This is a genomic window from Psychromonas ossibalaenae ATCC BAA-1528, from assembly GCF_000381745.1.
In the GTDB taxonomy this organism is placed as follows: Bacteria; Pseudomonadota; Gammaproteobacteria; order Enterobacterales; family Psychromonadaceae; genus Psychromonas; species Psychromonas ossibalaenae.
Map to the genome: position 1 here is coordinate 57,672 of NZ_KB906977.1, position 57,671 is coordinate 115,342.

Genomic DNA, 57,671 nt, shown 5'->3' on the forward strand with positions numbered 1-57,671 from the left:
ATGTTCCTACACATAATCAACGTCTACTGTGGTGTAGTGAGTTTACCGGATCTGCCGGTACAGTTATTATTTTAAAAGATCGTGCTGCTATTTTTACCGACGGCCGTTATACCATTCAGGTTAAGCAGCAGGTGAATGCTGAGTGCTTTGAGTTTTATCATCTTATCGATACCCCGCATATGAAGTGGTTGAGTGAACAGCTTGGCACTGATGCAAATGTTGGTTTTGATGCCAAAGTACATAACTTAAACTGGTATAAAAGCAGTGTTAAAACGCTTTCTGAAAAACAAATAAACCTTGTCGCGGTAAAGCAGAATCCAGTAGATCTCAGTTGGACAGACCGCCCGCAGCCGACCCAAAATATGGGGTTATTACTAGAGCAGAAATATACTGGTCTCTGCAGCCTAGACAAACGCCGAAAAATTGGGGCTGAAATTGCAGAACAGGGGGCTGATGCTGCTGTTATCAGTGCACTTGATTCTATTGCCTGGTTATTAAATATTCGCGGTAAAGATATCCACTGTTTTTGTGTCATTTTAGGCAGTGCCGTCTTAATGAAAGACGGTTCAATGACCTTCTTTGCTGATCCGGCTAAAATCCCGTCAGGTTTTGATGCACACGTTGGTGAAGGGGTTACATTAGCAGCAGAGTCAGAGGCCGCCGCCGCTTATCAGTCATTGGGTGAACAAGGTTTAAAAATACTTGCTGATCCAGAAACATCAAACGCATTCTGCCAGTTAACCGCAGAAGCAGCCGGCGCGGTACTTATCCCCGGTACTGATCCGGCGGCAGCAGCAAAAGCCTGTAAAAACAGTACTGAGTTAGCTGGTATGCAGCAGGCTCATATTCGTGACGGTGCATCAGAAGTGCGTTTTCTTGCCTGGTTAGAAAATGAAGTTGCGCAGGGAAATCTGCATGATGAAGCATTTTTGTCAGATAAACTAAGCGCTTTTAGAGCAGGTAACGAGCACTTTGTAGAATTGAGTTTCGATACTATTTCTGCCGCAGGCTCTAATGCTGCCATGTGTCATTATAACCACATGAACGGCACACCGGCACAACTGCCGATAGACAGTATATACCTGGTGGATTCTGGTGCTCAATACCTGGACGGCACTACAGACATTACCCGTACAGTTGCAGTAGGCAGTGCATCTGATGAACATAGAAAAATGTTCACCTTAGTCTTAAAAGGCCATATAGCATTAGCGCAAATGAAGTTCCCTGCGGGTACTAACGGTGGTCAGCTGGATTCACTTGCGCGTCAATTTTTATGGCAGCAGGGTTATGATTATGATCATGGAACTGGACATGGTGTAGGCTGCTTCCTCAATGTACATGAAGGCCCGCAGCGTATTGCCAAAAACTCAGTCGGTGTAGCATTAGAGCCGGGAATGGTGGTATCTAATGAGCCCGGTTACTACAAACAAGACGAGTACGGGATCCGTTGTGAAAACCTCATCTACGTGGTGGATAAAGGCGAGGGACATGATGGTAAAACATTCTATCAATTTGAAACATTAACACTTGTTCCTTTTGACCTGCATCTTATCGAACAATCCTTGTTGAGCAGAGATGAAGTTAACTGGATCAATGATTACCATGCACAAGTTAAAGACAAAATTTCCCCGTTGTTAAGCGGTACGGATCTTACTTGGTTAGAACAAGCGACACAAAGAATCTAACTTTCAGGCTTAATCTGCTGCAGACCTTTTACTCCCTCAATTGTTTTATTTACTTGAACCGTTGCGGGAGGGAACGTATTTTTCAAATGTGCTCTGCAGCTTACCCGACTCTTTTAATTTAAATATACCGGAATCAAGAATGGTTTTGAGCTCATGAGCATATTTAAAATTTCTGGAAATCATGATATAAAATTTTTCCGGCTCTACATTCGGTATAGGGGCATGACCGAAACGTCTGTCAGAGATAAAGTCTTGTCCAATATAAGACAAACCCGTAAACGCTTCGTAGCGGGCAAGAAAAATATCACAGCGTCCTATTAAAGTCATATTAACAAGACTTTGATACGTTCTGGACCCCTTGCACACATCATCGTTTTCAAGTCCGAAATTCACGTAGTTATATCCATGACGTCCGCAGATTTTGCCCAGTTTTTTCAGCTCAGAAGCATTTTTTATGGTTAAACCTAGGGGGTGTTTTTCCTTTAGGTAGAAATAACTCGGGGTCATAGTGTAATAGGCTTCAGAAAGAAGATAGTCTTTTTCTCTTTGCGGATTCTTTGATGCACTGGGCACCGCTTGGTAAACCCCTTTCCGGGTGCGCATTAGGCAGCGTTTCCAGGGTAATATTACAAATTCAGCTTTAATCCCGTGATCAGAAAATATCATATTAATCACGTCGACATCGTATCCCATCGTCTCTGATGTTTTTTGTCCGTTTATTCGTTTAGCAAAATTAAAGGGCGGCCATTCCCCTTCTTCTACACAGAATATGACTGTTTGGCCGTTTAAAGGCGCGCTCTGAGATAAGCTTACTATTGAAAATAAACTTAATAATATTAAACAGCTGTATAATATTTTCATTGATTATTGTCCTGAATCGGCTGTAGACAGGCTAAATCCAAATAACATGGTCAAATCCTTAGTATCTCACATACATTCAGCTTAGCATTTGTTGTAGATAAACGCTTAACTGGCTCTGATTTATGCAGTTTCACTCCAGAGTCAAAATTGATCACTTACTTTTGCAGAATGATGCAAAAGTGAAGTTTAAAGTGCGAGTACTGATATTGAGTGATAAAGCTGCATTTTCTCACAACAAAATCGCGGTTAAAAAAATAGTTAAAAGTCTGCGATTTAATGTAGTATGCCTGTTTTGTTAACAGCTTAATGTCAGATGATATTCAACAGTCATTCAACTTTTATATGCTGGTTTTTAGCGTTTTAAATTTACATAAAAAGAAATTATTATGAGCTCAAACTCCCTACTTGATGAATTAATGCAGGCACTGCAGTGCCTGCCGAGCGTCGGCCCTAAGTCTGCGCAGCGTATGGTTTACCATCTTTTAGATAAGAATCGTCAGGGTGCATTAAAATTGAGTAATGTACTGGAAAGGGCTGTTAATGAGATTGGGCATTGTCAGCAGTGTCGTACTTTTACTGAACTGGATTACTGCGAAATATGCAGTAATGAGAAACGCAAACAAAATGGAAGTATCTGTATTGTTGAGATGCCGGTTGATGTACTGGCGATTGAACAGACTGCGTTGTTTTCCGGCACATACTTTGTTTTGATGGGACACCTGTCTCCACTTGACGGTATTGGACCTGAGCAGCTAGGCTTGACGCTGCTGGAAACTCAGCTTGCAGCTGGTAATGTGAGTGAAATAATTTTAGCGACTAATCCGACCGTTGAAGGTGAAGCGACAGCTTATTATATTGCCGAGATTGCTAAAAAGTATTCTATTCAAGTCAGCCGAATTGCACATGGTGTGCCGGTTGGCGGCGAGCTGGAGTTTGTCGACAGCACAACACTGTCACATTCGTTCTCCGGTCGTTCAATTATAAAATAAAAAAAGGGCGCTGTTATGCGCCCTGTGTAATGCCGGTATAGTATGAATTATCTCGGCTTTTTGTTGTTAGTGGTAAATTTACCTGCTTTTTTTACCCCGCCTCTCTGCGGCTTGCCGGCTCCTAATTTTACAGGTTTACTACTGCCGGACTTAGCTGATTTATTTGCTCCAGGTCTGCCTGCTTTACCACCTTCCTGTTTAACTGTTTTGTTGTCACTGTTATTTTTAAACTGCGAAGAGCCGCTGTGTCTTGTGACAGCACGCTGCGCGGGTTTGTTATTGGTTGTAAATTTACCCTGCGCCGCTATTCCCTGTTTTTCATTACGAGACTCAGGGGGCACTAAATGATTGGGACCTTTACCAATCAGTTTTCGTGCTAAGCCTAATTTTTTCAAGGTTTCACGAATCAGCGGCCAGTTTTCCGCTACATGGTAACGTAAAATGGCTTTATGAATTTTACGCTGGCGTCCGCCCTTAGCCGTAAATACCTCTTCACTGTCTTTACTGATTTTATGCAGAGGATTTCTTTCTGAATGGTACATAGTGGTTGCATTTGCCAGCGGTGACGGATAAAAGTTCTGCACTTGATCCAGTTTAAAATTATTACTTTTTAGCCATAGAGCAAGATTGATCATATCTTTATCAGTTGTGCCGGGATGCGCAGAGATAAAGTAAGGTATTAAAAACTGTTTTTTACCGGCAGCTTTTGAATACTTTTCAAACATCGCTTTAAATGTGTCATAGGTACCCATACCCGGTTTCATCATTTTATCCAGCGGCCCTTTTTCAGTATGCTCCGGTGCTATTTTAAGGTAACCGCCGACATGATGCTCGACCAGCTCTCTTACATAACGAGGATCCTCTACTGCGATGTCGTAACGGACACCTGAGGCGATTAATATCTTTTTAATACCGGACAGTTTACGCGCACGTCGATATAGGTTGATGGTATGTTCATGGTCGGTATTCATGTGATGACAAATATCAGGGAATACGCAGCTTAAGCGGCGGCAGGTCTGTTCGGCCTTGGGGCTTTTACATTTCAAACGGTACATATTGGCAGTCGGGCCGCCCAGGTCGGAAATAACACCGGTAAATCCAGGCACTTTATCGCGAATTGTTTCTATTTCTTTAATAATCGAATCTTCAGAACGGCTTTGTATTACTCGTCCCTCATGCTCGGTAATGGAGCAGAATGTACAGCCGCCGAAACAGCCGCGCATAATGTTGATTGAGAAACGGATCATATCGTAAGCAGGGATTTTAGCATCGCCGTAAGCCGGGTGCGGTATACGCTGAAAAGGTAAAGCAAAGACGCTGTCAATCTCTTCGGTGGTAAGCGGGTAAGCCGGCGGGTTGATCCACACTAAACGTTCGCTGTGAAACTGCGCTAAGGCACGTGCACAGCCCGGATTTGTTTCCTGATGCATAATGCGTGAAGCATGGGCATAAAGTACTTTATCTTTGCTGACTTTTTCATAACTCGGCAGCTGAATATAAGTGTTTTCCCAGGGTTTCTGTTTTTTAGCTTTTGCCATAGCCGGCTGAACGGTAATAACTTGTGCCGGATCTTCATTTTGTTCTGCAGCTTCATTTAATGACGGATCTGCCAGCTTTTGAGTTGCACAGCTGACGTTAATATCGGCATAGGGGTTAATAATCGGATCTATTTTACCCATTTGATCTACTTTACGTGAATCAATACCATCCCAGTTAGGCAGTGCCTGCTTACATAAAATAGCTGTGCCGCGGATCTCGGTAAGGTCTTTGATCTGCTCGCCCTGTGATAAACGGTGGGCAACTTCTAATAATGGCCGTTCAGCATTACCGTATAATAGAATATCGGCTTTAGCATCGAGAAGCACTGAACGGCGTACTTTATCGGACCAGTAATCATAATGCGCAATACGGCGTAAACTTGCTTCAATACCGCCGATAACCACAGGTACAGATTTATAAGCTTCTTTACAACGCTGCGTATAAGCAAGTACGGCACGATCAGGACGTTTTCCGCCCTCATTGTTGGGAGTGTAGGCATCATCGTGGCGCATACGGCGTTCTGCGGTATAACGGTTGATCATTGAGTCCATATTACCGGCAGATACGCCGAAAAACAGATTTGGTTTACCCAGCTTCATAAAGGCATCTTTGCTGTGCCAGTCCGGCTGGGCAATAATACCCACACGGTAACCCTGTGCTTCTAATGTGCGGCCGATAATAGCCATGCCGAAACTTGGATGATCGACATAAGCATCACCCACGACTAAGATAATGTCGCAGCTGTCCCAGCCGAGTTTTTTCATCTCTTTGCGGGACATTGGTAAAAATGGCGCTGCTTTTTCAGACCTTGCCTGGTATTGCGGATATGAGAAAAGGGGTCTTTCAGCTTGTAATAAATCAACGCTCATTGTAATAACCTAACTTGCTTGTTATGGGGGTAAAGAGGGCGGATTATACAGAAGAAATAATTATCTGCGACGCTTTCTTAACCGCGAATAATATGTGGAATATTAAGTGTATGAATTTAAGACAATATGTATGTTCATGTTGTGGCAGTCGAGCTAGTGCTTGACAAAATATCTTGAGGTAACGTGAGTATATGAGCCGGACAAGTCATTAAAATGACTTGTCCGTTTATCTGATTAACTTGAAGGGGATATTATTCGGAAATAATAAGGGGGTCTGCAAGCTTACCGATTAACTGGCTGCTTTCGACTTTAACATTATTAAGCATGACATCGATTACATCACCAAGCTGCATCTCCGTCTGCTCTGCAACAATAACTTTTCCTAATTCACGGTTACAGTCAATCTGTTTTGCATCTTTGCTGTCTTTGCATAATAAACTGCATGGAATAAAGAAAGTTGCACCGTTTTCCTGAACCCTTACACGAAGGCCTGCTTTGACGATATCAAAAATTTCTGCCTTATATCGCCAGTTAGAGTTTTCCTGATCTTTAAGATACTGACTGTACAACAGGTTGTTGACGTCTCGTTCGGCAAGACGCTGCAGCTTACGTGCATCATTAAGCTGTACACCAATCTCATTATCGACATCGGTATGCGCCTGTTTTAATAATACAGATTTTATTAAACGGTGGTTAATTAAATCACCATATTTACGGATTGGAGAAGTCCAGGTTGCATAGTGGTCCACACCTAGTGTGAAGTGCGCTTCCGGGTTATTTTTTGTATCTGCATAAGCAAGCAGTTTACGCAGGCGATGATCTAGGTAGCAGTTATGCAGCTGGTTTGTCTGCTGGCGCATTTTTGTATAACCAGACAGGGTGGCTAATGATTCCACGTCACTTTCAATCCCGTATTCAGCCAGCAGTGTTACTGCCTTTTCTAGACGGTCAGAAGCAAATCCTGAATGGGTATTAAATACACCCTGCTGTTTATGTATTGCTAAGAAATCACCGGCACAGATATTAGCGGCAATCATTGACTCTTCAACCAGTCGATTGGCGCTGCGTCTTGGTTCACATAAAATTTCGTAAACTTCGCCTTTATTATTTAGCTTAAGGGTGTAATCCGGCTGACTTTTGAACACAACATTATTTTCACAACGCCAGTGCAGACGTTTTAATGAAGCCTGATCCAGTGTTTGTAACTGTGTCGCCAGTTGCGCATTGGGTTTCCATTGCGCCTGTTCGTCGTTTTCAAGGTAATTCGATACGTCGGTGTAATTAAGGCGGTAATGAGATTTTATCCATGCACCGTAAAATTCTGCTTCACCGTCAAGCTGCCCGTCTTTATTAATCTGTATGCTGCAGCATAGCACCGCTCTTTTTTCCCCTTCTTTTAATGAACACAGGCTGTCGCTTAAATCACGAGGCAGCATAGGTACATTAAAATTAGGTAAATACAGGGTAAATGCACGGCGTTTTGCTTCGCTGTCCATAGCACTGTCTTCAGGTACATAGGCAGAGGGATCAGATATTGCAATAGTGAGCTTCCAGCCCTGTTCATTTTCTTCAATATAAAGCGCGTCATCCATATCCTGGGTATTAACGCCGTCAATAGTGAAAAAAGGCAGCTTAGTTAAATCTGTGCGTGGTAACTGCGGGTCAATGACCTTCCAGGGATGATCAAATTCAGGTGCTTTGCTTGGTAAATTATGGGTTGCGACAGTAACCAGACGGTATGCAAAAGGGTCGTTGGCATCGGTTACTTTATCAATAACCTGCGCTAAAAAACCTTTACCGTCTAAAGCATGATTTAATAATTTAACTTTAACCCAGTCTCCGTCTTGATAACCTTGAGATAGTAGAGACTGGCCGCCTTTAATTTTAAAAAAACCTTTAAGAAGCGGGTTGTTCGGCTGTACGGAGATGCGCTGTTGTTTAATAGATAAACGGGCAACAAAAATATCAGTTTCTGTTTTTTTTAGCTGACTTGGTTCGGCTGTGGGTTTTTCGCCGTTTTCGCGAATAAATGCATTAATGCGGTCCCCATGAAGTACTTTTTTCATTTCGTTAGGCGGAATGAAAAAGCGTTTGCCTTTATCTGTCTCTAAAAAACCATAACCCCGGTCAGTTGCTTTGACAATCCCCTGGCGTTTAGGGATATTTTCCTGGATTTTTTCTTTTAATTGGCTAAGCAGCGGATTGTTTTGAAACATAAAATAAAACCTTAAAATAAATGCAGTGCTCAAACGATCAAAGAATGGCGAATGAATATTATCTGAGAGTATTAAATATAAAGGCTTCCGCTGTGCAATAAAAGAGGCAAATGGATAAAAGCAATAAATATTAGAAAAATTAATAAAAGTGCTTGGCTTTTTGTTTAAACTTGTTTATTATGCGCCTCGTTCCGGAGGGGTGGCAGAGCGGCTGAATGCACTGGTCTTGAAAACCAGCGAGGGTTAATAGCTCTCCGAGAGTTCAAATCTCTCCTCCTCCGCCACATTTAAAAACCCACTGCTTGCAGTGGGTTTTTTCGTTTATATCGAAAATAGTTTTACAAGGAGCTGATGAGAGCTTAAATCTCTCCTGCCCTTAACTAAGCCACGTTTAAAAGGCCTCTCATATGAGAGGCTTTTTCCGTTCTAAATAAGCTAAGTTTTGATATCACGAGATTATGAATCTCCCCAGCACTCGACTAAGCCACATTTAAAAGCCCGCTATTTATAGTGGGCTTTTTCGTTTCTGCTAGGCTAACAAAAAAATATTTGAGATTATGAATCTCTCCTTCTCTTAATTAGCCGCATTTAAAAAGGCTTCTTATTCGAGGAGTCTTTTTTTGTTTAAAATATCCTAAAGAAGTATATTGAATCGTTTTGCTCAGGCAGTCGTTATACAGCTAGTACGGGGCTTTTAGAGGGGGTAGCAAAGGCAGTAATAAAGGCCTGCAATAAGCAGTATGTTGAAGGAAATATTTACAAACAGTAAAAACCTGACTGGGGTGTCCTGCCTGTCGCTTTGATAGTTACTTATTGTCGCCGCAATTTTATTTTTTGTCTGGAGATATTTTCAAAAGTGGTATTCAACCGTTTTTCCAGCTTCTGAGCCGCTTCAAATGCAGGCAGGGTCATTTTAAAATTCCTTTCCGATATGATTTTTTCACAATTACCTTGTTGTGATTTAACTAAGCTTTTATCCGCCTACTTGAATTGTACGCAGTGTTTGTTTGAGAATAAGAGCAGGAGGTGAGCACTTAACAAAGTCTCGTATTTTGAAGCTGCTCTAATTATGAATTGATCGGGAAATTAAGCCGGCGAGCCTTAAGCTGCCGGCTTAACATTTATGAGTGGTTAAAGCGTCGAAGTTTAGATAAAACATCAATTAATAGGGTTACATCAAATTGTTCATCATCTAATGCTTTGCCTAGCCAGTTAATGCTGTTTATCTCTCCATCGTTGGAAAAGGCGGTGATTCTGCTATTTTCATAAATAACATATTTTTTCAGATCCCCTGAAAGCACATAACGGCGCTCAGTATTATCAAACAAGCTTTGTCCACTGCTGTACTGATTCGCATCGGAACGAGTGCCCAGCAGCTCTTCCATCAAAGTCGGCACAATATCAACATGGCTGGTCATTCGAGTTATTTCCCGACCATTTTGACCCGGCCATAGAAGAATTAAAGGGACACGTGCATTATTGATCGACGCTTCTATACTGGATTCTTTTTCAAAAGATGCACCATGAGAACCGGTAATGATCACTATGGTACTATCAAGTTCTCCCTGTGCCTGCAGTGTGGAAATCACCTCTTTAATATGCTGGTCAATCTTCAGTACTTGTGCCTGATACTTAGAAAGTTGTTTACTGCGTTCTTTTAAGCTTAGTCGCGGAAAATCTTCAAAAACAGCTGCGTCCGGCTGCTGTAAATAGAGGAAACTGAACAGTCTATCCGTGTTGTTCTGAGCTTCGATCCATTTCTGCCATTTTTGGGTGGCAGTACTGTTACTGTTGTTACGTGAGTAACGCTTCAATTCAGGTGTGTTAATCTGGCTGAAACTGCTCTGAAGAAACTCCGGCTGTATAAAACCAATACTTGAAAACAAACCAAACTGATAGTTTTCTTCAGCTAAGCGGTTAATCATAATAGGCGGAATATAATTAAGGGTGATCTCTGACCAGTATCGGTTTGGCAGTGCATAAAACAAACTGAACAATCCCTGAGGGCGGTTGCTGGCACCACTGAAATGATTTGTATAGTTTAACCCCTGCTGACTGAGGTGATAGAGATAAGGCATGTTTTTTTCATTAACCATATCAGCGCGCAGCGCTTCAACGGTAAGCAGCAGCACATTTTCAGCCTGGGGAGCAGGCCCGGATTTCTGGTAGGTAAGCGGTGTTATCGGATAGCGTAATTCATTTTCACCGTTAGATGTCTGACGCTTAATGCGTTCCTGCAGTTTATCGTCTGTTAACCAGCCCTGTTTTTTCAGGAAGGTACGTGCAGTCATTGGATATGACAGCGGATAAATAGATTTCTGCTGGGTAATAGGACGGTATTGTGTTGCATCGGCCCAGATAAAGGTTAAATGGGTGATGATAAAAGCACTGAACAGAAAGATAGCAATAGGTTTGCCGATTGCTTTTGCCTGCAGATAACGGCATTTCTTCCAGACAAAGTAGGAGATGAGCGCTTCTATGGTAAAAATAATAGGTATAGATATGTAGTGCAGGTTAATAGAATAAATCTGTTCAACCTGTTCCGGACTTTGTAAAAACTGCCAGATTAAAGGGTTGAGGTGGAAGTTATAGATTTTAAAAATCTGCGTATCAATGATTAAAAAGGTGACTGCCGCCGTACTGGCAATAATCCCGCAAAGCCTATATAAGCGGGCAAAAGGGATAACAAATGCCAGTGGAAATAAAAGCGCACCATAGATTACCGCGCTTAGAAAGCTGAAATGCCCTATCAGGCTGACAAACTGATAGGCAATGCCTACGGCAGTATCAGATAAACTGGCATATTTCACATAACGAAGGCCGATTAATGATACGAGTATCATATTAAAAAAAGTAAACCAGTGTCCCCAGCTGATTAATCGAGAGACGTTATCGTGATATTTATGACCAGTTTCAACCATATTTTTTATTCGTCTTTTTTATTAATCGATGAAGAAAGAGCTTTTACAAACTTGTCACTGATTTCAGCACGTTTGTTAACAGGAACCTGACTGTTAATAATATGGGTGATGCTGTTGCCTAGAATCATTAAGCTTAAATCGACAGAAACGTCGTTCTTATGCAGAACGTCCATAACTTCATCAAGTATAGTTTCAATCTTCTGGCTGGAATATTTAGAAATAATTGGCATAGTAAAATAAGTGACCGTAGTAAAATAAAGAGCCATATAATAACGCACTCCGGAATTTATACCAATCACAAAGGTTATCTTGTTAGATAATAAATGAGATTTATTTTAATATTTTTATTAATCGTACGTAATTTAAATTAATTTAGTGTAATGAAGCGCTTGTCTGCACTTTGCTGCTCGCATTTATAAGCACCTTGGGTATAATTCACAACTCTCTAAATTTAAGCATGGTGCCCACAGTATGAATATATCTGCCAGTAATATCATTTTACACTCTTTAAATTACAACTCTGAAGGAGTTTTGCAGTGTAAAATGCGTGAGGGAGAACTGCCGATTTCCCCGTCGATTGAAGACTTCTTAATGCAGCTACACCGTACTTACCAGAGTAAAACCAATAAGGCTTTTGCTTATTTCGCGGATGAAGCTGAAAAACCGCAGGTTTTTCAGCATGCGTTACGTGAAGAAATGGCTAATGATTTGGATTTTGTGGGATTTTCGCAGCAGGCCGCCGGCTGTTTAGTCACTGAGTTACAAAAGCACGATTTTGCTGAAGAGGGCGTATTACTGGTCAGTAAGTACAGCTGGACTGCCAGCGATTACCTGCTAATTGCACTGCTGCAGAATAATGAATCAATCAGTGTTAATGATAACCTGGAGCTGCAGGTAAGCCAGCATATTGAAACCAGCAAAATACAGCTTGTGGCCCGTATTGATTTAACGCTGCTGGCACGTGAACCAGAATCAAATCGTTATATTTCATTTATTAAAGGCCGGGTCGGACGTGCAGTTGCTGATTTTTTCCTAGACTTTATGGGTGCTCAGGAAGGTTTTGATGCAAAAGTTCAGAATCAGGTGTTAATGAAAGCGGTTGAAGAGTTTTGTGATGAGCAGGCGTTGCCTGTGGCTAAAAAGCAGGAAGTTCGTGAAGTTGCCTTTGAGTATTGTAAAGAACAGTTAAAGCAGGGAGATGATATTGATCTTTCTAGTTTATCAGAACAGATTCAGGAAGCACCGAAATTAGAAGGCAGCTTTTATGATTTTGTCAGCGAAGATTATGAATTAGAAAACACCTTCCCGGCAGACCGCAGCGTGGTGCGCAAGTTGACTAAATATGTTGGACAGGGAGGCGGTGTCAGCATTAGTTTTGATCAAAAACACCTCGGCGAACGTGTTCGTTATGACGCAGATAGTGATACTTTAACTATCCAGGGCATTCCGCCTAATCTGCGTGAACAGTTGAAACGCGATGCGCTTTCTCAAGCTGATGACGAACAGCCGTCGGACGACCAGAGTCCTCCGTTTTAGAAATTAATTTACTTTAGCCCGCCTTGTTATATCCTAGCGGGTCGACGGCCGCGACTGCTCGTTGAAAAGTAAAAAATTAAGACTGTCAGCCGCTTCGCTGACGGTCAATTATGAGATGAGATAAGAATGAAATTATTTGTACGTGACTTAACGGTTATTGACTCAACATATTTAGACACTGCCCGCGGATTTGTAGGTGAGAGTTACCAGGTAGATGTGACGCTGCAGGGAAAATTAAATGATCAGTCGATGATTCTCGATTTTTCATTAGTAAAAAAGCAGATTAAAGCGATTATCGATGCAGAAGTTGATCATAAATTACTTGTACCTCACGCTTCTGAAAACTGCAGTGTGATTATAGAGTCACAACGCACACAAGTTGACTTTACCCTCGACGATAACTCCGTTATTCAACTAAAGTGTCCAACTGAAGCTTACTGCCTGTTAGAAAGTGAAACTATCAGTATTGAGCTGCTGGAAACTTACCTTGAGCAGGTTGTTCTGCTGCAGCTACCTGAAAATATTTTAGACTTAGAAATAAAATTACGAAATGAAAGTATCAGTACGCCGTATTATCACTACACTCATGGCCTGAAAAAACACAATGGCAACTGTCAGCGTATTGCTCACGGCCACCGTTCTAAACTCGATATATTTATTAACGATGAATATAATGAAGAATTAGTTAAAGACTGGGCAAACCGCTGGAAAGATATTTACCTGGTCAGTCAGGAAGATATTGTTGAAAAATCGGATCTGTCTTTTATTGTGATAAAAAATGATATTGATAAGTTGTGCACTGCGTACCATGCGCCGCAGGGGTATTTTGAGCTGTTAATGCCGGCTCACCGTGCCGAGGTCCTGCCGAAAGATACAACGGTTGAACAGCTGGCGGAGTTTATCTGTGAGCAGATTAAAAAACGCATAGGCCCTGATACTGTGACTGTTTATGCCTATGAAGGTATCGGCAAGGGGGCAATTGCTGAATTATAAAGCGGATACTCAGACTGCCTGCTGTTTTACGATACATGCAGCTGTCTGGTTTTATTCATTGATAGGAAATAAAAAATGGCTGAAGAAACTTTTTTTAGAAAAATAATCAATAAAGAAATCCCGTCAGATATGCTCTATCAGGATGATTATGTAACGGCTTTCCGTGATATATCACCGCAGGCGCCGACGCATATTTTAATTATCCCGAACAAATTAATTGCCACCGCAAACGATATTGAAACGGAAGATGAAGTACTGATCGGCAAGCTTTACACGGCAGCCAAAAAACTTGCTCTGCAGGAGGGGATTGCAGAATCAGGCTACAGACTGATTATGAACTGCAACCGCGACGGCGGTCAGGAGGTTTATCATATTCATCTGCATCTTGTCGGTGGAAAACCGCTTGGTAGATTAATTTCAGTGTAGATAGTATTGTCTACTTTACTCAGTTAGCAGGCACCTGTTTGTATGCAGTATGTATTTACTGTTGAAGATAACCGCTGATTAATACATTCTCATACAAAACTATGCTGTATAGTATTCGCATATTGATTATAAATACCTTTATAATTCACGGAATTAAGTCAAATATTGGAGAACAAAATGAAAATAAAAACAAACTTTTGCTTCGCGATGATCGCTGCATTGATGCTCAGTGCATGTTCGACTTCAGTGGAACGTCTGGATTCACAGGAGCAGGTTGATTTAAGCGGTGCCTGGAACGATACCGATTCACAATTAGTGGCCCGTGAAATGGTTGAAGATGCGTTATCTCGCGCCTGGATCACTAAATTTGTTAAACAGGAAGGAACGGAGCCCGTTGTTATCGTCGGCCGAGTTAAAAATTTAAGCCACGAGCATATTAATACCAATACCTTTGTTGCCAACATGGAGCGAGAGTTAATCAATTCAGGTGAAGTGCAGTTTGTCGCATCATCAGCTGCTCGCAAAGAGATTCGTGATGAGCGTGGAGATCAGGACTTAAATGCCTCAGAAGCAACACGTAAAGAGATGGGCCAGGAATACGGCGCTGATTTTATGATGCAGGGACAGATCAATACCATTATTGATATGGACGGCTCTACGCAGGTGCGCTTTTATCAGGTTAATCTAGAGCTAGTCAGCATTAAAGATAACCGTAAAGTCTGGATCGGTGAGAAGAAAATTAAAAAACTAATTAAAAACAGTAAATTACGCGAGTAATGAGTTTATCAGTCAGGCGCTAATTCAGCGCCTGACTGATTTTTACCAGCCTATCTTTTTCTAGCGGTAAACGCATGTATAAAATATTGTGTCTTCTTTGCATTGTTGTTCTTTCCGGGTGTGCCGGACAGCAGCGGGCAACTAACAATTTAGCAAATTCATTAAATACTCAGGGGCCTGAATACGTCCTTGATAAACTGCAGGCAAATGAGCCTGATGATCGCGATATTGCGCAATACCACCTGAATCTCGGTTATCTGCAGTTAATTAACGGCGATTTTAAAAGCGCGATTACGACGCTCTCTTTAGCTAAACGAGAAATGGCCGTGTTAGAGGCTATGTCTGTAAGTGAAACGGCTGCTGCCGGCACCGTTAGTGAAATATATCGAAGCTACAGCGGCTATCCGACTGATCGGGTTTTGATACATAATATGCTGGCACTTAGTTACCTGTTTAATCAGGATATTGATGGTGCCCGAGTTGAGATGCTCCAGGCTGATGTTTCCATGAAAAAACTTGCACAGCGCAAGTCAGTTCGAGGTCAATTAGCCAGTGTGCATTTATTAGCCGGCGTTATTTATGAGCTGCTGGATGAACGCTCTAGTTCGCTAATCAGCTACAAGCATGCTTCAGAACTGTTAAAAGAACGTGGAATAGCACAACCATTAGGTCTAAAAAAAGCTCTATTAAGAATGAGTTATAAGCTGGGAGCAGATGAGCAGTATGCTGCTTACAAAAAACAGTTTCCCGGATTAGCTAAACCTGAGGTGAACGGGGCTAGTCAGCTGTTTACGCTGTATTTTGACGGTGTGGTAAGCAATAAACAGGAAAAAGCGGTTATGGTGCCCAGTCATGATGCCGAGCAGCTGATCCGAATTGCTATGCCGGCTTATCCGCCGCTGAAAAAACGTCCACAGCGGGCTACAATAACTCAGGGAAACCAGCGTCTGACCACACAGTTGATTGAGAATTTAGAAACTTTAGTTCGAGATGATTTAGATGATGAATACCCGTCTATTCTACTGCTGACTACAACGCGTGCGCTGGCAAAATACGAATTGGTTGATAAAGCCAATGAAAAAGACTCTTTAATCGGCCTGCTGGTAAATATTGCAACCCTGGTGACTGAAGTCGCTGATCTGCGCAGCTGGAATATGCTGCCGTCAAATATCCAGTTTGCATATCTGGAAACAACAGAAAATGAAGTACTTATCAACAGTGCTGATAATGTGCAGAAAATTGAACTGCCCAACCGTTCGCAGAATCTAGTGCTGATTAACAGCTTAAGCGAGCAGATATTCCATTATCAACAAAACTAATACAAGAAGGTTATTATGAAAATAAAAATCAATTTAGCTTTGCTTTTCATTTGTGTTTTTCTTAGCGCCTGCGCTTCAACAGAGCAGGATAAACGACCTGCATGGATTGATAATGCGCAGGGCAGTTATGCTGAAAGTGATTATTTAACAGCAGTCGGTCAGGCGTCAAAGCGCGATCGGGCCGGGAAAAACGCTGTTGCTAACCTGGCTGAAATATTCTTTGTAAATGTTAAGGCAGAAACGCACACCTTAACGGAAGCAACAAAAACACAAAGTGCTTTGGGCGTATCTTCAGAAAGTTCGACTAACCTGCAGAGAAGCATTCAGACAGAAACAGACCAGGCGTTAAGCGGTGTTATTATTAAAGAAACCTGGTTAAGCCCGAGTGGTGAGTATTATGCCCTGGCCGTACTCGCTAAGCGTCCGGCAGCTGAAACTTTGTATGAATCAATTATGGAGCTGGATAATTCTATTGCACAGCTGATTGATTACAGTGCTAATACGGCGCCGAATACTATTTTATCAATAAACGCATTACGTAAAGCGCGAGATCAGCAGCTGAGACGCCATATGGCGAATCTGCAGCTCAAGCAGTTAAGCCGCGGCGGTCTGCCGGCAGATATTTCCGGCGCACAAATTGAAAAATTAATTGCTGATAAACTGGCTTCACTGCAGCTGAGTGTTGATGTTGACAGTGCGACCCATAAAAAGACCATACAGTCCGGTTTAGCGGGGTTAGGCGTATCGATTGTTGATAACTCCGATCTTCAGGTAAGTGCAGATCTAGATATCAGCGATCCGGCTCAGCTGGAAGGCTGGTACTGGCTGCGCGGCAGCTATGCACTTTCTCTTTCTGAAAACGGTCAGGTAATCAGTCGTAAACGCTGGCCGGTAAAGGTATCTGCTAAGCAGCAGGAGCAGTTAAATCATCGCCTTCAGGATAATATTAACAGCAAAATAGCAGATTATTTAGTTGAACTGCTCAGTGATACACCATCATTTTAAGCGTAATGACTTTCGAGCTGCTTAATTTTTTTATAAAGTGATTCAACTGCAGGTATCTTTATCTTATATAAAGATGCCTTTTTTAATAGAAATCCACCGATATATTCATTTTCAGTTATTCTCTGGTAAAAGATATCCCTGTTCATTGAAGAGTAATTTTGTGCTGTCTGCTGAATTACCCTATTAATGGTGTTTAATAACTCCTGCTCTACAAAGGGGATCTTTTCAGCATCGGCAATTTGTAAACTATCCCGAATTACCTCTTTAATCTGCTTCTGAAACTTCGCTTGCAGTAATTGGCCGTTATTAATCTGATAAATGGCGGTTAGTGGATTGATCGCTATATTGATAAGCAGTTTCAGCCACAACTTGTGGTTAATATTTTCACACCAGTGAGTATCATCCAATGCTGAATTTAACGATTCTGCAAGCTTGTGCTGTAAGCATGCTGCGGGGTTAAACGGGCCTAAATAGGTAACTCCCCGGCCGGTCTGTTTTATGTTCAAAGGGGCCAGCAGTAAACTCGCATTAGCCGTTGTCGCACATATTATGGGATTATCAGGTAAAAGCGCCTGTACCTGCTCTGCACACCCCATACCGTTATGCATCAGGATAATAACCTGCTGCGGTTTTATGCTTATCAGATGTTTTTGTATTACCTTTTTAACCTGGGTTGCTTTTACGCAGACAAGCAGTGGATCGAGATCGTTTAATAATCCTGTACTGCTGCTGACATTAAACTGATGCTGACTATTTTCCAGATCTAGATAATGAAGTGTTCTTTCTGAACAGGGCTTACGTGTAATAAGGTGAACCTGCTGGCCGATGCGCTGTAAATTTGCCGCCCATAAACAGCCGATTGCACCGGCTCCAATAATCTGCCACATTTTCTTTACCTTAATAATCATTTTGAAGGGCGGATTATAGCTGAAATGGCTGTTTTCTGGTAACTTATGCAGATTATTGCAATCTACTTTAATTTATAGGAATAAAAAATGCCTTCATTTGATATTGTTTCAGAAATCGATATGGCTGAAGTTAAAAATGCCGTTGATAATGCTAACCGTGAATTAGACACGCGTTTTGATTTTCGTGGTGTAAAAGCGAGTTTTTCGATCACGAATGACGCGGCTAAATTATCTGCTGAACATGATTCCCAGCTAAGACAACTTGCGGATATGCTTCGTACTAATCTAATAAAGCGTGGTATTGATGCACGTGCAATGTCTCTGGAAACACCAAGCAGCAGTGGTAAAACATGGACGCAAGCGGTTAAATTTAAAGAAGGGGTGGACCAGCCTACTTCGAAGAAATTAATCAAACTGATTAAAGATAAGAAATTAAAAGTGCAGGTTGCTGTTCAAGGTGAACAATTACGTGTTACCGGTAAAAAACGTGATGATCTGCAGGCGGTAATGGCGCTAATAAAAGGAAGTGATCTGGATCAGGCATTCCAGTTTAATAATTTCCGTGACTAATTAAATATTTAAAGCAGCTTTGTTACGCATATTAACAAAGCTGTTTTTTATTAAAAGTCTAATTACCAGATTAGATCATCAGGTACAGCAAATTCTGCATAGGGATCATCTTCCTCAACTTCTGATATTTCCACTTTTTCGTGTAAAGCGACTAAAACTGACGGATCAATTTCGGCAAGTTTAGCGGCTGCTTCTTTATTGATCAGATAAAATTCTTCGTTTAAAACACAAATAGCTAATAGGCCTTTTATTAAACCCTGCTGGGTCTGCTCATTAACTGCGATACGTTTTACTTTGTTGTCGTAAGTAAAGTGGTAGTCAACTTCACCTTGATAGTTTTTCTCACAATGCTGGGCAATCATCTGAATCAGTTTACCGTGTGCAGATCGGGCATCCAGTTCAGCCTGGGTCTGCTGGTTCTTTTCTAAATCCTGTTTTTTCTGCAGCTCTTTCTGCTCATTGATCTTTATCTGCACATCTGAAACTTCGACCGACCCTTTTTTCTTTTTCTGTTTGGCTTTACGGCGCTTTTCTGTTTGTGCCTGTTTTGCTTTCTGTTTATTGATCAGTCCTGATTTCATCAGCTGGTCTTGTAATGAAGCCATATCGTTATACCTTTGTTAAATTATTTTATGAACTTGAGATATTTTACCACATTATTTTTATACAAAAATCGACTTTTTTATAAAAGAGATTAAGCTCTAAGTAACTAAAAGAAAAAGGGGATTTTATGAATAATCTACAAGTCGAACATTGCATGCTTGGAAAAAGTATTTTTTTTAAGAAAGACATGACCATAGAGACTGCAGTTGAAAAGTTACTTGCAGACAAACATATCGGCGGACCGGTTGTTGATGATATCGGCCGGGTAATCGGCTGGCTCTCTGAACAGGATTGTCTGGCAAAAATGCTTGAGGCGAGTTATTACTGTGAATTAGTCGCGTTAGTGGAAGATGTTATGGTTAAAGAACCGTTAACTGTGCCCGGAACAATGAGTATTGTCGATTTAGCGCAAAAAATGATCGTTGATAAACCTAAAATTTATCCAGTGGTGAATGAAGAGAATATTTTTTTAGGTCTAATTGCCCGTAAAGACGTTTTAGCCGCTATGACTAAACAGATCGCTAAGGTCTGCTAAAAGACGGCATAACCAGTGTATCGGCTGGTTATGCCTTTATAGGCTGAGCAGCTGTTTCTGCCAGCACGCCGGTGAGATAACAGCATCTCGATACTGTTCCAACTGTATTATAAAATTCTCTCTGCTGTTTTCCTGCACACCTAAGCTTTGTAAATGTTCGGTCATCATCTGACAGTCAATAACCTTTCCGCCGTATTCTGCAAAATGTGCACACAGTGCCGCAAAAGCGATTTTTGAAGCGTTACTTGCCCTATGAAACATCGATTCTCCACAAAAAACAGAGCCGACACAAACGCCGTATAACCCCCCCACAAGTATCCCTTCACACCACACTTCAATGGAATGTGCATGGCCTCTGCGATGCAGGTTTTTATAAGCATCAATCATAGCTGCTGTGATCCACGTTTCAGTTTGTGCTGCGCGGGGTAAAGAGCAGGCATGGATAACATCGTCAAAAGCCTGGTTAACGGATATCTGAAAGGTTTTCCTGGTAATAAGTTTTTTTAGGCTTTTACTGATATACGGATGCTCTGGGTTTATTGAGGCCCGCATTTTAGGACTCCACCATAAAAGCGGCTGTCCTTCGCTGAACCACGGAAAAACGGCATGTCGATAAGCTTCAATTAAGCGTTCACAGCTTAGATCTCCACCCATTGCTAATAAACCGTCAGGTTCGCTTAATGCCAGCTCTACGTTTGGAAAGTCGAGGCCTTCAGGGGATAGTGAGGTAATGTAAATAGTCATCAGAACATTTCAGATACAAAAAAGCCAGTGTAAACACTGGCTTAATTAATACAATCAATTTATATAATTAGTTGCAGCGGTCATTAACATGATCAAAAGTCAGATCTACTTCACCGGTATACAGCTGACGAGGACGGCCGATACGCTGACCCGGCTGTTCGAACATCTCTTTCCAGTGTGATACCCAGCCGACGGTACGGGCAATAGCAAAGATAACGGTAAACATTGAACGAGGAATACCCATGGCCTGCAGTACAATGCCCGAATAGAAATCAACGTTAGGGTATAGTTTTTTCTCGATAAAGTACGGATCTTCAAGTGCAATGCGCTCAAGCTCCATTGCCACATCAAGAAGCGGATCTTTAAGTCTCAATTCGTTTAATACTTCATGGCATGTTTTGCGCATAACGGTTGCACGGGGATCGTGGTTTTTATAAACGCGGTGACCGAAGCCCATTAAACGGAACGGATCATTTTTGTCTTTTGCCCGGGCGATAAACTCGGGAATACGATCAACGGTGCCGATCTCTTCCAGCATGACTAAACAGGCTTCATTTGCACCGCCGTGAGCAGGACCCCATAAAGAAGCAATACCGGCTGCAATGCAGGCAAATGGATTCGCACCTGATGAGCCCGCTAAACGGACCGTGGATGTTGATGCATTCTGCTCATGATCGGCATGCAGAATAAAGATTTTATCCATTGCACGGTCAAGTACCGGATTTACTTTATATTCTTCACAGGGAACGGCAAACATCATTTTTAAGAAGTTGCCGGCATAAGAAAGGCTGTTATCAGGGTAGACGAAAGGCTGACCATGTGAATATTTGTAGCTCATTGCCGCAAGTGTCGGCATTTTTGAAATCAGGCGGTAAGCAGCAATTTCCCGGTGCTCGGGATTGCTGATATCTAAGGAGTCATGATAGAAGGCTGATAGTGCCCCGACAACTCCAACCATAATAGCCATAGGATGAGAATCTCGACGGAATCCTGAATAAAGTTTGGCTAATTGCTCATGGATCATTGTGTGGTGCAGAACGACGTGGTGAAATTTATCAAACTGCTCTTTGTCTGGTAATTCACTATTTAATAACAGGTAGCAGACTTCAAGATAATCGGATTTTTCAGCAAGCTGATCAATAGGGTAACCACGATGTAAGAGAATTCCTTTATCACCGTCAATGTAAGTAATCGCGGATTCGCATGATGCTGTCGCAAGAAATCCCGGGTCGTACGTGAAGTAACCTGTTTTACCTAAGCTACTGATATCAATCACATCATTACCCGCTGTTCCTTTTTTAATTGGCAGCTCTATAGGCTCTTGCCCTGGCAATTGAAGTATTGCTTTTTGCTCCGACATTTGATTCTCCCTTACTTTTTTAGATATACGTGAGTTTCACTGCATATATTTTTACAGGCTAAATTTCAGCTTGTCAATTTTAACATCTCAACTTTGAGAAGTGACAAAAAGCAGTTAAACGGGTAAAAAAGTCTCAACAGAGGATGATTTAAAAGTAACCAAAGGTGATCTATAACGTGTTGATAATAGCCCGGATTAACTGTCTCTGAGCGGATGCAGTAAATCTGTAATATTTGTCACATAATTGCTTTTCTGTTGTGTTTACAGCGCAAATAACAGGTGTATTAATGTCACATTGCTTTAACATTATGCTAACAATGACAACGGTTAAGTAATCCCTACTTATTGGCTAACAAAAAGAGATAAATTGTGCGTAAAGACAGACCTAAAAATTTAGACCTGGCAACGGTCAAATTTCCCGTAACCGCAACTGCATCAATTCTGCACCGTGTATCCGGGATCATCGTATTTATTGCCCTGGCAATATTTTTAACACTTTTAAATTGTTCATTAGCATCAGAGCAGGATTTTCAACGAGTGCTTGGTTATTTTGATAATTTCCTGTTTGAATTTGTAATGTGGGGCGCTTTAACGGGTCTTGCTTACCATGCTGTATTTGGTGTACGTCATATGATTCAAGACCTGGGTTTCTGGGAAGAGTTAGACAGTGCATCAGTCAGTGCAAAAATCGGATTTATAGTAACAGCTGTATTGTCTGTTTTAGCGGGGATTTTAGTATGGTAAAAATTGCAGGCACTTTTGGTAGAAGCGGTGTTCATGACTACATTTTATTACGTGCAAGTGCGATTGTGCTGCTTGCCTATATTCTCTATTTTGTTGGTTTTATTGCTTCAGCAGATTTAACATATGCTGTATGGACAGGGTTCTTCTCATTAACACTAACAAAAGTTTTCTCCTTATTTGCACTGATTGCCATGCTGGTTCATGCCTGGATCGGCATCTGGCAGGTGTTAACTGATTACGTGAAAAACACGCTGGTACGTGGTTTTTTACAGTTCTCATTAACTTCGGCTGCATTTATCTATGTTATTTCTGGTTTCGTAATTTTGTGGGGTGTTTAAGGTGAGTCTACCTATTCGTGAATTTGATGCGATTGTGATTGGTGCCGGCGGTGCAGGTATGCGTGCTGCACTTTCTATTTCTCAAGAAGGCAAAAGTTGTGCCTTGATTACTAAAGTTTTTCCAACGCGCTCTCATACTGTTTCTGCTCAAGGCGGCATTACAGTCGCTCTGGGTAATGCCCATGAGGATGACTGGCAGTGGCATATGTACGATACCGTTAAAGGCTCTGATTATATCGGTGACCAGGATGCGATTGAATATATGTGTAAAACCGGTCCTGAAGTGGTACGTGAACTTGAAAATATGGGGCTGCCTTTTTCCCGTTTTGAAGACGGCAGTGTTTATCAGCGTCCTTTCGGCGGCCAGTCTAAAGCATTTGGCGGTGAGCAGGCTTCTCGTACAGCAGCTGCCGCTGACCGTACAGGTCATGCTCTATTACATACGCTTTATCAGCAGAATGTTAAAAATAAAACCACTATTTTTTCTGAGTGGTATGCACTTGATTTAGTGAAAAATGACGACGGTGATGTTGTCGGCTGTACTGCTGTTGATATTGAATCCGGTGAAGTAGTGATGTTTAAAGCGCAGGCTACGGTTTTAGCAACCGGCGGTTCCGGCCGAATTTATGCGTCAACTACTAATGCGCATATCAATACCGGCGACGGTGTAGGTATGGCACTGCGTGCCGGTGTTCCTGTACAGGATATGGAAATGTGGCAGTTTCACCCGACCGGTATTGCCGGAGCGGGTGTTTTAGTGACGGAAGGCTGCCGTGGTGAAGGCGGCTACCTGTTAAACAAAGACGGCGAACGTTTTATGGAGCGTTATGCACCGAATGCCAAAGATTTAGCCGGTCGTGATGTAGTCGCGCGTTCAATTATGATTGAAATTCGTGAAGGGCGCGGCTGTGAAGGTCCCTGGGGCACGCATATTAAACTTAAACTGGATCATTTAGGTGAAGATGTTCTGGAGTCTCGTTTACCGGGAATCTGTGAATTGTCGCGAACCTTTGCCCATGTTGATCCGGTAAAAGAGCCGATTCCAATTATTCCAACTTGCCATTATATGATGGGCGGCGTACCGACAACGGTTAACGGTCAGGTGTTAAAACTTGATGAAAACGGTAAAGATGTCGAGGTTAAAGGTTTATTTGCCGTAGGTGAAATTGCCAGCGTGTCAGTACACGGCGCTAATCGTTTAGGCGGTAACTCGCTGCTGGATTTAGTGGTGTTTGGTCGTGCTGCCGGTAAACATTTAGGTAAAGTATTAACTGAAGAAAACACTCTAAAAGAGCCGACTCAGGAAAATATGGATGCGGCGCTTGCGCGCTTTAACCGTTGGGAAAAAGGCGACGGAACAGAGTGTCCGACACAAATTCGTAAAGATCTGCAGGACTGCATGCAGCGTAATTTCTCGGTATTTAGAGAAGGTGAAGCGATGGCTGAAGGCCTGGCTGAACTTAAAGTATTACGTGCGCGTCTGCAAAATGCCAAATTAGATGATAAGAGCAGTGAATTTAATACCAACCGTATTGAATGTTTAGAGTTGGATAATCTGATGGAAACTGCATTCTCAACTGCTATGGCGGCCAACTTCAGAACAGAAAGTCGTGGTGCACACAGCCGCTTTGATTTCCCTGATCGTGATGATGCCAACTGGCTGCACCATAGTATCTTTAATCCTGAAACAGAAAGTATGTGTAAACGTGATGTCAATATGGCACCAGTGCTACGTGAAGCTTTCCCGCCTAAAGCACGTGTTTACTAAGAAGGTTACCTGTTATGAATGTTACATTTTCTGTCTATCGTTATAACCCCGATGTTGATAATGCACCTTATATGCAAGATATGTCTTTAGATGTTCCAGAAGGCTCGGACATGATGGTGCTGGATGCATTAATCGCATTAAAAGAAACTGACTCTACACTGTCGTTCCGCCGCTCATGCCGCGAAGGTGTATGTGGATCCGATGGTTTAAATATCAACGGTAAGAACGGCTTAGCTTGTATTACGCCGCTGTCTGATTTATTGTCAAAAGGCAAGATAGTGTTACGGCCGCTGCCGGGGTTACCGGTAGTTCGTGATCTGGTTATCGATATGACGCAGTTTTATACTCAGTATGAAAAAATTAAGCCATATTTAATTACAGACGACAGGAAACCGCCTGCTGGTGAATTTAAACAGTCACCTGAGGAAAGAGAAAAGCTTGACGGTTTATATGAGTGTATTTTATGTGCCTGCTGCTCAACCTCTTGTCCGTCATTCTGGTGGAATCCGGATAAATTTATCGGGCCTGCCGGTTTATTAGCTGCCTATCGTTTCCTTATTGACAGTCGTGACAGTGCTACCGAAGAGCGCTTATCTAATTTAGATGATGCTTTTAGCGTATTCCGTTGTCACGGTATTATGAATTGTGTCAGTGTTTGTCCAAAAGGATTAAACCCGACCAAGGCTATTGGTAAAATTAAATCAATGCTGCTGCAGCGTGCGATTTAATTCTTAGATCAAATTACAACAAGCTAAAAAGAATACTAAGGAATTTTAATGCCGACGAATGTTATGCAAACATGGTTAGCCTCATCTCACTTTTCTGGGGCAAATTCTACCTACATCGAAGATCTTTATGAATTATACCTGGAAGACCCGCTTGCTGTTGATGCCAACTGGCGTGAAGTGTTTGATGAACTGCCGCAGGTAAGTGAGCAGCCTGAAGAAGCACACTCTGTTATCCGTGAACAGATGAAACATGCCGCTAAAGCGCCCAAATGTTTTACGCCGCCGCAGGGGGCTGTGCACAACGATGCTAAACAGGTGAAAGTACTGCAGCTGATCGGTTCATACCGTAACCGTGGTCATGAAGTTGCTGCACTTGATCCTCTTGGTTTGATCAAGCATGAAAGTATAAAAGATTTAGACCCCTTTTATCATGACCTGGAAGGTTCGGATCTTGATGCCAGTTTTAATGTCGGTTCTTATGCAGCCAGTAATGAAACCATGATATTACGGGATCTAGTCGCATCACTTAAACGTACCTACTGCGGCTCAATTGGTGCTGAGTACATGCATATCACCAATACTGAAGAGAAACGCTGGCTGCAGAATCGTATTGAATCCTGCGAAAGTAAACCTTCCTTCAGTGAAGAAGCTAAAAACCGTTTCCTGGAAGAGTTAACGGCAGCCGAAGGACTGGAACGTTATATCGGTTCCAAATTCCCGGGGGCTAAACGTTTCTCTTTAGAGGGCGGCGATTCATTTGTGCCAATGCTTAAAGAGTTAATCCGCCGTGCGGGCGAACAGGGCGCGCAGGAAGTGGTACTAGGCATGGCTCACCGCGGCCGTCTTAATGTACTGGTTAATGTTCTGGGTAAAAAACCAAATCGTTTATTTGATGAATTCGCAGGAAAGCATGGTGAAGTTAACGGTTCCAGTGATGTGAAATACCATCAGGGTTTCAGCAGCGACTTTAAAACGCCTAAAGGTAATGTGCATTTATCATTAGCCTTTAATCCGTCACATTTAGAGATTGTTAATCCCGTTGTTCTAGGTTCAGTACGCGCCCGTCAGGAGCGTTTACAAAGTATCGGAGAAAGTGTGCTGCCGATTACGGTACACGGAGACTCTGCGATTGCCGGTCAGGGTATAGTGCAGGAGACATTTAATATGTCGCAGGCACGTGCATTCAAAGTATCCGGCACCGTCCGTATTGTTATTAATAACCAGATCGGTTTCACTACCTCAAATCCGGAAGATACACGCTCAACACGTTACTGTACTGATATTGCAAAAATGGTACAGGCGCCGATTTTCCATGTTAATGCAGATGATCCTGAAGCGGTTATTTTAGCCTCGCAGATTGCGTTAGATTTCCGTAACACATTCAAGCGCGATGTAGTGATTGACCTGGTATGTTACCGTCGTCACGGCCATAATGAGGCCGACGAGCCGAATGCAACACAACCATTGATGTATCAAAAGATTAAAAAGCATGCCACACCGCGTGAAATCTACGTAGAACAGCTCGAAAGTGAAGGTGTTATCAGTGCTGGATACGGTAAGCAGTTAGTTTCTGATTATCGTGACGCATTAGATAACGGTGAGTGTGTGGTAAAAGAGTGGCAGGCAATGAAGCGTCATTCTGTTGACTGGTCTCCCTACCTTAAACATGACTGGGATGCTCCCTATGAGCCGCAGTTCTCTAAACAACGTTTAGTGGAGCTGGGAGAATCAATCAGCCAGTACCCGGAGACTTATGAGCAGCACTCACGGGTGAAAAAGATCTATGCAGACCGTCTGCTGATGGCCCGCAGTGAAAAACTCTGTGACTGGGGATTTGCTGAAAATCTCGCTTATGCAACACTGCTGGATTCTAAATATAATATTCGTTTAGTCGGGCAGGATTCTGGGCGTGGTACTTTCTTCCATCGTCATGCGGTTTTACATGAGCAGAAAGAAGGTGAGCAGTATGTACCGCTGAAAAATATTGCTGAACAACAGGGGCATTTTGATGTTTATGATTCAGTACTGTCGGAAGCTGCTGTATTAGCTTTTGAATACGGCTACTCAACAGCCGCTCCGAAAGGTTTATGTATCTGGGAAGCGCAGTTTGGTGATTTTGCCAATGGAGCACAGGTGGTCTTTGATCAGTTTCTGTCTTCAGGTGAGCAGAAGTGGGGACGCATGTGCGGCCTGACGGTTATGCTTCCACATGGTTATGAAGGGCAGGGACCGGAGCATTCATCGGCTCGTTTAGAGCGTTATCTGCAGCTGTGTGCTGAGCATAATATGCAGGTTTGTGTACCTTCAACCCCGGCACAGGTTTTTCATATGCTTCGCCGTCAGGTAATTCGTTCAATGCGCCGTCCGTTAATTGTTATGTCGCCTAAATCATTACTGCGCCATCCGATGGCGGTGTCGAGCATGGATGAACTTTCATCGGGCACTTTCCAGAACGCCATCGCAGAGGTTGACGAGCAGGATGCGAAGGGCGTTAACCGTGTGGTTTTATGCAGCGGTAAAGTGTATTACGAGCTGTTAGACAAGCGCCGTAAAGAAGATCTGACTAATGTCGCAATTATTCGTATTGAGCAGCTGTATCCGTTCCCGACTAACGAAGTGAGTGATATTTTAGAAGACTACATGCATGTAAAAGATTTTATCTGGTGTCAGGAAGAGCCTCAGAATCAGGGCGCCTGGTACTGTAGTCAGCATCATTTCCGCAGTGTACTGCCAGAACCCGCTAAATTACATTATGCCGGACGCGCAGCTTCAGCATCAACTGCTGTTGGTTATATGTCTCTGCACGTTAAGCAGCAGAAAGCTTTAGTAAATGAAGCGCTTGGTTTTGAAGAGCCTCAATAAAATTACAACAAGTTTAGTTACAACCCGATTTTAGTTTAAAGAATTTTACAGTAGGAAGCGTTAATTATGATTGAAATATTAGTTCCAGTACTTCCAGAGTCAGTAGCGGATGCAACCGTTGCAACATGGCATAAACAACCAGGTGATTTTGTTGAACGTGACGAAGTGCTTGTTGAAATTGAAACTGACAAAGTAGTTTTAGAAGTTCCCGCTACGGCATCAGGTATCTTAGATAAAATTGTCGAAGATGAGGGGGCAACTGTACTTTCACAGCAGGTCTTAGGAAAACTAAAAGAGGGAGCGGCTGCTCCTGTAAAAGAGCCGGAAATTGAAGTTGAGACGCGTGCAACGCTTGCTGATGCAAGTCCTTCTGTACGTCGTTTAATGTTAGAAGAAGATATTCAGGCTCGTGATATTAAAGGCTCAGGTAAAGGCGGTTTAATAACACGTGAAGATGTTGATAAACATAGAGAGCTTAAAAATAAGGATGCAACTGAAGCTAAGGTGGATATTGTTGCCGCTGTTGCCGCGCGCAGTGAAAAACGTGTGGCAATGACGCGTTTACGTAAACGTGTTGCCGAGCGTCTGCTGGAAGCTAAAAATTCTACTGCCATGCTGACTACGTTTAACGAAGTGAATATGAAACCGATTATGGATCTGCGTAAGCAGTATCAGGAAGTCTTCGAGAAAAAACACGGTATTCGCTTAGGCTTTATGTCGTTTTATATTAAAGCAGTAACTGAAGCGCTGAAGCGTTTTCCGGAAGTAAATGCAGCGATTGACGGTGACGAGATTGTTTATCATAACTTCTTTGATGTCAGTATTGCGGTTTCGACCCCTCGTGGTCTGGTAACACCAGTATTACGTGATACTGATACATTAAGTGTTGCTGAAATTGAAAAAGGCATTAAAGCATTAGCGATTAAAGGCCGTGACGGCAAATTAACTGTTGATGAAATGATGGGTGGTAACTTTACCGTAACAAACGGCGGTGTATTTGGTTCTCTATTATCGACCCCTATTATCAATCCTCCGCAGGCCGCCATCTTAGGCATGCATAAAATCCAGGACCGCCCTATGGCGGTTGACGGTAAGGTTGAAATTTTACCTATGATGTACCTGGCGCTTTCTTATGACCATCGTTTAATTGACGGCAAAGAGTCAGTGAGTTTCTTAGTAACAATCAAAGAATTGCTTGAAGATCCGACACGCTTACTGCTGGATGTTTAAGGGATAACGTTAACCTGTTGTTAATTTAAAACTATTATTTAACAACAGGTTGAACGTGTGAGTAGTATTGTTTCATCACCTCTGCCTAGTTAATATGGGCATTATGTTTAACCAAACAAATGGATAAAAATCATGAATTTGCATGAATATCAGGCAAAACAGTTGTTCACAGAGTATGGCTTACCTGTACCACAGGGCATTGCCTGTGATAGCGCAGAACAAGCAGTCAATGCGGCGTCTCAGTTAGGCGGAGACAAATGGGTGATTAAATGTCAGGTGCATGCCGGCGGCCGTGGTAAGGCGGGCGGTGTAGAGCTTGTGAAATCAAAAGAAGGCTTACGCGATTTTGCACATAAATGGTTAGGCAAAAACTTAGTAACTTATCAGACTGATGCAAACGGTCAGCCGGTTAATAAACTGCTGGTTGAAAGCTGCAGTGATATTGCTAATGAACTTTATTTAGGCGCAGTTGTAGACAGAGCGTCGCAGCGTGTTATTTTCATGGCTTCCACGGAAGGCGGTGTGGAAATTGAAAAAGTTGCACAAGATACGCCTGAGCTGATTCATCAGGCAATTATTGATCCGCTGGTAGGCGCTCAGGCATATCAGGGACGTGAGCTCGCTTTTAAACTTGGACTTTCAGGTAAACAGGTTGGTCAGTTTACAAAAATATTTTTAGGGCTTTCAGCAATTTTTCATGAGAAAGATTTAGCACTTCTGGAAATCAACCCGCTGGTTGTTACTGCACAGGATGATTTAATCTGTTTAGACGGCAAAATCAGCATCGACTCAAACGCAATGTACCGTCAGAAAGTACTTCATGAAATGAATGATGCAACGCAAGATGACGCACGTGAAGTACATGCTGCGCAGTGGGAACTAAACTATGTTGCACTTGATGGAAACATCGGCTGTATGGTTAACGGTGCTGGCCTGGCAATGGGTACAATGGATATCGTGCAGCTGCACGGCGGCAAGCCGGCTAACTTTCTTGATGTAGGAGGTGGTGCAACCAAAGAGCGTGTTACTGAAGCATTCAAAATTATCCTTTCTGACGATAAAGTTGAAGCTGTTTTAGTTAATATCTTCGGTGGTATTGTTCGTTGTGATCTAATCGCAGACGGTGTTATCGGCGCAGTTGAAGAAGTAGGCGTATCAGTTCCGGTTATCGTTCGTTTAGAAGGTAATAACGCAGAGTTAGGCCGTGCAAAACTTGCTGAATCAGGCCTGAACATTATTGCGGCGGCTTCGCTTAGCGATGCGGCAGAGCAGTCAGTTAAAGCAGTAGGTGGCAAATAATGAGCATTTTAATTAATAAAGATACAAAAGTAATTTGTCAGGGTTTCACCGGCGGGCAGGGCACATTCCACTCAGAACAGGCGATTGAATACGGTACACAAATGGTCGGCGGTGTATCGCCGGGTAAAGGCGGTCAAGTTCACCTTGGCCTTCCTGTATTTAACACTGTACGTGATGCAGTGCAGGCAACGGGCGCAACGGCAACGGTTATCTACGTACCGGCACCATTTTGTAAAGATGCAATATTAGAAGCAATAGATGCGGGTATCAAACTGATCGTGACTATTACCGAAGGCATTCCGACACTGGACCTGCTTGAAGTTAAAGTTAAATTAGACCAGTCTGGTGTTGTGATGGTTGGCCCTAACTGCCCGGGTGTTATCACTCCTGATGAATGTAAGATTGGGATTATGCCGGGGCATATTCATAAAAAAGGTAAAGTCGGTATTGTATCCCGCTCTGGTACATTAACTTACGAAGCAGTTAAACAGACAACCGACGAAGGTTTTGGCCAGTCTACCTGCGTCGGCATCGGCGGTGACCCTATCCCGGGTTCAAGCTTTATTGATATTCTTGCATTATTCCAGGACGATCCGGAAACTGAAGCGATCGTAATGATTGGTGAGATCGGCGGTACTGCGGAAGAAGAAGCTGCTGCATTTATTAAAGCAAACGTGACCAAACCTGTTGTATCTTACATTGCTGGTGTAACTGCACCTGCAGGTAAGCGCATGGGTCATGCTGGTGCTATTATCGCTGGTGGTAAAGGTACTGCTGAAGATAAATTTAAAGCACTGGAAGATGCGGGTGTGAAAACGACTAAATCTTTAGCTGAAATTGGTAAAGCATTGCGTGAAGTAACCGGCTGGTAGTTTTTTGCCTACAAGACTAAATATACAAGCCTCGTTTTAACGGGGCTTTTTTGTGGCTGTAGGTGTTGTTTATAAGCCAGCATGGTGCTGTCATCTTCCGGTGCTATTATCGCTGGTGGTAAAGGTACTGCTGAAGATAAATTTAAAGCACTGGAAGATGCGGGTCTGAAAAGAACTAAATCTCTAGCTGAAATCGGTAAAGCGCTATGTTAAGTACATGGGGAAGTAACCGGCTGGTAGTTTTTTGCCTACAAGACTAAATATACAAGCCTCGTTTTAACGGGGCTTTTTTGTGGCTGTAGGTGTTGTTTATAAACCAGTATGGGTCTGTCATCTTCCGGTGCTATTATCGCTGGTGGTAAAGGTACTGCTGAAGATAAATTTAAAGCATTAGAAGATGCGGGTCTGAAAAGAACTAAATCTTTAGCTGAAATCGGCAAAGCACTATGTTTAATGCATGGGGGAAGTAACCGGCTGGTAATTCTCTGCTTAATGCTGGAGTAAGAGCCTCTAAATCTTTAGCTGAAATTGGCAAAGCACTAAGTTAAGTACCCTGCAAGTTAATGCATGGTAAAGGACTTAAATATTTTCAAAGAAAACCTCTAAACGTAGTGTTACTGCAGCTTCTTTTTCCCGGTTGCTGTCATGCTCTTTAGGCCAGTTTATTTCCGGGGTGAATTCATAAAAGAACCATTTTCGCAGGATGTTATGCCTGTATGTCACTGATAAGTGGCTGTTGCTGATAAAGTGATGAGGCTTGTCATGTGCGGTCATACTCGCTTTATAACTGAGGGCCTGTTTTCTGGAAATATATTGATAGAGTGTCAATCCAGAACCGAGTTCAAAATGTTCAACATCATTTTCGTATTTAAAGTAATTGGACCAGCGCAATAAAAATATCGGATTAAATGAATGTTCAACATCCAGTTCCGTTACTTCACCTGTTACTTTTTTCTTCTGGTAGACTCGCTGCGTAAAGTTCCCGACAGTCTGTTCAGTAAAAGGGTAGCTGTAACGATAGCGGGCTTCAATGCTTGGCCTTAGCGATACCTTCACATTAAAACTACTGCGCCCTTTAGCATACCAGTCATAACGTAAGCCGAGTGTGCTGTTGGCCGTTTCACTGTTATTGGGAAATAAGTTGGTAAGATGGTCTTCTGCATCAGATTCAAATACAACTTTTAGTTTGCGGCTGCCTTTAGGAAGATGAAAGCGCGCTTTTAACTGCGTATCATATTCAAAGCCCTCTGATTCAACTAACTTAAAGTCGTTGTACCAGCGAACCATAGTGCCTGCACGTGCATCTTCTGTAAATCTGTCATCTACAAAAAATTCATCAAACCATAATGCGGGCTGACAAAATTTTCTATTTAGATAGTTGTAGGCTTGATCAACTAATTCACTTTCTGATGTTTGACTGAAACAGGGGTCATCTTTCTCTTCTTCGGCGAACAGAGCTGGGCAGAAAAGAGATAAAAATATAAGGGGGAAAATAAATTTATACAAGTGATCCTTCACTTCTTAGCTGATTAACTATCTGAATATCCTAGTTAATTCAGTATAGCAGCAGGTTCTATTTAAACAAGCTACTTATACCCGTTAGATTTTTACCTTCACGGCTAGAATCTGTTTACTTCAAGACTTGCTGATTTATTGCAGCTTGAATGATAACGGGTATATACCCAAACTATTTCAAGATAGATCTTTGAGTCGTTTGGGTATAGATAATTATTTTTCTTCTAAATCGTCTTCATCTTCGTCAGCTTCAAAAAATGCAGCTTGTTTTTCTTCATATAAAGCCGCTGCTGCTTCTTTTTCTGCTAAAGCTTTCGCCGCTAATTCATTTCGAACTGTACGTTTTTCAGCTTTACGTTTATTACCCGCTTGTAAAGCTTCAATACAGTCTGCTAGTTGTTTTTTAGCCCATTGTTGTGCTAGTTCTTCGCTTTCAAACCCTTTTTTCTGTTTTGATACAGTGGTTCTACGCGCGCTAACTCGGCGTGTGATTTCTGCATTCCACTTTTCGCCGTCTTGTTTAATGCTGTAATCAAATTTATTTTCTTGTGCCATTTTTGTTGTTTTCCTAGTGCTTAATTAATTATTATTTTTCTGTTTATCTGCGTAAACCCGGCTGATCTTTCAAAAAATAAACAGTATGCGCGGATTTTAACATGAAAGGGCTTTTATCCGCAGGTTTAAATTTGTTGTGACAGATTGTATTTTTACTTTAGTCCTGCCTTGCCGTTATTAATTTTTTTTCAACGTCGGCCAGGTAAAGGTATCGTCATTATTATGATCACTTTTACTGTCTTTTTTATGACCTGTGTTTTTTTGTTTGTACTGCTCGGCATCAGCTCTTTTACGTTCGATTGCGCCTCTGATTAGTTTAGTCGCGGCCGGATGATCGCTGCAGAAGGTTTTCAAATATAAAATCTCGACTTTACTGCGTGCCCATGGGGTTTGACGCAAAAATTTGAGGCTGGATTTAAGTCTGGGCTTATTAATAAAGCAGTTAATATTAAGTAACTCTCCCATCTCTTTCCAGCCTAACTTGGCTTCCAGGTCGGTTAGTATCTTTTCTAGTTTTACACCATGCAGGGGATCGTTACTGTTATTCATTTTCTTGCCTGAAATTAAAAAAGGGGATTGTACAAGTTTAACTGAGAATAGTGAATGATTTGCGTAGTTAATATAGTTAAGGTAATAACAGTATGCCTCCTAAGCGCCACGCTGTATAAAAATGTAATCAGTATTCAAGTTGTTATATCAAAAAACAGACTAAACTTTTATGACCGTTCAGAACAATTACGATTATGTTGGTTTTTATTAAGGGAATAGACATGAAGCCAGTTTATGATGTGATACAAATTCAAGCGCCGAGTCTTAAAAATAACCGTCTTGGTGACAGTATTGTTCGTGATGTATTAGTACTGCTGCCCGACAGTTATGCCCATAATAGGGATAAATACTATCCGGTGATCTATTTACTGCATGGTTTCGGGGAGAGTGCCGAAAGGTGGTTTTCCGATACGCTTCCAGATCCGACACTACACTTAACCTCCAGGCAGCTGAATATTCAGGGAGAAATAGGGGAAATGATTTATGTCTTACCGGATAACGGATGTCGATTTACCTGTGCGGGTTACAATAATAATGATATTCAAGGTAACTGGTTAGATTATATCTGTTTTGATTTAACACGTGAGATTGAGAGCCGGTTTAGGTGTTTAAAGGGGGCTGAAAATAGAGCTTTAATAGGGCACAGCTCCGGCGGGGATGCAGTATTGCGCTTAGCACTAAAAAAACCGGGGTATTTTTCCACTTTTTTCGCCATGAGCTGCTCCCAGTTGTATGCCGGAAACAATGACTGGCTGGTGGAGCTGTACACTAGTCATTTTGAACAGTTAATAAGAGTGCAGCAGGGTAAACAGTCGGTTGAATCATTAGATATTTATGCTCACCTGCTGGTTAATCTTGCGCAGCAGGCTCTACCGGATGCTGCAAGTCCGCCGTTATATATTCAGCTGCCCATTAATGAGGAAGACTGGCATAAGTTTACCCCGCTTTACGGACTTAACTTATTTGAGCAGTATAGTCAGAACCTTAGCGGGATTAATCTGGCAATGGATGCCGGATTTCATGATTTATGTTTTAATAAGACAAAGTCTTTTGCGCAGTTATTGAAAGATAAACATATTAATATTGACTGGTTTGAGTTTGACGGAGGGCATGTTGATCATATGGGGGAAAATTTGAATTATGTGCTGCCGTGGGTGTGGCGTAGTTTGAATCAAAATAAGAGTTAGTTATTAGAAAGTGTAAAGATGATTGCATCTAATAATATAGTTCGGATATCTTATTGGACTTAATTCCCTATTGAGTCTCAAATATGAAACTATATACTTATCCGTTAAGCGCACTGCTGCTTGCAAGCCCAAGTCTTTTTGCAAAGGATTTTTCTGGGCATCGTGTTGGGATTGGTATGGTTGACAGTGGTTATCTGCCAAAAAATGTGGTGCTGGTTGAATATGGTTACGAATTTAACCGTATCATCGGTGTGAATATTTCCGGCAGTAGTTATGAAGAAGACTATTATCAAGACTGGTTAAAGTATGACGGAACTTATGCAAGAATCTCCTCCGATATTGGTTATACATTTGATTTTAACGGCTGGGATTTAAAGCCTTATGCATTAATCGGAATGATTCATCTTAGTGAATCAAATACATTATCAAATTCTTCAACAACTGAGATGCAGTATGGCGGCGGCATTCGGGCAACATTAGATTTTGGGGGGTATGTCGACTTAGCTTTTAAAGCTATGGATCTTCAAGATAGAGACGGCAATGAGTCATCACTGACAATTGGTTATAAGTTTTAAGTGTTTCTGTCGGTTTTGATGGATTTGTAATCACTTGAACTCTTTTAGTAAATTAATTCTCTTTAACTGCTTGTGATCCAAGAAAAATTCTATACAATTCACTGCACTTATCTGAGAGTATACAGATAACCGCCCGGGTGGTGGAATTGGTAGACACAAGGGATTTAAAATCCCTCGCTTTCTGAGCGTGACGGTTCAAGTCCGTCTCCGGGCACCAATTCGAAAAAAAGCTTCACGTTATCGTGAAGCTTTTTTTTTGCCAGAATATTTTGTACATATTGACGTATCTGCTCCGGTATCTACAGGCACTTCCTGATTGAATATTTTATAAATCTAAGAAAACATAATAAAACCTCAATGAGCACATGCTTTAAACGGTAAGTGAGTGATAACTGACCTTTCAATGTATCTTTAAAGATATATAGCAAATAATCAAGATAAGTGCTTGTAGATAAATTAAATTTCTATACAATGCGCATCACTTATCTAGCAACACGTAGATAGTCGCCCGGGTGGTGGAATTGGTAGACACAAGGGATTTAAAATCCCTCGCTTTCTGAGCGTGACGGTTCAAGTCCGTCTCCGGGCACCAATTCAGAGAAAAAGCTTCACGTTATCGTGGAGCTTTTTTTTTCCTAAAATTGCTAATGTTATTAACGAACAAAGTCCGGCATCTATTGGGTACAAGTTCAAATAGTTAGTGAACAATGCGGACACAGTCCGGCACCTATTGGGCACCAATTCAGAGAAAAAGCTTCACGTTATCGTGGAGCTTTTTTTTTCCTAAAATTGCTAATGTTATTAACGAACAAAGTCCGGCATCTATAGGGCACAAGTTCAAATAGTTAGTGAACAATGCGGACACAGTCCGGCACCTATTGGGCACCAATTCAAAGAAAAAGCCTCAACTGATCGTGGAGCTTTTTTTTTGTCAAAATTATTGATGTTGTTAACGGCTTAGTACGGCACAGATTAAAGTAATAGCCTGAATTAAGTTATACCAAATCCATTAATTATCTATTCATTTACGCTTGCTAAAATGAATGCTAGCTTCGTTATTAATTTTGCAATTAGAACGACTAGTTACTGCAATTAATTCCTGGCATTCATCCATTTTTCCTTACGCCTCAATAGATCATTTAATTAGTGGAATTGGTATTATTTATGACTTATAGCATTTAAATTCCTGCTTTATATAAAACGCTTCTGTTTGTAAATAATAACATCAATAAAACGTTTGTTTTTTCTCCAAAAATACGGTTTATTCTTTTTGCTTTTATTCTGTTAATTAGGCGCTATTGCATCGCTCGATATAGGTAAAGCATGATAAATAATCTGAATAATGTCAATGCATGACTGGTGGTAACTGGACGTTGTTGTGTTTTATTTGTACACGGCATACTGTTTTTTGTGCACTCTGAGAGTAGTGAATTATGCCTTTATGTTGTTATTGAGAATAAAAAACAATTAAATTCAGCAATTTTTAATCAATTACAAGTGTTTCTTGCCGTCATGAATAATATCAGATACAAACAAGTGAATACAAAAATACACTGATTGATGCCTAAATGAATGCATGTTACAAAAATGACATTGTTAAATACCAATGATTATTTTTAACATCTTGGCGTGCTTTTAACGTGGCATTAACAACAGTATTGGTTGTGTTTTTTTTGCGCAGTAAAAGAAAGAAAAATAAAAACCGCTGCACTTGTCTTGTATTTTGCTTTTGTTTTAATCATTAGTTGTTTATCTATTATTCACGGCAAGTGTTCGCTAGCTCTGCAGAGGCCTCTGTATGGGAGATGATAGGTTTGTTCAGAGTAATAAATTTGGTCTTTATGTATTATAAATGTAAAAAAATATAAAACAATATATCTGCATTACTCCCCCCAAAATCATAAATTTCGCATCCTGGACGTATTGTCATTTAAAAAACAAAATCAAAGGCAGCCTGGTTTTAATACGCAGATTGGAGGATTGAAGCAGGTAAACGATTGCTTTATATATATAGGTCGAAATAAATGGATATATAAGATGATTAAAAAAATTATGAATAATTCTAATAGTGGTACTTTAATGGGGCATCCGAAGGGATTATTTTTACTCTTTGGAACGGAATTGTGGGAACGTTTTTCCTATTATGCCATGCGCGGCATTCTGGTTTTATACTTAACCGATAAAACAATTAACGGTGGTCTTGGCTGGTCTACACAGGATGCGTTGAGTTTATACGGTATTTACACCGGACTGGTTTATTTTACACCGTTGATCGGCGGCTGGATCGCTGATAATTTCATTGGCCAACGTAAAGCATTGATGATTGGCGGCGCATTAATGGCGGTCGGACAGTTTACCCTGGCGCTGCCTAACAGCTTTCTTGGAGAGTCGGTTCTTGTTAGTTTTTATTTAGGCTTGTCACTGCTTATTATCGGTAATGGGTTATTTAAACCTAATGTTTCTACTATGTTAGGTGACTTATACAGTGAAGGTGATAATCGTCGCGACGGTGCTTTTACAATTTTCTATATGGGTATAAACCTAGGATCACTGCTTGCGGGTATTGTTGCAGGATCTGCATCTGCAGTTTACGGCTGGAAAGCGGGCTTTCTGACTGCTGGTATCGGTATGATAATTAGTTTAATTACCCAGTCTATTTTTGCTAAACGCTTACTGGGAGATGTTGGCCTGCGTCCGGCCGCGCATATTGATGCGGAGCGCAACCCGTCAGGAAAAAAAGAGCCTTTAACTAAAATTGAACGTGACCGTATGAAAGTGATTATGATTATGGGAATGTTTGTGGTCTTTTTCTGGGCCGGATTTGAACAAGCCGGCGGCTTGATGAATATTTTTTCACAAGAATATACGGACCGCATGATCGGAAATTTTGAAGTGCCGGCAACCTGGTTTCAGTCATTAAATCCGTTTTTTGTTATTGTTTTTGCGCCTATCCTGGCAATGTTCTGGATCAAGCTTGGGCCTAAAGAGCCGAACTCACCGGTAAAATTTGCTTTAGGTTTGTTTATGCTGGCTATCGGTTTCTTATTTATGATCGGCGCTGTTTATGAGCAGGGCGGTGATTTAACAGTTAAGACCTCTATGATGTGGCTTGTTGGTGCTTACTTCTTCCATACGTTAGGTGAACTTTGTTTATCGCCAATCGGGTTATCTATGGTAACTAAATTAGCACCGCTGCGTCTGGCATCCCTACTAATGGGAGTATGGTTTACTTTTAATGCGCTTGCTAATTTTGTCGCAGGTATTATCGGCTCTCATGTAGGTGAAACGGGACCAATGCAGATCTTTGCCGGTATCGCAGTTACCGCGACGGTTGCCGGTGTTCTTTTACTGCTGATGTCGAATAAATTAATTGACTGGATGCATGGTGCAGAAACCAATTCAGCGAAAGTTATTGATCAGCAGATTAATCTGGATGACTCTGCAGTCAAACCCGCGTAGTGTTTTATTGAGACAGTAAAGCTCAATGCTTTTGATTGAAAATCATGGCTTTGAGTTTCAACTGCTTATTCAATCGGCAAATAGTGTTCTTTTTCAGCAGTCAGACTGTTTTAGCCGATATTTTACTGCTGAGTACTTGAAGTTGAATAAAAATTCTATACAATTCGCTTCACTTGTTTGACAGTAGTTAAGCAACCGCCCGGGTGGTGGAATTGGTAGACACAAGGGATTTAAAATCCCTCGCTTTCTGAGCGTGACGGTTCAAGTCCGTCTCCGGGCACCAATTCAAGAGTTAGTTCGGCATTCATTGCTTACTAACTCAAAAAAAAGCTTCACATTATTGTGAAGCTTTTTTTTTGCCTGAATTTCTTGTACATATTGACGGACCTAGCCGATATCCGTTGGACGCCAGTTTTAAGAGTTAGTGAGCAGTGCGGACTACAGTCCGGTATCCATTGGACTGTAATTCAAGAAAATCGCTGTAAGTGGATCGTATGGAATTCGGACTTATTTATACTGTCATATTAGAAATATAGGGTATGATCAAACGGCCTGTTTTTTAAATGTCGTATTCTTCTCTCAAATTTATTTAATAGAAAACTTTTTCGTTAAGGAAAAACATGACTGAATATCTGATCCTGTTCGTGATTATTGCTGTAATTTATTTCGTACTAATCCGTAATCGACCCGCTCGTAAGACAGACTGGGAAACGCTGCCTCTATTAAGTGAATATAAAGAGCTGGAAAAGTCTCATAATGACGATGGTCAGTTATGCTGCCGTTATTGTGGTGCATCTGAAACGGTTGAGCGTTTATTGAAATCAGAAAAAGAAAATCCAGACAATACAAAACACTATCATGCCTGCACCCAGTGTAAGGTGATTTTATGGCGGACTGAACAGACGGCTGAAAACGCAGAGTCAAAAGATTAAGTTATGTAGTTTATGCTGTCGTAAATACTTATTAATCTCTGTGCTGATATTTCTGGCGGGCTGACCGCCACACCTTTGGCACTTACATTTGCCGTTTTATTGGTTACCGGGCCTACTGCCGAGTGTATGGTGTTTTTTTACCGTCTTTTTTGGGGGGATATGTTTTCTCATTATGACTCTGCGCCTGCACTGCTTAAGCCGTTTTTACTGCAGATTACATTAACCATACCCGCATAGGCCGCTGCTGTTCTACTCTCAAAGTAATCCCAGCAGATATCTGTTTTTTAACCATTCATTCTCCTCTGCTGCCATGCCTTTTCACTTGTTTAAACAGACACGCCGGTAATTTTAACTCTCAGAGAGAGTAACGTTTCCGTTGACGCGTTCATTATGCTTTAATATGCGCGCACATACTCAAGCAGCTTGGGTATGAAATGATTCAAATGGGATAATATTGTGAACACAAGCAGTGAAAAACGCCTGAATAAATTTATCAGTGATTCAGGTTTTTGCTCTCGCCGAGAAGCGGATAAATTAATTGAACAAAATCGCGTTAAAATAAACGGTCAGATACCGGAGCTCGGCACAAAAGTGCAGCCGGGAGATGAGGTTGTTGTCAACGGCAAACGTATTAATGCCATTGCTGAAAATAAATCAGACCGTATCTATATCGCTTATAACAAACCCATTGGTATCACTTGTACCACTGAACGTGATGTGTACGGTAATATTATTGATGCTATCGGTCATAAAGAGCGTATTTTTCCTATCGGTCGCCTGGATAAACCTTCTGAAGGTTTAATCTTTTTAACCAGTGATGGTGATATTGTTAATAAAATTCTGCGTGCAGAAAATGCACATGATAAAGAATACTTAGTGACAGTAGATAAACCGCTTAGTGAACGTTTTGTGGAGCGCATGCAGCGTGGTGTACCGATTTTAGATACTATTACAGAGCCTTGTACGGTAAAAGTGCAGAGTCGCTTTGTATTCAGTATCATTTTGACTCAAGGTTTGAACCGTCAGATCCGCCGTATGTGTGAATATCTGGGCTATGAAGTAACCAAACTTAAGCGTACCCGTATTATGAAGGTGACTGTAGATAAACTGAAACCGGGACAATGGCGTAATTTAACTGAACAGGAAATGGCTGAAATCAACCGGGCTGTCTCTTCTTCTTCTAAAACTGCTGTGAATACTGCTCAGCCGAAAGCAAAGCGCAGTCCTGAACAGACTCGTCCGCGCGGCTTGAATAAACAGAATAATCCGCGAGCCCCGAAAAAAATATTTGTTAATAAGAACAGCACAGCAGCTGACGATAAAAAGACACCGGCAAAACGTACCTTAAAGCTAAAGCGTAAATGAGTTTAAGCGAATTTGATCTGATTGATCATTATTTTAAACGCAGCTGCAAAGCAGAAAACAATGGTGTGTCAATCGGTATTGGTGATGACTGTGCTGTTTTAGATGTTCCCGATGGTTATCAGCTGGCGGTAACTACCGACAGCCTGGTTTGTGATATCCATTTTTTTGCTGATGTGGATCCGTACCGCTTAGGTTATAAATCGCTTGCGGTAAACCTGAGTGATTTAGCTGCAATGGGGGCTTTACCCAAGTGGATTTCACTGGCAATTACGCTGCCTGAAAATTTATTAGCGGCCAATAATAGCGATTGGCTGGCGGAGTTTTCACGTGGATTTTTCGAGTTAGCGGATAAATATAACGTACAGCTGGTCGGTGGTGATACTACTAAAGGCCCATTATCGATAACTGTATCGGTAAAAGGTATTGTACCTCGAGGTCTAGCATTACAGCGCAGCACCGCTCAGGCTGGTGACCTTATCTGTGTTTCCGGCTCGTTAGGCAGCGGGGCACTGGGCCTGGCCTGCAGGTTAAATGAATGTATTCCTGAAAACAGACAATACTTTATTGATGCCTTAGAGCTGACCGAACCCCGTATTGAATTAGGTATTTTATTGCGCAGTTTAGCCTCATCCTGTATGGACATTTCGGATGGTTTGACCCAGGACTTAAAGCATATTTTAAAGTCCTCCAGCTGCTCAGCCAGACTGGATATAGATAAGCTGCCGCTTGCCGATTTTATGCATCAAGAAATACAGTCGGGTTCGATTAGTGAGCACCAGGCTGAGCAGTATGCTTTAACCGGAGGAGATGATTATGAATTACTGTTTACCATTAGCGAAGCTAAACTTGAACAGTTAAATCAGCTTATCGAAAAAAGCAAAGTAAAAAATGCCGCAGTTTCTGTGATAGGCTCGGTTATGCAGCCGCAGCTGCCGTTAGTTCAATTATTTAAAGACAATAAAGCTGTCTATTTTTCTCTCCAGGGATGGGATCATTTTAAAGGTCAAAATTAGTATTATGAAACGTGATGATTTGAAAGGTTTAAAATTAAGTAATCCAGTCCACTTAGCCGCAGTAGGTTTCGGCAGCGGTTTAGCGAATAAAGCACCGGGTACATTTGGTACGGTTGCTGCTATTCCGTTTTATTATCTTATGTCGTTTTTACCACTAGAGATGTATGTTGCGGTGTTGGTTGTCAGCAGCCTGCTGGGTTTTTGGATTTGTCATGTAACCAGTCGAGATCTTGGAGTACACGATCATAAAGCGATTGTATGGGATGAATTTGTCGGTTACTGGATAACCATGGTAATGGTGCCGTTCAACATACAGTGGGCCGTGGTTGGTTTTATCTTGTTTCGCTTTTTTGATATTTTAAAACCTTACCCTATCTCCTGGCTAGATAAAAAGGTGCACGGCGGCCTCGGTATTATGATCGATGACATTGTTGCCGGTGTTTTTGCTGCTATTGTTCTGCAGCTGTTAATACATTTTTACGGCTAACTGCATGAAGCACTGTCTGCCTAACATCAGAGCTTATATGGTGCTGATACTACTATCAGTGTCATTATTCTGCTCTGCGCAAAACAAGGCAGATACTATTTCTTCCGGTGCCGTTAATATTGCCGTTGATGAGATACCTGTTTATTTTTCACCCTATGCAGCGGCGGCTCCTGCTCTTCAGTTCAGTCACTTGTTTTTTGACCCGTTAGTACGCTGGGGGAAAAATCAGCAGTTAGAACGGCGTTTATTAAAAAAATGGAAAACGGTAAAGCCCGGTATTACTCGTTTTTATTTAAAAAAGAATATTAAATTTCATTCGGGTAATAAGCTCAGCAGCCGTGATGTTGTCTGGACATTTTCCGAGATAAATAAGCAGCAGAAGTCTAGACTTTTTTTTGCAGATATAACCTCTATTAAACGTGTTAACAGCTCTGCATTTGATGTTTACAGTACTTTGTCTACTTCGCAGCTGCTGGATTATTTAACCCACTTTTTTGTGCTTGACTCTAAATTCTACAGTAAACCTCAACATGCGCTGACTACCAGGCAGAGCATGTTGACTGCCCCAGCTAAGACACTGTCGATATCCGGCACCGGCCCTTATATCATTAAGGAATACAATCCGGCTTTACATCTGAAGGTGGTGCGTAATGAAAAATACTGGCAGGAGGAAGCACCGTTAGCAGAGCTTAATTTCATTAAGGTGAAATCAGCTACATCAAGGCTGTTCGCATTATTAGCTGATGATGTTGATATCAGTGAGTCCATCTCCAGCGAAAGCGCCGATAGTGTAGAAATTTCGGAGTCTAAATTATTAGTGCAGGCTGAGTCATCTAATGCATTGTTTTTCACCATGAATGATATTAGACGTCCAGTTTTTAAAAGCACTAACGCAAGAAATGCGCTTCACCTGGCAATTAATCAAGAGGGTATGCTTAAGCATATCATTCATGGTATGGGAAGTATTAGTTCTATCTTTAGGCCGTTGGAGCATACTGAAAATCCTCTGCCTAATCCGGAGCTGCCAGGATATGATGTGAAGACATCCAAGTCCCTGCTCAGTAAAGTTACTATGCCGAAACAGTTAAGCCTGCTGGTAATGGCTGATCGAAATGGTAGTACTAATGAAGTTGTTCAGGCATTAACGAATATGATGCGCAGAATCGGCATTAAGCTTAATACGACAGAAGTTAATCGTACTGAAGAGTGGAATAGGCTGCATTCAAGTTATGACTTCAGCTTGTCTGTCTGGCAGACTGCACTAATGGACCGCGATAATATTTACCAGAATTTATTTACGGAGAGTCATCTGTCTGTTTTTTTCAGTGAACGGTTTTTAGAGGCAAAGCTTGAAGGTTCACTTGAGAAACAGGCTGTGTTTTTTGAAAAAATGCAGCAGTCACACCTGGTTATCCCGTTGTTCTCTAAAAATAAAGTTTGGGGGACCGACAGAAAATATAACCTTCAGGATATATTTTCTGTTAACGGTATTGCTTATTGGCAGAAACTGCAGCTGATTCAATAATCAGCTGCAGTAGTGATTAATCTGCTGCTCAATCCCTTCACTGTCTAAACCAAGCAGGTGATAGATCTCCTGCTGCGTACCTTGTTCAATAAATTCGTCAGGCAGACCGATATTTAATACCGGTAAATTAACTTTCTCAGCCATTAAATATTCATTAACGCCTGAGCCTGCTCCACCGGCAATGCTGTTCTCTTCAATGGTAACAAAGCGGCTATGTGTTTCGGCCAGCTGATCCAGCAGCACGCTGTCAAGCGGTTTAACAAAGCGCATATCAACCAGTGTGGCATTAAGGTTCTCGGCGACAGCCACAGCCTGCTGCAGCAGAGTACCAAAACATAAAATAGCCAGGGTTTCTCCCTCTCTAACTACTCTAGCTTTACCTATAGTTAGTTGAGTCATCTGCTTATTGATTTCAACTCCAGTGCCGGTACCGCGTGGATAACGAACAGCCGCCGGGCTGTTAAGCTGGTGGCCGGTGTACAGCATGTCGCGGCATTCCTGCTCGTCGGATGGAGTCATAACGACCATATTCGGAACGCAGCGTAAAAAGCTTAAATCATATGCGCCCTGGTGGGTCGGACCATCTGCACCGACTATGCCTGCTCTATCGATGGCGAATAACACCCCCTGATTTTGAATAGCGACATCATGAATAACCTGGTCATAGGCGCGTTGTAAAAAGCTTGAATAGATGGCGACTACCGGGTTTAAACCTGCAATAGCCATACCGGCAGCCAGTGTTACCGCATGCTGTTCAGCAATCGCAACATCATAATATTTATCCGGATGACGTTTAGAAAACTCCACCATCCCGGAGCCTTCACGCATAGCCGGTGTGATAGCAGTCAGTTTGTCATCCTGATCGGCCATATCGTTAAGCCAGCCGCCGAATATTTGTGAAAAAGTAGGAGAGCCGGCAGCCGTTTTGGGCAGGTCCTGATCCGGGGTGAATTTCGGTACTGCATGATAACGAATCGGATCCAGTTCAGCCTGTTTATAACCTTTACCTTTTTTTGTCATAATATGCAGGAACTGCGGACCGCTATGAGCGCGCATATTACGCAGGGTCTCAACCAGATCGATGACATTATGGCCGTCCATCGGACCAATGTAATTAAAACCGAATTCTTCAAAGATAGTAGCGGGGGAGACCATGCCTTTAAGGTGTTCTTCAGTGCGTTTCGCTAACTCTTTAATCGGCGGAATATTTGATAGTACTTTTTTACCGCCTTCACGCAGCTGCGTATAAAGGTCGCCGGAAAGTATTTTTGCTAAATGATTATTCAGTGCACCGACATTCTCAGAAATTGACATCTCATTGTCATTAAGAACAACCAGCATATCGTTGTGCAGTGCACCTGCATGGTTTAAAGCTTCAAACGCCATACCGGCAGTGATAGCACCATCGCCGATTACAGCAACCACTTTACGATCCAGTTTTTCTTTTTCTGCCGCAATAGACAGACCCAATGCCGCACCGATAGAAGTAGATGAATGGCCGACACTCAATACGTCGTATTCACTCTCTTCACGCCACGGGAAGGGATGCAGACCTTTGTATGTGCGGATGCTGCCCATCTGATCGCGGCGTCCGGTCAGAATTTTATGCGGGTATGCCTGATGGCCGACATCAAAAATAAGATGATCAAAAGGGGTGTGGTAAACATAGTGCAGAGCGACTGTTAGCTCTACAACACCCAGCCCTGAAGCTAAATGCCCGCTGGTCTTGCTGACGCTGTTTAATAAAAACTGACGTAATTCATCACATAAAGCAGGCAGCTGTTCTTTTTTTAATAAGCGCAGGTCTTCCGGGTAATTGATGTTTGCAAGTAACGGGTAGTTTTTTAAATCCAAGGGCATAATTATCAGTCGCGTTTATAAATACAATAAAGAGAAACTGCTGAATCTGTCAGTCAGCAGTGAAGAAAGAGTATTAAAATTTATCTATCTCGTTTGATGATATATTGAGAAAATAATTCAAGTAATTCGGTATTATAGGGCAATTGTGATAAAGCATGAAGCGCTTCTTGATAAAGATTTTGTGCTTTTTCAGTTGCCTGTTCTAAACCGAGTAAGGCAGGGTAAGTTGATTTATTAAGTGCGATATCCGAACCCTGCGGTTTACCCAGTGTTTCAGTATCACCGGTTATATCTAAAATATCATCCTGAACCTGAAAAGCTAAACCCAGAGAGGCTGAGAATGTATTTAACAGCGCCATATGCTCCGGATCAAGATCTGCTTTGCTTAAAGCCGCCAGTTCAACGGCGACCTGTATCAAGGCACCGGTTTTTGCCCCGTGAATAGTTTCCAGGGTGCGCAGATCGACTTGCTTGTTTTCTGCTGCTAAATCTAATGCCTGACCGGCACACATCCCATGATCTCCCGACGCCTTTGCCAGACGGTTGATCATTTTAATCTGCGTAGCCGCATCGAGCCCTTGACTGGGCATAGAGAGAATATCAAAAGCGAGGCTCTGCAGGGCATCACCGGCTAAAATGGCTGTGGCTTCATCGAACTCTTTATGGCAGGTTTTTTGACCGCGGCGCAGATCATCGTTATCCATTGCCGGCAGATCATCATGAATTAATGAATAGGCGTGGATACATTCAACAGCACAGGCGATGGGATCAAGGTTTTTCAGGGAAGTCCCCAGCATCTCACCTACCGCATAAACTAAAAAAGGGCGGACGCGTTTACCGCCTAATAAAGCCCCGTAGGCCATCGCCTTATTCAGCTCTTCTGAAATCGGAGATTTAATATCGATATAAGTGCTTAACTGTGTGTTTACACGGTTCTGGTATTGACTAAGTGTGTCTGTTATTTGTTTCATAGATATTTATTATTCTGTTACTTAAGTCTAATGAAAGGAACTGAGTATCAGACTATCCCGGCAGGCAATCGAATGGTAGCGAAGATGGCCAGGGATACTGATAAGTGTGATTAATCATTAAATTCCTGAAGTGGAGACTGCGCATCCTGCTGCATTAATATACTAACCTGCTGCTGAGCTTTGTGCAGTTTCTGACTGTTGCTTCGGGCCAGAGAAATACCACGCTCAAACTGTTTTAAAGCATCTTCCAGAGGTAAATCACCCTCTTCTAAATGACTGACAATACTCTCTAATTCAGCAGTTGCTTCTTCGTAAAGCATATTTTCAGGTTTTTTTAACGCCATGGTTGATTCTCTTTAATAAATTTTTTTTAAGAGTACCGTGAGCTGGCAATAAGTCAAACTATCCATTGATAAATAATTTCTAAACAGTGAAGTTGTGAGCTGATTCAGAATGACCGCAAAAACCTTGTTTCAAATGATAAATGTTTAACTGCAATCTAAAGAGAAAACGCTATACTTTGCAGTTATATGGGAAGTTAGATTATTTAACGTGTTATTTTAAAGGAATATTTTGTGGATTTAGCAACACTGCTCGGAATACTTGGTGCTTTTGGTTTTGTAATTATGGCAATGCTGATGGGCGGCACTATTGATATGTTCATCGATGTTACGTCAATATTGATTGTATTTGGCGGTACCTTGTTTGTGGTGATGATGAAATACAACTTAGGGCAATTTTTAGGTGCTGTAAAAATTGCCATGAAAGCGTTCATGTTCAAAACTGATTCACCTGTTGAACTAATCGCTAAATCAGTGGAAATGGCTGATGCGGCCAGAAAAGGCGGCTTTCTGGCTTTGGAAGAGGCTGAAATCAGTAATCCCTTTATGCAGAAGGGGGTTGATATGCTGGTTGATGGTCATGATGCCGATGTGGTACGGGCGACACTTGAAAATGATATTCGTTTAACGTCCGAGCGTCATGAAGTGGGGGCCGATATTTTTAAACAGTTTGGTGATGTAGCTCCTGCCATGGGCATGATAGGGACACTGGTCGGTCTGGTGGCGATGCTTTCAAATATGGACGATCCCAAATCAATCGGACCGGCAATGGCGGTGGCTTTGCTGACCACATTATATGGTGCAATCGTCGCAAATATGGTTGCCCTGCCTATTTCTGATAAACTTAAACTGCGCGCATCGGAAGAAAAACTTAACCGTAGTCTTATCCTTGATGCGGTTTTAGGTATCCAGGACGGCCAGAACCCGCGCGTTATCGAAGGGGTATTACGTAACTATCTGCCGGAATCAAAACGCGATATTGAAACAACCGATGAAGGCGGTGAATAGTCATGGCTGAAGAAGAATGCAAATGCCCGCCCGAAGGACTGCCGGCCTGGATGGGTACATTTGCTGATTTAATGTCGCTGCTGATGTGTTTCTTTGTTCTGCTGCTTTCGTTTTCGGAAATGGATGTACTTAAATTTAAACAGATTGCCGGTTCGATGAAATATGCTTTTGGTGTGCAGTCGATGTTAGAAGTAAAAGATATCCCTAAGGGAACCTCGGTTATCGCGCAGGAGTTTCGGCCTGGTAAACCTGAGCCCACTCCGATTGAAGTTATCATGCAGCAGACCATAGAGATAACCAAAGCTAAACTGGATTTCCAGGAAGGGGATGCCAGTCGAGTTGGCGGTCAGGAAAATGTAAAAGTTCGTAAAGTGGCTTCACCGCAGGAAACTGAAGCCGAAGCCGCGAATGCATCCTCTGAGTCAGATGCGGATGGCCAGAAAGAGGAAGCGCCAGTTCAAGAGACTGTCAGTGAATCTCAAGAAACACAATTAGAAGATTTTAATCCGGCGCCGGGGGTATCTGCACAGCACGGTTTAGCGAAAAAAATTGCACAGGAATTAAGGGAAGAAATTGAAGACGGGGCCATTGAAATTGAAGCGCTTGGCCAGCAGCTGATTATCAGAGTTCGAGAGAAAGGTGCATTTCCGTCGGGATCTGCTTTTCTGCAGCCGCGTTTTCGTCCGGTTATAAAAAAGGTTGCTAAGATTTTAGCTGATGTACCCGGTGTTATTACAATCTCTGGTCATACCGATAATGAGCAGGTGCAGTCTGAACTGTACCGTTCTAACTGGGATCTGTCTGCACAGCGCGCCGTCTCCGTTGCCCATGAAATGTTAAAGGTGAATGCGATTAGTGATAAGAAACTGGTTGTTGTCGGATATGCAAACAGTAAACCTCTGACCACCAATAAAACCAAATCGGAACGACGCAGAAACCGGCGTGTCGAGATAATGATTATGCAGGGGGAAGCGGCTGAAAGTGAAGAGATCAGCACCGACCCTTAAAAAATTCAAGACGTGCTAAATTATTTTTTTATGATTAGAGTCTTTGTGTAGATAATAATATAAGATATAAAACCACCCTTAATAGGTGGTTTTTTTTTGACTAATTGATAGAAGAAGGGACATATGATTAATGTAGAAGTGTGTATTGATAATATTGAATCTTTATTTACAGCACAAAAGTCCGGTGCAGGGCGTATCGAACTGTGCAGTTCTCTGGCTCTTGGCGGGCTGACACCAAGTTCAGGTTTGATTGAACTGGCAGTTAAGCACGCTTCTGTCCCTGTTTATACCATGATCCGTCCCCGAGACGGCGATTTTTTATATTCAAGTTTTGAAGTTGAAATGATGCTTAAAGAGATTCATAGCGCTCGTTCGCTTGGTGCTCAAGGCGTGGTCTTCGGCGTACTTAATGAAGATGCACAGATAGATAAAGATATTCTTAAAAGCTTAATGCGTGAATCAGCTGGTTTAGGAGTTACATTTCACCGTGCCATAGACTGCTGCCGTGATGTTCACAGTGCGGTTGAAGCAGTCATGAGTGCCGGTTGTGAACGGATATTAACCTCGGGTCTTGCCGATAATGCCTATGACGGTCGGGCTGTTATTAACCAGATGGTGAAGCAGAGTGCAGGGCGTTTATCGGTTATGGCTGGAGCAGGTATCAATAGCGACAATGTCGGCATGATAATAAAAGAGTCAGGGATCTGTGAAGTGCATTTGTCAGGGAAAAAATTACGAGCCAGCCATATGAAAAAAATTACAGCATGTGGAAAACTGCCTGAATTTCTCAGCATAAATGTTACCGATGCAGATAATATTGACATGCTTAAGAGTGCTGTTAATCCATTTTAAAAACTACCAATATTTATTCTGTGTTTATTATTGCTTAAATTTAATGTATAACCGCACTATGAAAATACCTAAAAGAATACAACCTCTGGTTGACGATGGTTTAGTCGACAGCGTGTTACGCCAGCTGATGAGCGGCAAAGAAGCAACGGTTTATGTGGTCCAGTGTGGTGATGCTGTCCGCTGTGCCAAAGTATATAAAGAAGCCAGTAAACGCAGTTTTAAGCAGGCTGTTTTGTACAATGAAGGACGTAAAGTTCGTAACGGACGCCGTGCTCGAGCAATGGAAAAAGGCTCAAAGTTCGGACGTGAGCAGCAGGAAGAGGTCTGGCAGAATGCCGAAGTTGAAGCGCTTTATAAACTAGCGGATGCCGGCGTACGTGTTCCGCAGCCTTACGGCTGTTTTGAAGGTGTGCTGCTGATGGATCTGATCACTGATGAAGAGGGGTTTGCCGCTCCGCGTCTTAATGATGTATCTATGTCAGAAGAGCAGGCTCTAGAAGATCACCTGGAAATAATGAATTATATCGTGCGCATGTTAGACGTCGGTATTATCCATGGCGATTTGTCGGAATTTAATGTACTGGTCGATGAATGGGGGCCTGTGATCATTGACCTGCCGCAGGCTGTTGACGCTGCCGCCAATAATAACGCAAAGCGCATGTTATTACGTGATGTGAATAATATGACCAGTTATTATTCTCAATTTGCGTCGCAGTTACGCGGCAGTCGTTATGGTCAGGAAATCTGGGCATTATATGAAGCAGGCTTATTAACTTGTAATACTGTTTTAACGGGTAGGTTTGCAGAGTCTGATAAACTAACCGATGTAAATAATGTACTGGGTGAAATCAGTGCTGCTCGAGAAGAATACGAAGAGAACAATCAGCGTATTCTCGAACTTGAACTGTAGTTCACTTATATCAAGTCTAAAACACTTCGCCTTCCGAAGAAGGCGAAGTGTTTAATTACAACATTCGGCTATTTACTCTTCAATAATCTTTTTGAGTACAACAATTAACCCCAGAACGGGTACACCAATCAGTGCAGATCCGACAAAGAAATTCACATAACCAAAACTATCTACATAGACTCCTGAAAATCCGGCAATAAATTTTGGAAACAGCAGCATCATTGAGCTGAATAATGCATATTGAGTTGCTGAGAATTCAATATTGGTGAGCTTGGAGATGTAAGTAATAAAAGCGGTGGTGGCAATGCCGGCACTGATATTATCCATTGAGATAATCACAGTTAACAAAACAAGATCTTTACCGACAAATGCTAATACGGCAAAAATCAAGTTGGTAATAACGACTAATAAAGCGCCGAGAAACAGTATTGAATAAGTGCTGTAACGGGTTAATAAAACGCCTCCGAGTCCAGCACCTAACAGGGTCATCACCACACCGAAGACTTTAGAAATAGCTGCTACTTCTCCTTTTGTATATCCCATATCCACATAAAACGGATTCGCCATAATGCCCATCACTATATCTGAAATCCGGTATGTGCCGATTAGTAATAAAATCAGCAGCGCATGTTTGCCGTAACGATTAAAGAAATCGGCAAAAGGCGCAATAACAGCGATATCCAGCCAGGCTAAAAAGCGCGCGATAGTCTGCGGAAGGTGCTGATGCTCAAGTTTGCTCTGTATCTTATTTTTAACTGCAGTCTGCTGGTCATGATAAGCAGGCTCGTGACAGACAAAAGTGGTGATAATGCCCACGCCCATGCAGGCTGCCATAACAAAATAAGACATTGACCAGGCAGATAACTGATAAGCATCACTGCTGCTTGCCCAGGCTGCAATGGCCAGCGAACCGGCACCGGCCATAATCATGGCTAAGCGGTATCCGGTCATATAAGCCGCCGCCATGGCCGCTTGAAATTTCTCAGGAGCAGATTCAATACGAAATGCATCAATAACAATATCCTGTGTCGCAGAGGAATAGGCGACAATTAGAGCAAAAACTGCAAACAGGGTTAAATTCTGCTGTGGATCACTGCTCGCCATACCAATTAAGGCCAGGATAATCGAAATTTGTGATAACAATAACCACGCTCGCCGTCGTCCCAGCCAGCGGGTTAATATCGGGATGGATAAACGGTCAACAAAAGGGGACCAGATCCATTTAAAGGCATAAGCGAGTGCAATCCAGCTGAAAAAACCAATGCTGGCGCGGCTTACTCCTGCTTCTCTGAGCCAGAAAGACAGTGTTGAAAACACCAGCAGTATGGGCAGACCCGCAGAGAAGCCGAAAAAGAATAAAATGGCGACCCGTTTTTCAAGGTATATTTTGCAGCTTTGTAACCAGGACTCAGAACTAGACATAACAACAGTGCTTTTAATTAAAAGGGAAAGATTGGATACTCAGAGTTAAGGTGCTGATTGAGACTTGTAAATAAGTCTCAATAATTAATGACTAATGCTCGAATTGATGTCCGATCAGCTCAAATCGCCAGCCGGTCAGAAGTTTTGGTTTGTCCGCTGTTTTCTTCTGCTCTGCATTAAGCTTCCACGACCAGCTTAAATATTCGTTAATAATTCGTTTAGATGCGATTAATTCGACGGGTAAGTCATACTTTTCAGCACATAGAGTTATCTTATCACGCATTGTTTTAAGGGTTTTCTTATAAGCCGGAAAATCTACTAAACGTGAAACAAGTGGCGGGTAACTGTTTTCATCCTGATTTAATATCGTTGCGATGATATGCAGTACCTGCTGTCCATGAATACGAATTTCATTGGGTAATAAGTTTAAGCGGCGCAGATCTTCAAGTGAGGTCGGACGATAATGTGCTAATAACCATAAATGATCTGCTTTAATTACAAAATTTAGTGCCAGATTGCGCTCCTGCGCTGTCAGCAGGCGCCATGTTGCTAAGGCTTTAATCACAGCTAAACCCTGCCGGTCTAATTTAAATAAATTATTCAGAGATTTGTAAGCCTTTTCCGGATCCTGTTTTTTCATTTTAAGATCCAGCGTGCTTTGACACTCCTGTTCGAAGAAATCTGTCATCTTTTTATCGGCAAGCTGTTTCTGCAGTTCTTCCAGGCAAGGCTGCAGATGTAAAACATCCGCCGCTGCATAGTCTATCTGTTTGGGAGTTAAAGGACGTGCGCACCAGTCGGTACGAGACTCTCCTTTATCAACAATAATACCCTCTATATTTTCAACCATTTTTGCGTAACCCAGAGAAGCGCCTAAATTCAAAAATGCGCAGGCTATCTGTGTATCATAAAGTTTAATATTGAGGTCGCCTTTATGCTGGCGGACAATTTCTAAATCTTCGCTGCTGGCATGTAATATACAGGTTTTATTATCCAGGGCCTGCCAGAAAGCAGACAGATCACCTACGGCAATAGGATCGATTAAGGTAATTATCTTATTTTGTGAAACCTGTAGTAAGCCCAGGTTAGCGACATAGGTACGGGTACGTACGAACTCTGTATCAAGCGAGATAGGACTATCGTCGAGTGTTACTAGAAAAGCATGCAATTGTGCTTGTGTTGTTATTATTTCAAATTGCATTGGATACTCCTGAGAAATAGGTTGATGTATGTCTCTATCTTACGGAATTTATTGAAAATCATCCATTCATATTAACACTCGCTAAGTTTTTAATTATTAATTACTGCTGTACCTACTTACCCTTAGTAGAATTTGCATAATATTTATCGTTAAGTGAATAAATAATCGTTTTTTAACGATGATTTTTCCGTCGCTATCTTGTGAGTTTGATGGGGATCAATTAGTATGTTATTTTTGAAATCCCCAAACAACCTGTCTCTGAGAATGATTCTCATTTGGTTTCTATCAAAGGATGATAGATTGTAATAGCAAAAAACATATAGCGTGGTAAGGAAAATAATGACTAAAACAATGTATGAAAAAATCTGGGACGCGAACTTGGTTCATGAACCAGAATCAGGATCTCCGCTTCTGTTTGTTGACAGACATCTGATGCACGAAGTAACAAGCCCGCAGGCGTTTGAAGGTCTTCGTTTACAAAATCGTCAAGTGCGTAACGTACACAGCATCCTTGGTACAATTGACCACTGTGTACCAACTAAAGATCGTTACAACATTGTTGATGCTATTGCGAAAAAACAAGTTGAAACAATGACATCTAACTGTGAAGAGAATGAAATCAATCTTTACGGTATGGACAGTGATCAAAATGGTGTTATCCATATCGTTGTACCTGAGCATGGTTTTGTTCACCCGGGTATGGTTGTTGTTTGTGGTGACAGCCATACAGCAACACACGGTGCATTTGGTGCGTTAGCATTTGGTATTGGTACATCTGAAGTTGAACACGTTATGGCAACACAAACGTTACAGCAGAAGAAAGCAAAAACAATGTTAGTTAAAGTTGAAGGTAAGTTACCTGCTTACTCAACGGCTAAAGATATTGCATTAGCAATTATTGCTGTAACAGGTACTGCTGGTGGTACGGGTTATGTAATGGAGTTTGCTGGTGACACAATCACTGATCTAACCATGGAAGGTCGTATGACCCTTTGTAATATGGCAATTGAGGCGGGTGCTCGTGCAGGCCTAGTTGCTCCGGATCAAGTTACTTATGATTACCTGCAAGGTCGTGAGTTTGCACCTAAAGGTGAGTACTGGGAGCAGGCTGTCGCATATTGGGAATCAATGAAAACTGATGAAGGCGCTGAGTTTGATGAAGTGATCACCCTTAAAGCTGAAGATATTGCACCTCAAGTTTCCTGGGGTACATCTCCAGAGCAGGTTATCTCTGTAACAGGTGTTGTACCGTCTCCATCTGACTTTGATAATGAAGTAAAAGCGCAGGCGTGTGCAAGTGCACTTAAATACATGGACGTTCAAGCAGGTCAAAAGATTACCGATATCAATATCGATATCGTATTTGTCGGCTCTTGTACTAACGGCCGTATTGAAGATTTCCGTGCCACGGCAGAAATAATCAAAGGTAAAAAAGTAGCTGACGGCGTACAAGCGATCGCTGTACCGGGTTCTTTTCCTGTAAAAATTCAAGCTGAGAAAGAGGGGTTAGATAAAATCTTCGTTGAAGCCGGCTGGGAATGGCGCGATCCGGGTTGTTCAATGTGTCTTGCAATGAACGGCGATGAGCTAAAAGACGGTCAGCGTAGTGCTTCTACTTCAAACCGTAACTTTGAAGGTCGTCAAGGTAAAGGTGGTCGTACTCACCTTGTATCTCCTGCTATGGCCGGCGCTGCGTCAATCGCAGGTCACTTCGTTGATATCCGTGACTGGAAATAGGAATTAGATAATGCAACCATATATTAAACATACAAGTATCGCGGCCCTAATGGACCGCAGTAATGTTGATACTGACCAGATCATTCCTAAAAACTTTATGAAAAAAGTTGAACGTACAGGTTTTGGTATCAACTTATTCCATAACTGGCGTTTTCTTGCGGATAACGTAACACCTAATCCTGATTTTGAGTTGAATAAACCAGCTTTCCAAGGCGCTAAAATTTTAGTTGCTGGGGAAAACTTTGGTTGTGGTTCATCTCGTGAGCATGCGCCATGGGCAATTGCTGATTACGGTTTTAATACTATTATCTCAACAAGTTTTGCAGATATATTCTTCAGCAACTGTTTCAAAAACTCGATATTACCGATAAAAGTAACTGAAACAGAGCTAGCTTCATTAATGGCTGAAATTGCAGCAAATGAAGGTGTTGAGTTTACGGTTGATCTTGCTGAGCAAAAAGTAACAACGCCTGGCGGCCTTGTGATTAACTTTGATGTTGATGCATTCCGTAAAGAGTCTTTACTTGAAGGTTTAGATGACATCGGCTGGACGTTAACGCACGAAGATAAAATTTCTGAGTATGAGCAGGCACAGAAAAAACGTCTTCCGTGGTTATGGGAAAACGCTTAATCACTATTATTTAACAATAAAGTGAAAATAAGGCGCACCTGTTGCGCCTTTTTTATCGAAAACATATTGTAATGAGAAGCGCTTATTACAATAAGCTTTTAAAACCAGAGTAAAAAGTGGAGTAAGGGAATGACACAACAGAACATTGTGCAGCTAATGGATACAACATTACGTGATGGTGAACAGACCCAGGCGGTTTCATTTTCTCCAGCTGAAAAAGTCAGCATTGCTAAAGCATTATTACAGAAACTAAAAATTGACCGCATTGAAGTTGCCTCTGCTCGTGTTTCAGAAGGTGAAAAAGATGCGGTAACAAAGCTTAATAACTGGGCGTCGAAAGAAGGATTTGTTGAACGCATTGAAGTATTAGGTTTTGTTGATCATACATTAAGTGTTGACTGGATTGTTGATACCGGCGGCAAAGTATTAAACCTGTTAGCTAAAGGCAGTTTAAAGCACTGCTCAGAACAGCTGTGCAAAACACTAGATCAGCATGTAAACGATGTAAAACAAACTATTAAATATGCACAGGTGCAGGGGCTAAGCGTTAATATTTACCTTGAAGACTGGTCAAACGGTTATAAGGACAGTCCTGAGTATGTTTACCAGATGCTTGAAAAACTTCAGGACTCCGGCATTGTACATTTTATGCTTCCGGACACATTAGGTGTTATGTCTCCCGATGAAGTGTTCAGCAGTTTAAGTGATATGGTCGGACGTTTTCCAAACCTGCAGTTTGATTTCCATCCGCATAATGATTACGGCCTGGCAACCGCTAATGCTATCTATGCTGTTAAAGCCGGGGTCTGTGCAATACACTGCACAATGAACTGTTTAGGTGAACGTGCCGGTAATGCATCTCTGACTGAAGT

The 57,671-nt window shown here is 41.9% G+C and carries 51 protein-coding genes, 4 tRNA genes and 1 pseudogene (2 of these 56 cut by a window edge); 39 read left to right on the forward strand and 17 right to left on the reverse strand.

Annotation, left to right across the window (positions count from 1 at the left end):
* Positions 1-1,685, forward strand: the 3' portion of a protein-coding gene (locus G327_RS0107465) for an aminopeptidase P family protein (protein ID WP_019614138.1). It extends 106 nt beyond the left edge of the window; only the last 1,685 of its 1,791 coding nucleotides appear in the window; its start codon lies beyond the left edge, outside the window; it ends in the stop codon at positions 1,683-1,685.
* Positions 1,686-1,730: 45 nt separating this feature from the next.
* Here the strand turns inward: G327_RS0107465 and G327_RS25980 are convergent, their stop codons facing one another.
* Positions 1,731-2,546 carry a substrate-binding periplasmic protein gene (locus G327_RS25980; protein WP_019614139.1) on the reverse strand — a complete coding sequence of 272 codons (816 nt, stop codon included), beginning with the start codon at positions 2,544-2,546 and terminating at the stop codon, positions 1,731-1,733.
* Between the two features lie 386 nt (positions 2,547-2,932).
* On the opposite strand from G327_RS25980, the gene recR reads away from it, so the two are divergent.
* On the forward strand, positions 2,933-3,535 hold the full coding sequence (gene recR / locus G327_RS0107485; protein ID WP_019614141.1) for a recombination mediator RecR: 603 nt from the start codon (positions 2,933-2,935) through the stop codon (positions 3,533-3,535).
* A gap of 47 nt (positions 3,536-3,582) precedes the next feature.
* Here the strand turns inward: recR and G327_RS0107490 are convergent, their stop codons facing one another.
* Positions 3,583-5,943: a YgiQ family radical SAM protein gene (locus tag G327_RS0107490; RefSeq protein WP_019614142.1), complete on the reverse strand. Its 2,361-nt coding sequence runs from the start codon at positions 5,941-5,943 to the stop codon at positions 3,583-3,585.
* 251 nt (positions 5,944-6,194) lie between these two features.
* Complete coding sequence (locus tag G327_RS0107495) at positions 6,195-8,159, reverse strand: exoribonuclease II (protein WP_019614143.1); 1,965 nt, start codon at positions 8,157-8,159, stop codon at positions 6,195-6,197.
* Between the two features lie 193 nt (positions 8,160-8,352).
* Between G327_RS0107495 and G327_RS0107500 the strand changes: the two genes are divergently transcribed.
* Positions 8,353-8,443, forward strand: a tRNA-Ser gene (locus G327_RS0107500).
* 837 nt (positions 8,444-9,280) lie between these two features.
* On the opposite strand, the gene G327_RS0107510 is transcribed toward G327_RS0107500, so the two are convergent.
* Both G327_RS0107510 and G327_RS0107515 read right to left on the reverse strand, forming a co-directional pair.
* Entirely contained in the window at positions 9,281-11,080 is a 1,800-nt protein-coding gene (locus G327_RS0107510) for a DUF3413 domain-containing protein (protein ID WP_019614145.1), read from the reverse strand.
* 5 nt (positions 11,081-11,085) lie between these two features.
* Entirely contained in the window at positions 11,086-11,310 is a 225-nt protein-coding gene (locus G327_RS0107515) for a YejL family protein (RefSeq protein WP_026339247.1), read from the reverse strand.
* Between the two features lie 241 nt (positions 11,311-11,551).
* Here G327_RS0107515 and yejK point away from each other — a divergent pair, with 241 nt between their 5' ends.
* The 6 genes from yejK (at position 11,552) to G327_RS0107545 (ending at position 17,136) form a co-directional block, all read left to right on the forward strand.
* Positions 11,552-12,616 (forward strand): nucleoid-associated protein YejK, encoded by a 1,065-nt coding sequence (gene yejK, locus G327_RS0107520; protein WP_019614147.1) that lies wholly within the window; start codon positions 11,552-11,554, stop codon positions 12,614-12,616.
* A 126-nt stretch (positions 12,617-12,742) separates the two neighbouring features.
* Entirely contained in the window at positions 12,743-13,609 is an 867-nt protein-coding gene (locus G327_RS0107525) for a 6-carboxytetrahydropterin synthase (RefSeq protein WP_019614148.1), read from the forward strand.
* Positions 13,610-13,684: 75 nt separating this feature from the next.
* Positions 13,685-14,035, forward strand: a complete 351-nt coding sequence (locus G327_RS0107530) for an HIT domain-containing protein (protein ID WP_019614149.1) — start codon at positions 13,685-13,687, stop codon at positions 14,033-14,035.
* Between the two features lie 177 nt (positions 14,036-14,212).
* The gene (locus tag G327_RS0107535) at positions 14,213-14,812 is read left to right on the forward strand and encodes a penicillin-binding protein activator LpoB (RefSeq protein WP_019614150.1); all 600 of its coding nucleotides are present in this window, start codon (positions 14,213-14,215) and stop codon (positions 14,810-14,812) included.
* A gap of 74 nt (positions 14,813-14,886) precedes the next feature.
* The gene (locus G327_RS0107540) at positions 14,887-16,131 is read left to right on the forward strand and encodes a COG3014 family protein (RefSeq protein WP_019614151.1); all 1,245 of its coding nucleotides are present in this window, start codon (positions 14,887-14,889) and stop codon (positions 16,129-16,131) included.
* Positions 16,132-16,146: 15 nt separating this feature from the next.
* The gene (locus G327_RS0107545) at positions 16,147-17,136 is read left to right on the forward strand and encodes an LPP20 family lipoprotein (protein ID WP_019614152.1); all 990 of its coding nucleotides are present in this window, start codon (positions 16,147-16,149) and stop codon (positions 17,134-17,136) included.
* Here the strand turns inward: G327_RS0107545 and G327_RS0107550 are convergent.
* The gene (locus tag G327_RS0107550; RefSeq protein WP_019614153.1) at positions 17,133-18,023 is read right to left on the reverse strand and encodes a ketopantoate reductase family protein; all 891 of its coding nucleotides are present in this window, start codon (positions 18,021-18,023) and stop codon (positions 17,133-17,135) included. The genes G327_RS0107545 and G327_RS0107550 overlap by 4 nt on opposite strands.
* 108 nt (positions 18,024-18,131) lie before the next feature.
* Here G327_RS0107550 and G327_RS0107555 point away from each other — a divergent pair, with 108 nt between their 5' ends.
* Entirely contained in the window at positions 18,132-18,614 is a 483-nt protein-coding gene (locus G327_RS0107555) for a YajQ family cyclic di-GMP-binding protein (protein ID WP_019614154.1), read from the forward strand.
* 62 nt (positions 18,615-18,676) lie between these two features.
* Here the strand turns inward: G327_RS0107555 and G327_RS0107560 are convergent, their stop codons facing one another.
* Positions 18,677-19,219 carry a DUF2058 domain-containing protein gene (locus tag G327_RS0107560; RefSeq protein WP_019614155.1) on the reverse strand — a complete coding sequence of 181 codons (543 nt, stop codon included), beginning with the start codon at positions 19,217-19,219 and terminating at the stop codon, positions 18,677-18,679.
* 125 nt (positions 19,220-19,344) lie between these two features.
* Between G327_RS0107560 and G327_RS0107565 the strand changes: the two genes are divergently transcribed.
* Positions 19,345-19,752 (forward strand): CBS domain-containing protein, encoded by a 408-nt coding sequence (locus G327_RS0107565; protein ID WP_026339248.1) that lies wholly within the window; start codon positions 19,345-19,347, stop codon positions 19,750-19,752.
* Between the two features lie 36 nt (positions 19,753-19,788).
* On the opposite strand, the gene aat is transcribed toward G327_RS0107565, so the two are convergent.
* Positions 19,789-20,496, reverse strand: a complete 708-nt coding sequence (gene aat, locus G327_RS0107570) for a leucyl/phenylalanyl-tRNA--protein transferase (protein WP_019614157.1) — start codon at positions 20,494-20,496, stop codon at positions 19,789-19,791.
* A gap of 67 nt (positions 20,497-20,563) precedes the next feature.
* Positions 20,564-21,856: a citrate synthase gene (gltA, locus tag G327_RS0107575; protein WP_019614158.1), complete on the reverse strand. Its 1,293-nt coding sequence runs from the start codon at positions 21,854-21,856 to the stop codon at positions 20,564-20,566.
* Between the two features lie 369 nt (positions 21,857-22,225).
* Here gltA and sdhC point away from each other — a divergent pair, with 369 nt between their 5' ends.
* The 10 genes and pseudogenes from sdhC to G327_RS0107625 all read left to right on the forward strand — a co-directional run.
* Positions 22,226-22,600 (forward strand): succinate dehydrogenase, cytochrome b556 subunit, encoded by a 375-nt coding sequence (gene sdhC / locus G327_RS0107580; protein WP_019614159.1) that lies wholly within the window; start codon positions 22,226-22,228, stop codon positions 22,598-22,600.
* Positions 22,594-22,938 (forward strand): succinate dehydrogenase, hydrophobic membrane anchor protein, encoded by a 345-nt coding sequence (sdhD, locus tag G327_RS0107585; protein WP_019614160.1) that lies wholly within the window; start codon positions 22,594-22,596, stop codon positions 22,936-22,938. Before sdhC ends, sdhD begins: the two co-directional genes overlap by 7 nt.
* 1 nt (position 22,939) lies before the next feature.
* A complete protein-coding gene (sdhA, locus tag G327_RS0107590; protein WP_019614161.1) occupies positions 22,940-24,706 on the forward strand; it encodes a succinate dehydrogenase flavoprotein subunit in 1,767 nt (588 codons plus the stop codon).
* A 14-nt stretch (positions 24,707-24,720) separates the two neighbouring features.
* Positions 24,721-25,434, forward strand: coding sequence for a succinate dehydrogenase iron-sulfur subunit (locus G327_RS0107595; protein ID WP_019614162.1), 714 nt, complete (start codon positions 24,721-24,723; stop codon positions 25,432-25,434).
* 48 nt (positions 25,435-25,482) lie between these two features.
* Positions 25,483-28,296, forward strand: a complete 2,814-nt coding sequence (locus G327_RS0107600) for a 2-oxoglutarate dehydrogenase E1 component (RefSeq protein WP_019614163.1) — start codon at positions 25,483-25,485, stop codon at positions 28,294-28,296.
* 66 nt (positions 28,297-28,362) lie between these two features.
* Positions 28,363-29,526, forward strand: a complete 1,164-nt coding sequence (gene odhB / locus G327_RS0107605) for a 2-oxoglutarate dehydrogenase complex dihydrolipoyllysine-residue succinyltransferase (protein ID WP_019614164.1) — start codon at positions 28,363-28,365, stop codon at positions 29,524-29,526.
* A 132-nt stretch (positions 29,527-29,658) separates the two neighbouring features.
* Complete coding sequence (sucC, locus tag G327_RS0107610) at positions 29,659-30,825, forward strand: ADP-forming succinate--CoA ligase subunit beta (protein WP_019614165.1); 1,167 nt, start codon at positions 29,659-29,661, stop codon at positions 30,823-30,825.
* Positions 30,825-31,697, forward strand: coding sequence for a succinate--CoA ligase subunit alpha (gene sucD / locus G327_RS0107615; RefSeq protein WP_019614166.1), 873 nt, complete (start codon positions 30,825-30,827; stop codon positions 31,695-31,697). Before sucC ends, sucD begins: the two co-directional genes overlap by 1 nt.
* 81 nt (positions 31,698-31,778) lie before the next feature.
* A complete protein-coding gene (locus G327_RS26450; protein ID WP_019614167.1) occupies positions 31,779-31,910 on the forward strand; it encodes a hypothetical protein in 132 nt (43 codons plus the stop codon).
* A gap of 114 nt (positions 31,911-32,024) precedes the next feature.
* Positions 32,025-32,201: pseudogene (locus G327_RS0107625) on the forward strand (succinyl-CoA ligase); the annotation flags it as partial.
* 75 nt (positions 32,202-32,276) lie between these two features.
* On the opposite strand, the gene G327_RS0107630 reads toward G327_RS0107625, so the two are convergent.
* From G327_RS0107630 to G327_RS0107640, 3 genes are all read right to left on the reverse strand, one after another.
* On the reverse strand, positions 32,277-33,203 hold the full coding sequence (locus G327_RS0107630) for a hypothetical protein (protein ID WP_019614169.1): 927 nt from the start codon (positions 33,201-33,203) through the stop codon (positions 32,277-32,279).
* 222 nt (positions 33,204-33,425) lie between these two features.
* Complete coding sequence (locus tag G327_RS0107635) at positions 33,426-33,767, reverse strand: DUF3622 domain-containing protein (RefSeq protein WP_019614170.1); 342 nt, start codon at positions 33,765-33,767, stop codon at positions 33,426-33,428.
* 177 nt (positions 33,768-33,944) lie between these two features.
* The gene (locus G327_RS0107640) at positions 33,945-34,316 is read right to left on the reverse strand and encodes a VF530 family protein (protein WP_019614171.1); all 372 of its coding nucleotides are present in this window, start codon (positions 34,314-34,316) and stop codon (positions 33,945-33,947) included.
* A gap of 221 nt (positions 34,317-34,537) precedes the next feature.
* Between G327_RS0107640 and G327_RS0107645 the strand changes: the two genes are divergently transcribed.
* The 11 genes from G327_RS0107645 to G327_RS0107695 all read left to right on the forward strand — a co-directional run bounded on the left by G327_RS0107645 (position 34,538) and on the right by G327_RS0107695 (position 44,859).
* Positions 34,538-35,503 carry an alpha/beta hydrolase gene (locus G327_RS0107645; protein WP_019614172.1) on the forward strand — a complete coding sequence of 322 codons (966 nt, stop codon included), beginning with the start codon at positions 34,538-34,540 and terminating at the stop codon, positions 35,501-35,503.
* 83 nt (positions 35,504-35,586) lie between these two features.
* Positions 35,587-36,078: an outer membrane beta-barrel protein gene (locus G327_RS0107650; RefSeq protein WP_019614173.1), complete on the forward strand. Its 492-nt coding sequence runs from the start codon at positions 35,587-35,589 to the stop codon at positions 36,076-36,078.
* A 131-nt stretch (positions 36,079-36,209) separates the two neighbouring features.
* Positions 36,210-36,295 (forward strand) — tRNA-Leu (locus G327_RS0107655).
* Between the two features lie 289 nt (positions 36,296-36,584).
* A tRNA-Leu gene (locus G327_RS0107660) sits at positions 36,585-36,670 on the forward strand.
* A 1,460-nt stretch (positions 36,671-38,130) separates the two neighbouring features.
* On the forward strand, positions 38,131-39,537 hold the full coding sequence (locus G327_RS0107665; protein WP_026339251.1) for a peptide MFS transporter: 1,407 nt from the start codon (positions 38,131-38,133) through the stop codon (positions 39,535-39,537).
* A 197-nt stretch (positions 39,538-39,734) separates the two neighbouring features.
* Positions 39,735-39,820 (forward strand) — tRNA-Leu (locus tag G327_RS0107670).
* A 337-nt stretch (positions 39,821-40,157) separates the two neighbouring features.
* On the forward strand, positions 40,158-40,469 hold the full coding sequence (locus G327_RS0107675; protein ID WP_019614175.1) for a hypothetical protein: 312 nt from the start codon (positions 40,158-40,160) through the stop codon (positions 40,467-40,469).
* Positions 40,470-40,925: 456 nt separating this feature from the next.
* On the forward strand, positions 40,926-41,834 hold the full coding sequence (gene rluF, locus G327_RS24180) for a 23S rRNA pseudouridine(2604) synthase RluF (RefSeq protein WP_019614176.1): 909 nt from the start codon (positions 40,926-40,928) through the stop codon (positions 41,832-41,834).
* Complete coding sequence (gene thiL / locus G327_RS0107685; protein ID WP_019614177.1) at positions 41,831-42,847, forward strand: thiamine-phosphate kinase; 1,017 nt, start codon at positions 41,831-41,833, stop codon at positions 42,845-42,847. The genes rluF and thiL overlap by 4 nt, the downstream gene beginning before the upstream one ends.
* Before the next feature lie 4 nt (positions 42,848-42,851).
* Entirely contained in the window at positions 42,852-43,334 is a 483-nt protein-coding gene (locus G327_RS0107690) for a phosphatidylglycerophosphatase A family protein (RefSeq protein ID WP_019614178.1), read from the forward strand.
* Between the two features lie 37 nt (positions 43,335-43,371).
* Positions 43,372-44,859, forward strand: coding sequence for an ABC transporter substrate-binding protein (locus G327_RS0107695; RefSeq protein ID WP_169337225.1), 1,488 nt, complete (start codon positions 43,372-43,374; stop codon positions 44,857-44,859).
* Here G327_RS0107695 and dxs read toward each other — a convergent pair whose 3' ends face one another.
* The 3 genes from dxs to xseB all read right to left on the reverse strand — a co-directional run bounded on the left by dxs (position 44,860) and on the right by xseB (position 48,034).
* Positions 44,860-46,719 carry a 1-deoxy-D-xylulose-5-phosphate synthase gene (gene dxs / locus G327_RS0107700; protein WP_019614180.1) on the reverse strand — a complete coding sequence of 620 codons (1,860 nt, stop codon included), beginning with the start codon at positions 46,717-46,719 and terminating at the stop codon, positions 44,860-44,862. It lies immediately after the preceding gene.
* Positions 46,720-46,799: 80 nt separating this feature from the next.
* Positions 46,800-47,690: a (2E,6E)-farnesyl diphosphate synthase gene (ispA, locus tag G327_RS0107705; RefSeq protein ID WP_019614181.1), complete on the reverse strand. Its 891-nt coding sequence runs from the start codon at positions 47,688-47,690 to the stop codon at positions 46,800-46,802.
* Between the two features lie 110 nt (positions 47,691-47,800).
* Positions 47,801-48,034, reverse strand: a complete 234-nt coding sequence (gene xseB / locus G327_RS0107710) for an exodeoxyribonuclease VII small subunit (protein ID WP_019614182.1) — start codon at positions 48,032-48,034, stop codon at positions 47,801-47,803.
* Positions 48,035-48,265: 231 nt separating this feature from the next.
* On the opposite strand from xseB, the gene pomA reads away from it, so the two are divergent.
* The 4 genes from pomA (at position 48,266) to G327_RS0107730 (ending at position 51,808) form a co-directional block, all read left to right on the forward strand.
* Complete coding sequence (gene pomA / locus G327_RS0107715) at positions 48,266-49,039, forward strand: flagellar motor protein PomA (protein ID WP_019614183.1); 774 nt, start codon at positions 48,266-48,268, stop codon at positions 49,037-49,039.
* 2 nt (positions 49,040-49,041) lie between these two features.
* Positions 49,042-50,046, forward strand: coding sequence for a flagellar motor protein MotB (locus tag G327_RS0107720; RefSeq protein ID WP_019614184.1), 1,005 nt, complete (start codon positions 49,042-49,044; stop codon positions 50,044-50,046).
* A gap of 123 nt (positions 50,047-50,169) precedes the next feature.
* Positions 50,170-50,898 carry a copper homeostasis protein CutC gene (locus tag G327_RS0107725; protein ID WP_019614185.1) on the forward strand — a complete coding sequence of 243 codons (729 nt, stop codon included), beginning with the start codon at positions 50,170-50,172 and terminating at the stop codon, positions 50,896-50,898.
* 58 nt (positions 50,899-50,956) lie between these two features.
* The gene (locus G327_RS0107730) at positions 50,957-51,808 is read left to right on the forward strand and encodes a PA4780 family RIO1-like protein kinase (protein ID WP_026339252.1); all 852 of its coding nucleotides are present in this window, start codon (positions 50,957-50,959) and stop codon (positions 51,806-51,808) included.
* A gap of 72 nt (positions 51,809-51,880) precedes the next feature.
* Here G327_RS0107730 and G327_RS0107735 read toward each other — a convergent pair whose 3' ends face one another.
* Positions 51,881-53,230, reverse strand: a complete 1,350-nt coding sequence (locus G327_RS0107735; protein ID WP_019614187.1) for an AmpG family muropeptide MFS transporter — start codon at positions 53,228-53,230, stop codon at positions 51,881-51,883.
* Between the two features lie 91 nt (positions 53,231-53,321).
* The gene (gene rnd / locus G327_RS0107740) at positions 53,322-54,431 is read right to left on the reverse strand and encodes a ribonuclease D (protein WP_019614188.1); all 1,110 of its coding nucleotides are present in this window, start codon (positions 54,429-54,431) and stop codon (positions 53,322-53,324) included.
* A gap of 339 nt (positions 54,432-54,770) precedes the next feature.
* Between rnd and leuC the strand changes: the two genes are divergently transcribed.
* The 3 genes from leuC to G327_RS0107755 all read left to right on the forward strand — a co-directional run.
* The gene (leuC, locus tag G327_RS0107745) at positions 54,771-56,168 is read left to right on the forward strand and encodes a 3-isopropylmalate dehydratase large subunit (protein WP_019614189.1); all 1,398 of its coding nucleotides are present in this window, start codon (positions 54,771-54,773) and stop codon (positions 56,166-56,168) included.
* Positions 56,169-56,178: 10 nt separating this feature from the next.
* Entirely contained in the window at positions 56,179-56,799 is a 621-nt protein-coding gene (gene leuD / locus G327_RS0107750) for a 3-isopropylmalate dehydratase small subunit (protein ID WP_019614190.1), read from the forward strand.
* Between the two features lie 129 nt (positions 56,800-56,928).
* Positions 56,929-57,671, forward strand: partial view of an alpha-isopropylmalate synthase regulatory domain-containing protein gene (locus G327_RS0107755; RefSeq protein ID WP_019614191.1) — the 5' portion only. The gene runs 787 nt beyond the window's last position; the window shows 743 of its 1,530 coding nt (coding positions 1-743); its start codon is at positions 56,929-56,931; the stop codon falls past the right edge of the window.

What these genes read in the sequence shown, in the direction of transcription:
- G327_RS25980 (WP_019614139.1), bottom strand. Translation starts at nt 2,546, where the DNA reads ATGAAAATATTATACAGCTGTTTAATATTATTAAGTTTATTTTCAATA.
- recR (WP_019614141.1), top strand. Translation starts at nt 2,933, where the DNA reads ATGAGCTCAAACTCCCTACTTGATGAATTAATGCAGGCACTGCAGTGC.
- G327_RS0107490 (WP_019614142.1), bottom strand. Translation starts at nt 5,943, where the DNA reads ATGAGCGTTGATTTATTACAAGCTGAAAGACCCCTTTTCTCATATCCG.
- G327_RS0107495 (WP_019614143.1), bottom strand. Translation starts at nt 8,159, where the DNA reads ATGTTTCAAAACAATCCGCTGCTTAGCCAATTAAAAGAAAAAATCCAG.
- G327_RS0107510 (WP_019614145.1), bottom strand. Translation starts at nt 11,080, where the DNA reads ATGGTTGAAACTGGTCATAAATATCACGATAACGTCTCTCGATTAATC.
- G327_RS0107515 (WP_026339247.1), bottom strand. Translation starts at nt 11,310, where the DNA reads ATGCCAATTATTTCTAAATATTCCAGCCAGAAGATTGAAACTATACTT.
- yejK (WP_019614147.1), top strand. Translation starts at nt 11,552, where the DNA reads ATGAATATATCTGCCAGTAATATCATTTTACACTCTTTAAATTACAAC.
- G327_RS0107525 (WP_019614148.1), top strand. Translation starts at nt 12,743, where the DNA reads ATGAAATTATTTGTACGTGACTTAACGGTTATTGACTCAACATATTTA.
- G327_RS0107530 (WP_019614149.1), top strand. Translation starts at nt 13,685, where the DNA reads ATGGCTGAAGAAACTTTTTTTAGAAAAATAATCAATAAAGAAATCCCG.
- G327_RS0107535 (WP_019614150.1), top strand. Translation starts at nt 14,213, where the DNA reads ATGAAAATAAAAACAAACTTTTGCTTCGCGATGATCGCTGCATTGATG.
- G327_RS0107540 (WP_019614151.1), top strand. Translation starts at nt 14,887, where the DNA reads ATGTATAAAATATTGTGTCTTCTTTGCATTGTTGTTCTTTCCGGGTGT.
- G327_RS0107545 (WP_019614152.1), top strand. Translation starts at nt 16,147, where the DNA reads ATGAAAATAAAAATCAATTTAGCTTTGCTTTTCATTTGTGTTTTTCTT.
- G327_RS0107550 (WP_019614153.1), bottom strand. Translation starts at nt 18,023, where the DNA reads ATGTGGCAGATTATTGGAGCCGGTGCAATCGGCTGTTTATGGGCGGCA.
- G327_RS0107555 (WP_019614154.1), top strand. Translation starts at nt 18,132, where the DNA reads ATGCCTTCATTTGATATTGTTTCAGAAATCGATATGGCTGAAGTTAAA.
- G327_RS0107560 (WP_019614155.1), bottom strand. Translation starts at nt 19,219, where the DNA reads ATGGCTTCATTACAAGACCAGCTGATGAAATCAGGACTGATCAATAAA.
- G327_RS0107565 (WP_026339248.1), top strand. Translation starts at nt 19,345, where the DNA reads ATGAATAATCTACAAGTCGAACATTGCATGCTTGGAAAAAGTATTTTT.
- aat (WP_019614157.1), bottom strand. Translation starts at nt 20,496, where the DNA reads ATGACTATTTACATTACCTCACTATCCCCTGAAGGCCTCGACTTTCCA.
- gltA (WP_019614158.1), bottom strand. Translation starts at nt 21,856, where the DNA reads ATGTCGGAGCAAAAAGCAATACTTCAATTGCCAGGGCAAGAGCCTATA.
- sdhD (WP_019614160.1), top strand. Translation starts at nt 22,594, where the DNA reads ATGGTAAAAATTGCAGGCACTTTTGGTAGAAGCGGTGTTCATGACTAC.
- G327_RS0107595 (WP_019614162.1), top strand. Translation starts at nt 24,721, where the DNA reads ATGAATGTTACATTTTCTGTCTATCGTTATAACCCCGATGTTGATAAT.
- G327_RS0107600 (WP_019614163.1), top strand. Translation starts at nt 25,483, where the DNA reads ATGCCGACGAATGTTATGCAAACATGGTTAGCCTCATCTCACTTTTCT.
- odhB (WP_019614164.1), top strand. Translation starts at nt 28,363, where the DNA reads ATGATTGAAATATTAGTTCCAGTACTTCCAGAGTCAGTAGCGGATGCA.
- sucC (WP_019614165.1), top strand. Translation starts at nt 29,659, where the DNA reads ATGAATTTGCATGAATATCAGGCAAAACAGTTGTTCACAGAGTATGGC.
- sucD (WP_019614166.1), top strand. Translation starts at nt 30,825, where the DNA reads ATGAGCATTTTAATTAATAAAGATACAAAAGTAATTTGTCAGGGTTTC.
- G327_RS26450 (WP_019614167.1), top strand. Translation starts at nt 31,779, where the DNA reads ATGGTGCTGTCATCTTCCGGTGCTATTATCGCTGGTGGTAAAGGTACT.
- G327_RS0107635 (WP_019614170.1), bottom strand. Translation starts at nt 33,767, where the DNA reads ATGGCACAAGAAAATAAATTTGATTACAGCATTAAACAAGACGGCGAA.
- G327_RS0107640 (WP_019614171.1), bottom strand. Translation starts at nt 34,316, where the DNA reads ATGAATAACAGTAACGATCCCCTGCATGGTGTAAAACTAGAAAAGATA.
- G327_RS0107645 (WP_019614172.1), top strand. Translation starts at nt 34,538, where the DNA reads ATGAAGCCAGTTTATGATGTGATACAAATTCAAGCGCCGAGTCTTAAA.
- G327_RS0107650 (WP_019614173.1), top strand. Translation starts at nt 35,587, where the DNA reads ATGAAACTATATACTTATCCGTTAAGCGCACTGCTGCTTGCAAGCCCA.
- G327_RS0107665 (WP_026339251.1), top strand. Translation starts at nt 38,131, where the DNA reads ATGAATAATTCTAATAGTGGTACTTTAATGGGGCATCCGAAGGGATTA.
- G327_RS0107675 (WP_019614175.1), top strand. Translation starts at nt 40,158, where the DNA reads ATGACTGAATATCTGATCCTGTTCGTGATTATTGCTGTAATTTATTTC.
- thiL (WP_019614177.1), top strand. Translation starts at nt 41,831, where the DNA reads ATGAGTTTAAGCGAATTTGATCTGATTGATCATTATTTTAAACGCAGC.
- G327_RS0107690 (WP_019614178.1), top strand. Translation starts at nt 42,852, where the DNA reads ATGAAACGTGATGATTTGAAAGGTTTAAAATTAAGTAATCCAGTCCAC.
- G327_RS0107695 (WP_169337225.1), top strand. Translation starts at nt 43,372, where the DNA reads ATGGTGCTGATACTACTATCAGTGTCATTATTCTGCTCTGCGCAAAAC.
- dxs (WP_019614180.1), bottom strand. Translation starts at nt 46,719, where the DNA reads ATGCCCTTGGATTTAAAAAACTACCCGTTACTTGCAAACATCAATTAC.
- ispA (WP_019614181.1), bottom strand. Translation starts at nt 47,690, where the DNA reads ATGAAACAAATAACAGACACACTTAGTCAATACCAGAACCGTGTAAAC.
- xseB (WP_019614182.1), bottom strand. Translation starts at nt 48,034, where the DNA reads ATGGCGTTAAAAAAACCTGAAAATATGCTTTACGAAGAAGCAACTGCT.
- G327_RS0107720 (WP_019614184.1), top strand. Translation starts at nt 49,042, where the DNA reads ATGGCTGAAGAAGAATGCAAATGCCCGCCCGAAGGACTGCCGGCCTGG.
- G327_RS0107725 (WP_019614185.1), top strand. Translation starts at nt 50,170, where the DNA reads ATGATTAATGTAGAAGTGTGTATTGATAATATTGAATCTTTATTTACA.
- G327_RS0107730 (WP_026339252.1), top strand. Translation starts at nt 50,957, where the DNA reads ATGAAAATACCTAAAAGAATACAACCTCTGGTTGACGATGGTTTAGTC.
- G327_RS0107735 (WP_019614187.1), bottom strand. Translation starts at nt 53,230, where the DNA reads ATGTCTAGTTCTGAGTCCTGGTTACAAAGCTGCAAAATATACCTTGAA.
- rnd (WP_019614188.1), bottom strand. Translation starts at nt 54,431, where the DNA reads ATGCAATTTGAAATAATAACAACACAAGCACAATTGCATGCTTTTCTA.
- leuC (WP_019614189.1), top strand. Translation starts at nt 54,771, where the DNA reads ATGACTAAAACAATGTATGAAAAAATCTGGGACGCGAACTTGGTTCAT.
- leuD (WP_019614190.1), top strand. Translation starts at nt 56,179, where the DNA reads ATGCAACCATATATTAAACATACAAGTATCGCGGCCCTAATGGACCGC.